This is a genomic window from Kocuria sp. CPCC 205260, from assembly GCF_040981045.1.
GTDB lineage: Bacteria > Actinomycetota > Actinomycetes > Actinomycetales > Micrococcaceae > Kocuria > Kocuria palustris.
In genome coordinates this window covers 1-56,931 of the sequence record NZ_JAVKPT010000008.1, presented here as the reverse complement: position 1 = coordinate 56,931, position 56,931 = coordinate 1, and the positions used below count along the sequence as shown (strand labels likewise).

Below are 56,931 nucleotides of genomic sequence, written 5' to 3'. Positions count from 1 at the left end.
AGCTGCGGCCTGTCAGGGCGGATGCTCGGACGCGGGACTGCGCGCTCATCTGGGGTCCTCTTCCTCGTGCTCGTCTCGTGCGGGGCCCGATCGCTCGGTCCTGCCCCGTCGTGTCAACCCCCGGCGGGCGCCGGGGTATTCCGTCCGGCTCAGCGGCGCTCGCGCTCGGCCAGCGACTGCATCATCTCGTTGTAGGCCTCGAGCTCGGCATCGCCGGTGCGATCCGCCTCGCGATCCACCCGGCGGTTCTCGCGCCTGCCGTCCATGGCCCACTGGATGGCCACGACGACGGCCAGGATGGCCGTGGGCAGCTCGCCGATGCCCCACATCAGGGCTCCGCCCTTCTGCTGGTCCTCGATCGCCGAGTCTCCCCAGGGGCGGCCCATGTTGCCGAACCAGGAGGCCTCCAGCAGCGTGTCCATGCCCATGATGGTGACGCCCACGAACGCGTGGTAGACCATCGTGGCGATCAGCAGGACCAGTCGCATGAAGTGCGGCGGCCGGTACGGGATGGGGTCCTGGCCCACGAGCACCAGGGCGAACATGTACCCGGTGAACAGGAAGTGGGCCATCATGAACTCGTGGCCCACGTGGTAGCGCAGCGTGACCGACAGCAGGTCCGTGAAGTAGAAGATCACGATCGAGGCCGCGAAGTTCACCGAGGCGAAGATCGGGTGCGTGACGACCTTGCCCCAGGTGGAGTGGACCAGGCGCAGGATCCACTCGCGCGGTCCGCGAGTGCCGTCCTGGCGCGGCTCCAGGGCCCGCAGGAGCAGGGTGACGGGCGAGCCCAGGACCAGGAACACCGGGATGATCATGGTCAGCGACATGTGCTCGACCATGTGCGCGGAGAACAGCACCCGCGCGTAGATGGCCAGACCGCCGGACGTCGCGTACATCAGCAGGGCCAGGCCCACGAACCAGGACACTGCGCGCAGGGGCGACCAGCGCCCGCCGGTGCGCGCGAGCTTCCACAGGGCCCAGGCGTAGGACAGGCCCAGCACGGCGATGACCGCGACCCACAGCCAGTCGAAGCGCCACATGGTGACCAGGCCCTCGGGCGTCGGCGCCGGCGGCAGCTCGTAGAACGTGAGGATGCGCGCCGGGGAGGCGTTGTCGGAGAGCTCCTCGGGCACCGGGGGCGCCGAATTGCCGAGTGCTACGGCGACGCCGATCAGCACGCCCATGAGCACGAGCTCGCCCAGGATGACCTGCCATACGGCTCGGCGCCCCGAGACCTTCCCCTTCTCGAGCGCGGGGATCACTGCGCGGCGGTGCATGAGACCGGCCACGCCCAGCAGCAGGGTCAGCAGGAGCTTGAGCAGTGCCAGGACCCCGTAGTCGCTGGTGAGCTGCTCCCAGGTGCCGATGCGCACCCCGGCGTTGATGATCCCGGAGGCCAGCACGAGGGCATAGCAGCACAGCGCCAGGGTCGAGAAGCGATGCAGGACCACGGCGATGGTGGGGACGCGGCGGCCTCGAGCGGCCTGCCCGGACGCGGCGCCGCGGCGCCCGCGCGTGCCGATCGGCAGTGCCGTAGTGGTGGTGTCCGCGGCCAGCTGCGGCGAGATCCACGCCAGAGCGGCGAGGCCGCCGGCCCAGAGGCAGACGCCGAGCAGGTGCAGACCCAGGGAGTTGACCGCGCCCATGTGATCGTCGCCGCCGGCGCTGTGGCCGTTGAGGGCCATGGTCACGATCGCGAGGCAGCCGACCGCCATGGCAGCGGCCAGTCCCAGCCGGGAGCGCAGGCCGAAGAGCAGGGTCGTGGTCACGGCGGCGACGATCGTGCCCACGGCGATCGCCTGCCCCGTGGGGATCTCGGTCGCGAAGCTCACGAGCTGGCGCGTGTAGTCCGAGCTGGCGGACAGCTGCACCCCGGAGACATCGGCATAGGTCAGGATCAGCACCGCGACCGAGGCCACGGTCCACACGATCGACCACGCCCCGGCCAGAGCGACGGTGCGCGCGAACAGCGGGGACTCGGGCTCCTTCTCCCCCGCGCGGGCCCGAGGCGAGCGGCCCCGCCCCGAGCGCTGCCGGTGCGGGAGCACCGACACGGCCAGCAGCACGGACCCGAGCGCGACGATCATGCCCGTGTCCCGCAGCGCCTCGGCGATCGGCAGACCCCAGCGCACTGCGGCTCCCGGATCGGCGACCTCCTGCGGGGCGGAGGCGCCCGAGAAGGCCAGGGCACCCAGAAGCGACAGCAGCACCACCACGAGCACCCCTGCGATCCACCAGGGCGAGAGGCCGTGGACGACCCCGGGCTCGGTGGAGGGCGAGGATCCGCCTCCGAGGGCGGGGCCTCGCCCCGACCGCCGCTGCTGCGCGGTCCCGGTCGAGTTCGCCGTGCTGCTCATGCTGTCCTCCCGGCCGGCGCCGTCTGCGCCGCGGCCTGTGCTGCTGGGCGCGCCGTCGCGGCGCACCTCCATCCATCTGCTGCCGGCCGACCGGGGCCCGCGTTCGGGGCCTCCGCCGGGCAGCGCTGTCCCGAGGGTCTCACCACAGCTGCTCCCCCACGAATCCGCCCGGCTCGCAGGCCGGCGGGATCGCGAACACCGAGGACCCGATCGGAACCGTCCAGGTGTTGAGCATGTCGAGCTCGTCCAGGCGCTGCTGGATCGGGAGGAACTGCTGGGCCGGATCCGACTGATACGACGCGAACAGCAGACCGGAGTCGCTGACCCCGCCCTCCGTCTCGTCGTGGCGGGAGAACCCGGAGGCCCCGCTGACGGGCATGTCGTAGTTGTAGACCCGCCGGTGGATGCGCACCCGCTCATCGGGGTGCCGCGCCCGGCGCATGTGCGAGTAGTCCGAGATCACGGGGAACCCCACGGGGGTCGTGGCCTCGAAGTCGGGCTCGTCGTGCTCGTGCTCACCGGTCAGGGGCGCCCCGGTGTCCAAGGTGCGTCCCACGGCGTCCTCGCGCCCGATGCGGTCGACCTCGTCCCAGGTGTCCAGGTTCATGTGGATCCGGCGCAGCACCAAGGAGGTGCCGTTCTGGATCCAGGGCTCGAACGCGTCCTCGCCCTGGCCCCACACGATCCTCTCGTGCTCGGGCGTGCCTGCGGCGGTGTCGACGGTGCCGTCGACCTGCCCGAACAGGTTGCGCGGCGTGGTGCCCGCGGGTGCGGCTCCGGCGGCGGTGCGGAACCCGTCCTGCACCCAGCGCACCTGCCCGAAGCTTCGGACGTCCTTGAGCAGCACGCGCTGAGCGTGCGCCAGGGTCAGCGGGTCCTCGCAGCACAGCTGCAGCAGCAGGTCGCCGTCGCTCCAGCGCGGCTGCAGCTGATCGATCGAGAACTCCGGCAGCGGGGCCAGCCACGACGGGGCGGCCGCCGGGGCCAGGATCCGCATCAGCCCCGACCCGAAGCCGAAGGTCACCGTGAGCCTCGACGGGTTCAGCGCCAGCTCGGGCTCCTGGTCGCCGATCGGGGCCTGGCCCTCGGTCAGCTCGGCGGCGTCCTGGGTGAGCACGACGAGCATGCGGCGCAGGTCCTCGCGCGTGGTGCCCTCGGTCAGATCGATGCCCAGGAAGGCCGCGAAGCCCTGCGCGGGGGTGTCGATGCCGGCCTGGCGCTCGCCGTGGAAGTCCTCGGCGATGTCGCCGATGAACGCGGGCTGAGCCTCTTCCGCCTGAGCGTTCGAGCCTCCCGAGCGCGTCGGCTCGGACAGCCTGGAGGCGCCCAGACCGACAGCGCCCAGGCCAGCCGCAGCGGCAGCTCCCACGGCGCCGCCTGCGCCGAACAGCCCGCGCCGGGACAGGCCCCGCGCGGGACGGGACTCGCCCTGAGGCGCCCCGGCCGCAGCCCAGGGCGGCTGCGCTGAGCCGCCCTGGGCCTCGACCGGGCCCTGCTGCGCGCCGCGGGAGCGCGCAGCAGGATCGGGGCGGCGCTGTGTCACGCAGCCTCCTCGCACATGGGCAGCGCCTCCGAGGAGGAGTCCTCCCTCCCCGCCATGTCACCGTGATCCATGCCCTCCATGCTCTCGTCGGCATGTTCCGGGCTCTCACCGGCGGTGGGCTCCTCACCCGGTGCGTACTCCTCCTTGGCACCGGCGTAGTCGCGCACGGGCAGCCGGAGGCTCTGCTCCTGACCGCCCTCGAACTGCAGCTGCACGCTCAGCTCGGTGCCGGCCATGGGGGCGCACTGCAGATCCATGAGCATGATGTGCTGCCCACCCGGTTCGAGTGTCACGGTCTCCCCCGGCTCGATCACGATCGGGTCCTCCAGCGCCTGCATCTTGGTGGCCCCGGTCTCCGGATCCGCGACGGTCTCATGCAGCTCGACCTCGCCCGCGATGCCGTCGGCAGAGGCGCCGGTCAGGGTGACGGCGGTGTCGCCGTCGTTGCGCAGCTGCCCGAAGGCGGCGGTCATCCCGCTATCGGCCGCCTTGATCCAGGGCTGCTCGACGCTCAGCTGATCGCCGCCCTGCGCCTCGGCGCTGCTCGAGGCGCTGCTGGAGGCCGAGTCGCCGTCCAGGGCGTCCTGTCCCACGGCGCAGCCGGACAGCAGGAGCAGGCCGCCCACGGCGGCCGCAGCGGGCAGAAGGCGCCGCCGCGCGGCTGCCTGCGCGCTCATCGCCCCATCCTCCGCATCATCACGACGGCCGCAGCGACGGCACCCAGCACGACGACGCCGCCGCCGATCAGCAGCCACAGGGCTGTGCCGGAGGACGACTCGTCCCCGGTGTCGGACGAAGGCTGGTCGTCGTCCTGCCCCTCGGTCGGGGCGTCGTCCGAGTCCGAGGAGGCCGACTCCGGGGCCTGCGCCGAGCCGGAGGCCCCGGCGGACGACGACCCCTCGGCCGGCTCCCCGCCTGCGGGCTCCTGCGAGGCGCTGGCCTCCCCGCCCTCGACCGTGTAGTCGTAGGCGCCCTCGATCGGGTGCCCGTCGGAGGAGACCACCCGCCACACGACGGAGTACTCGCCCGGCTCGTCCGCCTGATCCGACAGGGGCTGGGTGACCGTCGTGCCCTGGATCTCGGGCTCGCCGTCCGTCACGTCCGAGCCGTCGGGCCCGCTGACACGGATATCGAGGCCGATGTCCTGCGGGGCCGCGGAGAACGTCAGATCGATCCCCTGGGGAGCCTCAGCGCTCGAGGCCCCGCTCTCGGGGCTCGAGCCGGTGAGGCTGTCATGCGCCAGCGCCGGTGCCGGCATGGCGATCAGCGCGGCAGCGGCCAGTCCGGCCCCCGCGCTCATGGTGTGCTTGCTGATGGACATGGAGTTCCTCCTCCGCCGCGCCTCGGACATGCCCTTCAGGGAATGGAGGGGCGGCGATGATGCTGTGATGGAGCCGATCCGGTGCCGGTGCTGGCCCGCTCGGCGTGGAGCTGCGCATCTCGCCATCGTCCGCAGGCAGAAGCCGCTGGACCCGTGAGGGGCCGCGACGTCCACGGACCGACGCGCCGGTGCGGTCTCAGGCGCACTCCGGAGCGCGCGGCTCGACGTGGAGCGCGGAGGATCAGATGGCGAGCATCCGCACGGGCGGACCCCGGTAGCGCAGTGCGGCCAGGATCACCTGGGCGAGACGCGGCACGGCCGGGCCCATCGGTGCGCAGCGCCACGCGGATGCGGCGATGACGACCGGGTCCCCGATCCGCGAGATCAGTGCTCGAGCACGGATCAGCAGCGTGGCCGCGGCCCGCAGGGCGAGCTTCTCGCCGTGGCGCAGCACCAGCACGGTCACGATCCAGGCCGCAGCGTGCAGGACGGGCATGAGCCATGCGGCGCTCGAGGAGCTGACTCCGAGCGCCTCGAGCGCCGCATGGTCGTGGACCATGGCTCCGGTGGCGCTCAGGACCAGCTCCGGGCCGTCGGAGGCGGCACCCAGGTGCCCGGCGTGCGAGGTGTGATCGACGGATGCGGACATGCTCCCGGACACGGAGAACAGTCCGTGGAACAGCAGCTGCGACACGGCGACGGACAGCGTCAGCCCCAGCCCGGGCAGCCGCAGTCCGGTCAGCAGCATGCACACCGGCGCCGACAGCGCGAGGCACAGGGCCACGAGCAGCGGCGACGGCCACGGGCCTCCGGCGGCGGTGTGGGCCAGGGCGGCTGCACCCGTGGCCACCGCGGCCGCGGTCCAGCCGCGCAGCAGTCGGAGGGAGCGCGCGGTGATCACGGCGAGCGTCCCTCCTTCGGGCCTCCGGCGGCGATGCGGACTCCGGGCGGCGGGGCCTCGACCGCCCGGGCAGATGCCCCACAGTATGCCGCGCGCCGCGTCCGCCCCGCGAATCCGCGGGGGCCGGTTGCCGGGCCATGACGCGGAGCACCGCCTGGTCCGAAAACGCCTCAGGGCGGCTCCCCCGAGGGGGAGCCGCCCTGAGGCGCTCGGGCCGGGCAGCAGTCCTGCTGCTCAGCCGCGCGGCATCACTTGGAGGAGGCCGCAGCCTTCAGCTTGGAGCCGGCCGAGAGCTTCACCGAGTGACCCTCGGGGATCTCGATGGACTCGCCGGTCTGCGGGTTGCGTCCGGTGCGCGCCTTGCGGACGGTGCGCTCGACGGAGAACCAGCCCGGGATGGTGACCTTCTCGCCCTGAGCGACGGAGGTCTCGAGGACCTCGAAGAGGGCGTCCAGGACGCCGTTCACCTGCGCCTGGGTGGTGTCGGCCTTCTCGGCGATCTCGGCGACGATCTCGCTGCGGTTCTTAGCCATACTGCAGTCCTCCTGAAGATTGGGGTCTACTCAGTGGCATCTCATCGGGAGATGCCCGCCGAACTGGAAATTACCAGCTCGACTTGGTGATGCCCGGCAACTCGCCCTTGTGAGCCATGTCCCGGAAGCGCACGCGGGAGATCCCGAACTTCTGGAAGGTGCCGCGCGGGCGGCCGTCGATCTGGTCGCGGTTGCGCACGCGGACCGGCGAAGCGTCGCGGGGAAGCTTCTGCAGGCCCAGACGAGCTGCCTCGCGAGCCTCGTCCGAGGCGTTCTCGTCGATCAGGGTCTTCTTGAGCTCCGCGCGCTTGTCGGCGTAGCGGGCGACGATGACCTTGCGCTGCTCGTTCTTGGCGATCTTGGACTTCTTGGCCATCTCAGCGCTCCTCGCGGAAATCGACGTGCTTGCGGGCGACCGGGTCGTACTTCTTCAGCACGATGCGATCCGGGTTGTTCCGACGGTTCTTGCGGGTCACGTAGGTGTACCCGGTGCCGGCGGTGGACTTCATCTTGATGATGGGACGGACGTCCTTATCCTTGGCCATATCAGAACTTCTCCCCTCGTGCCTGCATCTCGGCGACGACAGCATCGATGCCGCGGGCGTCGATGACGCGGATGCCCTTGGCGCTGAGGTTCAGCGTGATGTTGCGGCGCAGGGACGGGACCCAGTAGCGCTTCTTCTGGATGTTCGGGTCGAACCGGCGCTTGGTGCGGCGGTGCGAGTGCGAGATGGTGTGCCCGAAGCCCGGCTGAGCTCCGGTCACCTGGCAATACGCTGCCATTGTGCTCTCCTCCAAATGTCGACGAATGACGGCACGCTGTGGTGCGCGCTGATGCACGGATGCAACTGCGGCAGCGGCCAGGGCGTCCCGTCACCTGAGTACAGCCACCGTTCATGAACCCAGGGCCCGCACTCGGGCCCGGCACGGTGGGTAACCGTCAGGGGTCCGCCATGACGACGGTGAAGATCTTGGTGCCGGAAGGTGGACTCCACCACACGACAGCCTTAGATAGTAGGTTGACGCCGGGTTGCCCGCAACTTTCCGCATCCCCCGGTGAAGGAGGATGCCGCCCCTCCCCGGGTGCCGTCCGGAGCCGTGATCGAGCCCGAGACAGGGATGGGACGAGAGGCGAGTCTAGTCGACACAGCGCGGAAGACCAACCGGCAGGGGGTGGGATCACCCACACCCTGCCGCGCGGCTCAGCCTTCGACGGGGCTCACGGAGCCGGTGGTCCACGGCGCGGTGGGGGCGTCCGGGTCCATGGTCCGCGGCTGCGAGGGCGCGCCTTCGCGGTTCTGCCTGCGCATCCCGCGCCCGAGGGCCCGATTCATGACCGCGGACAGCGAGCGCACGCGCTCCGAGCCCTGGATCTCCTCGAGCAGCACGCGTCGGCCCTCGTCGTCGGCCAGCGGGATGCGCCAGTTGGGGTGCTGCTCGCCGGTCGTGCCGGGCTGGTTCTGCACGCGGCGCTCGCCCACGGCGTCGACGAGCTGGACACAGTGCAGCAGCGACGGCGCCAGTCCCAGGTAGGCGTGCAGTGCCTCGACGGTCTGCTGCTCGCTCGCCTCCTCGGGCAGCAGGCCCTCGGCCCCGACGGCGTCGAGCCAGCGCTGCAGCGTCTGCTGAGCCTCGGCTCGCTCCTGCTCGACGGGCCGCTCGAGCAGTCCGAGCTCATCGCGCAGGTCCACCTGGACGCCCTGGAGGTAGCCGGCGGTCGGCGGGAAGTCGTGCGTGCCCACCGAGGCCATGGTCTCCACGCGGTAGTCGCGAGGGTCCTTGGGGCCGTCGCCCTCGGTCTCGAACCACAGCACCGAGGTGCCGAGCACGCCGCGGGCCGCCAGCTCCTCGCGCACCCAGGGCTCCACCGTGCCGAGGTCCTCGCCGACCACGACGACGCCCGCGCGCTGGGCCTCGAGCGCCAGGATGCCGAGCATGGCCTCGTGGTCGTAGTAGACATAGGCGCCCTCGGAGGCCCTGTTGCCCTCCGGGATCCACCACAGCCGGAACAGGCCCATGATGTGGTCGATCCGGATGCCGCCCGCGTGGCGGAAGATCCCGCGCAGCATCTCCCGCCACGGGCGGTAGCCGGCCTCCGCCAGACGGAACGGATGCCACGGCGGCTGGCTCCAGTCCTGACCCTGCTGGTTGTACATGTCGGCGGGAGCGCCCACGGAGACTCCCCGAGCCAGAGACCGGTTCAGCGACCAGGCATCGGCCCCGTCCTTGGACACTCCCACGGCCAGGTCATGCATCACGCCGATCGCCATGCCCGCCGAGTCCGCAGCGTGCTGGGCGCTGGCAAGCTGCTCGTCGAGCAGCCACTGCAGCCAGATGTGGAAGTGGACGCGGCTCTGCAGGCGCGTGCGGGCCTCGACGGCGTACGGCGAGTCCGGACCGGCGGCCTCGTCCTCCCACAGCGGCGAGTCCTTTCCGATCTCCTCTCGGATCGCGCACCACAGCGCGAAGTCCTGCAGCTGCTGCCCGCCCTCGGCGGCGAAGCGGCGCAGCTGCTGCTGGCGCTGTGCTGAGCGGCGGACGGTGTAGAGCAGCTCCAGCGCCTTCAGCTTGGCGGCGTAGACGGAGTCCCGCTCGACGTCGTCGACCTCGAGTATCCTGCGCCGCTGGATGGCATCCAGCGTCTGGACGACCTCGGCGTCGCCGGGACGGAGGTAGACGATCTCGGGGATGCCCGCGATGCGCAGATACAGCGGGTTGAAGAACCTCCGGGTCACCGGCAGGTAGGGCGAGGCCTCCAGCGGGGGCACCGGCTCGGAGGCGTGCAGGGGGTTGATCAGGATGTAGTCCGCGCCCTGCTCGCCGCCGATCGCGGCCAAGCCCGCGAGGTCGTTGAGATCGCCCACGCCCCAGGTCCGGTTCGAGGCCACGGAGTAGAGCTGCACGGCCCAGCCCCAGCGGCGCTTGTCCTGCAGCCGATCGGTGGTGGACAGGCGGGCGGGCGTCACCGCCAGCTCGACCTCAGTGGGCACCCCGTGATCGATCTCCGGGGCGCTGGCGCGCAGCTCGTACCACTCCGGGGCCAGATCGGAGGGGATGCGGTAGAGGATGCGATCGACCGGGCACCCGTCGATCTCCCGGGTGCTCAGGCTTCCGGGCACGGCCTCGAGGGGCCGGGTCCGCTCTCCCGCGAAGAGCTCCACGGTGGGCTCGCTGCCGGAGGGGACGTGCACGGGGAAGGAGTCGTCGCGGCCTTCGACGGCGATCACCACCGGCGGCAGGAGCCTGCGCCAGGGGGCGTCCAGGTGCTCCTGCAGGGAGTCCAGCGCGGCCCGCTCGGAGGAGACATCGAGATCCAGGGCCGTGAGCACCGAGCTCAGCGTGGCGTCCGGGACCTGCGCCTCCTGGCCGTCGAAGCCCTCGTAGCTGGTGCTCACGCCCAGCTGCTCGGCCAGGCGCCGCAGCGTCTGCCCGGACGGACTGCCGCCGGTGCTGGTGGGTCCTGTGGAAGTGCTCAAGCGCTCCTGGGGTTGATCCATGCCGCCATCGTATCGGTCGGCTCCATCGTCCCGACGAGTCGACCCTCACACCGCCGACGAGCCCTCGTCGCGCGCGGCGAGGGCTCGTCGGAGTCGGGTCAGCGGTTCCAGAGGCCGTAGGTCGCGGCGAGATCCGAGACCTTGCGGGCGCGGGCCAGGCGCGGCAGGTAGCTGCCGTCCATGGTCCCGGGCATGCCGGACTCGTGCTCGTGGAGCAGCTCGCGGGCCCAGGCGATCTCCTGCTCCGAGGGCGCCAGTCCGGAGTTGATCGCCTCGGTCTGAGCCGGATCCAGGGTCAGCTTGCCGGTCATGCCCATGGACTGGGTCACGCGGCAGGCCTCGTCGAGCTGCTCGCCGGAGGCGCCGGGGGTCGGGCCGTCGATCGGGCCGGGCAGACCGCCCACGCGGGAGGCCACCACCAGGGTCGAGCGGGCATGGGCCAGGGCCATGGGGTCGCCGGAGGCACCGGTGTCGCGGCGGAAATCGCCCACGCCGAAGGCCAGGCGGAAGACGCCCGGGGCCCGGGCGATGTCATTCGCGTTCACCAGGCCCAGCGCAGACTCGATGAGCGCGATGACCGGGGTGCCGGCCGGCATCATCATGGCGGTGCGCGTGATGTGATCGGACGACTCGGTCTTGGCCAGCATGATCCCGCGGAGGTTGCGCGCCCCGGACAGCGCATCCAGGTCCGCCTGCCAGTGCTCGGAGTGGATGTCGTTGATCCGCACCCACGCGCCCGCGCCCTGGTTCAGCGCCTCGACGACATCGGCCCGCCCCTGCTCCTTCTGCCCCTCGGGCAGGCCGTCCTCGATATCGAAGATGACGGAGTCGGCCTCCGAGGCCAGCGCCGGGACGAAGGCCGAGGGATCGCCGGCTCCGACCAGGAGCACGGAGCGGGAGAGCCGGGCCGGCAGAGCGGCGGCTCGCTGATTGCGGTACGGGGTCACGGAATCATCCTTCAGGGGAGTGGGGGCGGCCCGGCGGCGGGGGCGGGGCCTGCGCGGCAGCCGGGCGGGTCTCGACCCACCAGCGTACCGCCGTCGCCCCAGCCGGGCCGGTCCGCTGAGCGCAGGTCGCGCCACGGGGTCGGCGCCCGGGCTCAGACCGCCAGGGGCGTGTGCGCCGGATCCACGCGCTCGTCGGGGCGCACGGGTCCGGGGGCGGTCCCGTCGCCGAACGGGCTGCCGCCCAGCGCCTCGCGGCCGTGGGGCTCGAGCCAGTTCTCCAGCGACGGCCCGACCGGAACGATCTGCGTGGGGTTCAGGTCCTCGTGGACGATGTAGTAGTGCTCCTTGATCTGCTGGAAGTCGACGGTGTCGCCGAATCCGGGGGTCGTGAACAGATCGCGGGCGTAGGCCCACAGGTTGGGCATCTCGGACAGCTTGTTGCGCGAGGCCTTGAAGTGGCCGTGGTAGACGGGATCGAAGCGCACCAGGGTCGTGAACAGGCGGACGTCCGCCTCCGTGATGTGATCGCCCATCAGGTAGCGCCGGTCCGCCAGCCGCTCCTCGAGCCAGTCCATGGCGGTCCACAGCCGGTCGTAGGCCTTCTCGTAGGCCTCCTGCGAGCCGGCGAAGCCCGCGCGGTACACCCCGTTGTTGACCTCGGTGTAGATCCGCTTCATGACCGCCCGCATCTCGTCCTCGAGCTCAGCCGGCCACAGGTCCGGGGCGCCCTCGCGATGATGAGCCGTCCACTGCTTGGCGAAGTCCTCCGTGATCTGCGGGAAGTCGTTGGTCACGACCCCACCGGTCTCGATGTCCACGATCGCCGGCACCGTGATGCCGCGGGGGTAGTCGGGGAATCGGGCGAAGTAGGCCTCCTGCAGCCGCTCGATGCCCAGCACCGGGTCCTTCCCGCCCTCGTCGAGGTCGAAGCGCCACGAGCGGACGTCGTGGGTGGGCCCCGGGAGCCCGACCGAGATGGCATCCTCGAGCCCGAGCAGGCGGCGCACGATCAGCGTGCGGTTGGCCCACGGGCAGGCGCGCGCGGCGACCAGGCGGTAGCGCCCCGCCTCGACCGGCCAGGCCTGCGCCCCCTCGTTCAGCCGCGCCGACGACGGGTCCGCCACGATCCGGTCCTCGATGTAGTTGGCGTCCCGGTCGAACTCCTCGCCCTGGTGCACGTAGGCGCCCTTGGTGCTGTGCTCGGTGCCTGCTGTCGTCAGCTCGCTCATGGCTCTCCTCCATCGTGGTGCGCTTGCGGCCCCGAGCCCCGCGCTGCGGCGGGGCCGGTGACCCGTTCCTGGTTTAGATGATACGTCACCAAAAGAGATCCGGCCAGTGCCCATGACCCGCCTCACGACCGAGGACGCTCGCGCATCCCGTACGATCCCGCCAGACGCCCCCCCCACGGGCGGCGGGAACACCCCGACACCCCCACCGTCACCCGACCCGCTGCGCGCGGGCCAGAGGGAGAGCACCCCGTGAGCCAGAGACTTCGCGTCGACATCGTGCGGACGGAGGCGCAGCTGCAGGAGTTCATCGACCTGCCCTGGCAGCTGCACCCGGCCCACCTGCACATGCCGATCATGGAGGAGACGATCCGCAGCTGGTTCCACGGCTCCGCGGATCACCCGGGGCGCATCGACCTGGTCCTGGTCCGCGACCAGGAAGGGGCCGCGCGGGCTCGCTCGACCGTGCACACCCACGACGCCTTCGAGCAGCGTCTGGGCACGCCGACCCTGTTCTTCGGGGCCACCGAGTTCGCAGATCACGCCTGCCTCGAGACGCTGACCGCCTGGGCCGCCGAGCGCGGGCGGTCCATGGGCAAGCAGCAGCTGCTCGGCCCGGTGGCCCTGGACGGGCAGGAGCGCTGCGGCGTGATCACCAGCGGCTTCTCCCAGCCGACGTTCATGGACCAGCCCTGGAACCCGAGCCGCGTCCCGGACAGCTTCGAGGCCCTGGGCTTCGAGCGCTGGACCGAGGGTGCGACCTGGAGCGTGGACCTGACCCGCGCGCCGCTGCGCCGCCCCGAGGCGGCCGAGCTCGACGCCCGCGGTGTGGAGCTCGTGCAGCTGCGCCGCCGCGACGTGGACGGCATCCTGCCGGAGATCGCCGCCGCAGTGAACGAGGCCATGGGCCGCCAGCACTACTTCACACCCATGGACGAGCAGCAGTTCGCCGCCTCGGTCAAGGACCTGTCGATCATGCTGGATCTGGAGATCGTGGGACTGCTGCGCGATCGGGCCACCGGGCGGATCGCCTCGCACTTCATCTGCATCCCGAACATCTCGCCCGCGGTGCGCGAGGCGCGCGGCCGGATGCGCCTGTGGGACCAGGCCAAGCTGCTGGTGCGCAACCGGCGCTACCGCCGCGAGGCCCTGCTGCTGGTCCAGGGCACGCGCGCGGAGCACGAGGGCCAGGGCCTGCTGTCGATGCTCAGCCAGGAGGTCATGTCCCGCCTGCGCGAGAAGGGGTATCGCCGGCTGCTGGTGACCTTCATCGTGGAGGAGAACCGCGGCTCGTCGCGCCAGTTCGAGCGGATGGGCGGGGCCCCGCTGCACGGCACCACCTTCTACCGAAGGGATCTCACCGGGACCCGCGAGGCTCCGGTCGTATCCTGAAGACGGGTCAGATCTGCCGCAGATCCGCGGGCGGATCAGAACCACCAGGAGGTGATCCCGTGACCGAGCGCCCCGATCCGGCCGAGGACTCCGTGCAAGCGCCGTCGACAGACGAGCGCACCGTCCGCGCGCGACGCCGGGCTGTGCGCGGGATCTCTCTGGCCATGATCAGCCTGGGCCTGCTGCTGTGCGCTTCGCTCTCCACAACCGGCCGGAGCCTCCTGGGAGCCCTGGGCCTGCTGCCTGCGGTGCTGGGTGCTGCGGGATTCCTGGCCGTGGGCATGGGCGTGCCTGCAGGGCTGCGCCTGCCCGCTCGCGAGCACCGCCGCGGCCGCGCGCTATGGCTGCTGCCCTCCGCGGTGCTTGCCCTGGCCCTCGTCTTCCTGGGCGCAGCCTTCTGGGCCGACGGCACCGCCCCGGAGTCCGGCTCCCCCTGGACGATCGTCTGGCTGGTCAGCGCAGCCACCCTGGTCACCTTCGCCGGACTGAGCTTCGGACTCGTGGCGGCCTCCCGCCTCACCATCCACGATGACGATGACGCCCCGCTGCGCCGTGTGGAATGGGCCGAGGAGTATCCCGAGCGCTTCGAGGATCGTCCGCACCGGCACCCCGACGACGGCTACGACTCCTCCTGGATCCGCGGCCAGCGACGCTGAAGAGCATCCTGCCCCCGGGTGTGCGAACGGGCCCTGCCGCTTGGGGGATCAGCAGGGCCCGTTCTGGCGTCCGCATCGGGGGAACGGGACGCACCATCGCACGCGGGAATCATCCGAGAACACATACGGGGGACGTCCTCGGGCCGATACGCGCGACACCCCCCAATATAGGGGACACCTCAGTTCACTGACAAGACATCGACTAATCATGTTTCTCCGCACGTCGGGCGGAGTCGCAGAAGCCCCCCGGGCGCACCTGGATCGGTGCCTCCCGAGGGCTCGTGCGATGCGACGCCGGCCAGCGGGAGCTCCCCCCCTGGCCGGCGTCGCGGGATCAGCGGAGGCTGATCACTTGGTCTCGCCCTCGCGGGCCAGGACGTAGTCGTAGATCGCCATCTCGCCGGGGGCGTTCGGGTTGTCCTGCGGATCCAGCATGAGCTCGGGCTTCACGGCGCCGGCGATGTCATCCTCGTTATGGACGTCGCCCGGGAAGTAGAGCTGCTGGGTGACCAGCTGGTAGCCCGGAGCGTGGACCTTGATGTGGATGTGGGCCGGACGCCAGGCGTGCCAGCCGGCAGCGGCGATCAGCTGACCGCAGGCGCCGTCGGTGGGGATCTGGTACGGCGCCGGGCGCATGGTGTGGATCTCGAAGTGGCCGTTCTCATCGGCGGCCACAGTGCCGCGGAACAGCCACTTGGGCAGCTCCGGGGCGTACTGCGAGTAGAAACCCTGGGCATCGGCATGCCAGATCTCGACGGTCGCATCCTTGATCGGGTTGCCCGCGGTGTCGGTGAAGTCGCCCTGGAACACGAAGGGGGTGCCCGCCTCGTCCTCGCGCATCTCCAGCGTGGCCGGGGTCTGCATCTGCGGGGCGTTCGGAACGTAGTACGGGCCCTCGATCGTGCCGACGACGCCCGGACGGTCCTGGGAGTTGATGTCCTCAATGGTGTGCTCGAGCCACACGTCGAGGAACAGCGGCCACTCGCCGTCCGAGCCGACCTTGATGAGCCAGGCCTTGAACGCGTTGAACTCCTCGTACGTGGCGCTGTGCTTCACGGCGATCTCGTTCAGGGCGTCGACCAGGTCCGAGGCGATCGCGTTGACGCGCTCGACCGGGACGTCCAGGCCGGAGAGCTTGCCGGACTCGGCGAAGCGCTGGGTGGCGAGCGAGCCGGCCTCGACGGCTGTGCCCTCGTGCTCCTTGCGGGTTTCAGTCATGTCGACCTCCACATAGTTCGGATTGCCGACGCGAGCACGCCGCCCATGGCTGCGCCGCGTCGATGCGGAGCCGTCCCCGCCGCCGGCTGTCAACCGCGGCGCCCCAGTCCACGGGCCCGGAGGGCCAGCGGACATCCTGCCGGGACGAGGGATCCGGCCGCACATGTGATGTGCAATACAGCCAAGACTAGTTCGCTCATTGCTCACATCACAAATATCAATCATGTCGTTTATCTTCTCGAATCAGCACATGCGAACCCCTTGCCCCCCACTAGGCATTCCCCTGATGTGAGCGTCGTCACCGAGCCCCAGACTTGGTTCATCACCGATGCACGCCGCATTCCCGCAGACCGCATCGTGGGAAGCGCGAGCCGCGCACCCGTCCCAGGGCACGTCCGGGACGGTCCGGTCGACACTCCATGAGGAGCCATGACTGAGAACCTGAGCCATCTGCACGAGGTCATCGACAACGCCGTCATCGACGACCGCGAGAACGGCGTGATCCGCGCCAAGCGCGAGATCTTCACCGACGAAGAGGTCTTCGAGCTCGAGATGAAGTACATCTTCGAGGGGAACTGGGTCTATCTGGCCCACGAGTCGCAGATCCCGAACGTCGGCGACTACTACACGACCAACATCGGCCGCACCCCCGTCGTGATCACCCGGGACAAGGACGAGCAGCTGCACTGCATCATCAACGCCTGCGCGCACCGCGGCGCCATGCTGTGCCGCCGCAAGACGGACAACCGCACCACGTTCACCTGCCCGTTCCACGGCTGGACGTTCCGCAACAGCGGCGAGCTGCTCAAGGTCAAGGACGGGCGCAACGGCGCCTACCCGGAGGGCTTCAACAAGGAGGGCTCGCACGACCTCACCAAGGTCGCGCGCTTCGAGTCCTACCGCGGCTTCCTGTTCGGCTCGCTGAACCCGGACGTCAAGCCCCTCGAGGAGCACCTGGGCGATGCCACCAAGGTCATCGACTCGATCGTCAACCAGTCCCCGGACGGCCTCGAGGTCCTGCGCGGCGCCTCCACCTACACCTACGACGGCAACTGGAAGGTCCAGGCGGAGAACGGCGCCGACGGCTACCACGTGACCTCGGTGCACTGGAACTACGCCGCGACCACCTCGCGCCGCTCCTCGGGCGACTCCACCAACACCACCAAGGCCATGGACGCCGGCAAGTGGGCAAGCAGAAGGGCGGCTTCTACTCCTTCGAGCACGGCCACCTGCTGCTGTGGCAGGAGTGGGGCAACCCGCAGTCCGTGATCGAGCTGCTCCAGGAGGTCCCCTCGGAGCAATGGCACGGCTGGCTGCCGAAGCTGCCTCCGTCGCGGCGCACGCGCGCCCGGGTGGCCTCCCAGCTGCGTCGAGCCTCTCCCGAGCTGCTGCGCATGGCCGAAGCCGTCTCCGTGCTGGGGCAGGACGCGCCACTGCAGCAGGTGGCCGCTCTCGCGCAGCTGTCCCACTTCCTGCCCGTCGTCGACGAGGGCCACGCCGCCGGGCTGCTTCGCCTGAGCATGGACCGGCAGCCCTCCGCGGTGCACTTCGTGGAGCCCAGCGCGACCGCCGCCGTCTACGAGCAGATCGCCCCCACCCGCCGCTTCGCCCTGCACCGGGCTGCCGCGGAGGTCGTGGCCGATGAGGGCGCGCGGCTGGGCCACCTGGTCGCGGCCTCTCCCGGTCCACAGGAGCTGCTGGCCCTGCAGCTGGTCGCCTATGCCGAGCGCCAGGCGGCCGACGGCTGCTGGTCGGAGGTCGCCTCAGCCATGCTCTCGGCCTCTCGGCTCTCTCTGGGCCGCCGCGACGGCGACCTGCGGCTGCTGCGCGGGGTCGACGCCCTGATCGGCGCCGGCGACATCACCCAGGCCGCGAGCCTGGTCAGCGTGGTCGAGTCCATGCCGCCGTCTCCCCTGCGCGCCTTTGTGCTGGGCTACCTGGCCGTCGTCATGGGGCGGCGCTCGACGGCGGCGGCGCAGCTGGCCATGGCCTGGCGCACGGTGCGCGAGGACCTGGATCCCAGCGCCGGAGCGCGCATCGCTCTGCGGCACACGCTGCACGCCCTGGCCGACTGGGACGGCGAGGGCATCGTCACCTGGGGCGAGCGCACAGCTGAGCTCGCCGAGGCGCCGCATCACAGCAGCGTCGAGGCCCGCGCCATGTACGGCCTGGGGCTGTTCGCCTCGCGGCGCCTGGACGAGGCCGAGCGGCCGTACCTCGATGATCTGGGCACGACCGTGGGCAACGCCCAGGAGCAGCGGCTGCTCATGGGCTACGCCTGGCTGGCCCTGCGCACCGACGATGTGGAGACGGCCCGCCTGCGCTTCGAGGAGGCTGTGCCCACCGAGTACCGCGGCGGATCGCTGCGCATCTCCCTGTGGGCCGAGTCCTGGCTGGCACGCTGCCGGCTGATCCTGGGCGACTGGGACGCCGCGGCCGCCACGATCGCCCATGCCTCCGTGCGCCTCGAGTCCTCGGGCATGCGCCTGATGCGGCCTCTGCTGTACTGGACCGCCGCCGAGCTCAACGCCATGCGAGGCGACTGGGACCGTACAGAGCACTTCCTGTCCCTGACGGTCGTGCCGACCGACGGCTACCGCAGCATGATGGTCCCGGCGGCACTGGCCCGAGCGCGCTACCACGAGGCCCGGGCGGACTACGAGCCCGCGCTGGAGGCCCTGCGCCCGCTGCGCACGGCTGATCCGGTCACCGCTGGCCGCGAGCCGTTCTGGTCCTTGCAGGACACCCTGGTGAACTCGCTGGTCATGACCGATCAGCTCGACGAGGCCCAGGGATTCCTGGACGAGCTCAAGTCGGTCGCCCCCTCCTCGCCCTTCCCGGCCGACGCCGCCCGCATGGCGTGGGCGGAGGGGAGGCTGCTGGCCGCGCGCGGAGAGGTCGACGCCTCCCAGGAGCTCTTCGATCGGGCGCTGGACGCGCTGCGCTCGAGGCGCCGTCCCTATCTCGAGGCCCGGGTGCGCTTCGCCTACGGGCAGAGCATGCGGCGGGCCGGCAAGCGGCGGCTGGCCTCGCGCGTGCTGCGCTCGGCCCGCGAGCTCTACGCCTCCCTGGGCGCCCAGACCTACGTGTCCCGATGCGACCGGGAGCTGAAGGCCGCCGGGGCCAACGCCCTCGTGCCGGCCGCCGAGCAGACCGGCTCGGACGGGCTCTCCGATCTGCGCAGGCAGGGCCCCGACGCCCTGCACGTCGGCTCCGAGGCCGTGCAGCTGACCGCCCAGGAGCAGGCCGTCGCCCAGTTCGTGGCCGAAGGGTCGACCAACAAGGAGGTCGCCCAGGCGCTGTTCATCGCGGAGAAGACGGTGCAGTTCCACCTGACCCGCATCTACGCCAAGTTCGGGGTGCGCTCGCGCAGCGAGCTGGCGGCCGTCTACGCCAGGGAGGGCATGGGCTCGACCGGCGGCTGAGGGCGCAGCAGCCCTGCGAGGGCCGCAGCGGCCCTCGCAGGGCCGAGCGACTCAGCGGTCGCGGTGCGCGGCCAGCTTCTCCAGATCGGGCTCGGTGCCCACGCCCGGGACGTCGGGGACCATGATCTTCCCGTCGGCGATCGTCAGCGGCCTGGCGATGAGGTCATCGGCCATGTCCAGGTAGTTGGACAGCTCGCCCGCCCGGCGGTGGGTGTGCTCGAACGCCGCACCGAACACGACGGAGGCGACCGAGCCGATCTGCGTGTCGATCTGGTTGCCCACGTAGACGTCCACGCCGGCCGCCTGGGCGAAGCCCACGATCTTGGCGGACTCGGTGAACCCGGTGCGCGCGGTCTTCACGCACAGCAGGTTCGCTCCCCCGGTCAGGATCTCGCGCGCGGCCTCGCCCATGTTGGGCGCGGACTCGTCGGCGGCGATCGGGATCGCGGACTTCTCCACGAGCCGACGACGGCCCAGCACCTCGCGGGCGTCGTCCGGCTCCTCCAGGAAGCTCAGCCCGAGATCCGCGGTGCGGCGAAGGACCTCTGCAGCCTCATGGGCGCTCCAGCCGCGGTTCGAGTCCATGTAGATCTCGGTGTCCTCGCCCAGGCCCTCGCGCAGCACGCAGGCGGCCTCCACGTCCAGCGACAGCGGACGGCGGCCGGTCTTGAGCTTGAACGTGTCGATGCCGTAGGTCTCGCGGAACTCGAGGGCCAAGTCGAGCAGCTCCTGCGCGGGCTTGAAGCCGAGCATGTGCGAGACGCGCATGTGATCCGAGAATCCGCCGAGCAGCTCGGTGACGGGTCGGCCCAGGATCTTGCCGAGGCAGTCCCACAGGGCGATGTCCACCGCGCCCTTGGCGGTCTCGTTGTGGATCGTCCGCGCCATGACGGCCTGGGTCTTCTCCCGGTCGAAGACCGAGAGCCCCTCCAGCTGCGGGGCGAAGATGTCCTCGATCACGGCCACGATCGACTTCTGCGTCTCCCCGTACGTGTACGGCCGCGGCGGGGTGTCCGCCCAGCCGACGACCCCGTCCGAGGTCTCGATGCGCACCAGCACGTGATTGGCCTCGTGGACGGCCCCGGAGGCGAAATGCAGAGGGGTGGAGTACGGGATCGTGTAGGGGATCGCCTCGATCTTTGCGATCTGCATCAGGGCATCGGCCTTTCGACGGGGTCGCGACCCGGCTGGTCCTCGGATTCTGGTTCATCGGCCAGCTCGGTGACCAGCTGGATGAAGTTGGACAGCAGCACCGAGCGGTCCTCGCGCCGCCAGGCGACCGCCAGCTCCGCGTGCGGGGAGTCCTCGAGCTCGCGGTAGCGCACGCCGCGCAGCTGGACGCTGCGCACGCTGGCGGGCATCAGCGCCACGCCGCCGCCTGCGGCCACGAAGGACAGGATCGTGGAGGTCTCCTGGGCCATCTGCGAGACGCGGTGCTGGAATCCGGCCTCGCGGCACAGGTCCGCGGTCATCCGGTACATCACGGACTCCGGCGGGTAGGTCACGAAGCGCTGCTCGGTCAGCTCGACCATCGACAGCGGCCGGTCCGAGGCCAGCGGGCTGTGCGTGGGCAGCGCGACCACGAGCGGCTCGCGGTTGATGATGCGGAAGTCGATCTCCGGGCTGGAGACCGGGGGGCGCAGGATCGCGGCGTCGAGCGTGTGCTCGAGCAGCCCGCGCTCCATGGCCGGGGTCAGCATCTCGCCGTGCAGGTCCAGGGTCAGCCCGGGGTACGCCGTGCCGGCCGCGCGCACGATCCGGGGCATGACGCTGTACGTCGAGGCTCCGGAGAAGCCCACGTGCAGCACGCCCGTGGCGCCCTGGCCGACCTGGTAGACGTCCGCCTGCAGCGCCTCGACGTCGTTGAGGATGCTGCGCCCGCGCTCGAGCATCAGCGCCCCGGCCGCGGTGAGGTCCACGCGGCGGGTGGTGCGGTCGAAGAGCTTGACGCCCAGCTGCTCCTCGAACTGGCGGATCTGCTGCGACAGCGGCGGCTGGGCGATGTGCAGCCGCTTGGCCGCGCGCCCGAAGTGGCGCTCCTCCGCGACGGCGATGAAGTAGGTGAGCTGGCGCAGTTCCATGGACGCGGCCTAGCTGCGACGGGCCAGGTCGACGCCCAGCTGCTCGAGCTGCTGGCGGACCTCGCGGCGCTGGATCTTGCCGAGCATGGTGCGCGGCAGCTCGTCGAGCTCGATGATCCGTCGGGGCACCTTGTAGCGGGTGACCTTGCCATAGCAGTGCTCGCGCAGCCGGGCTTCGTCGAACGTGCGGTCCGGGGAGGTCACCACGGCGGCCACCACGACCTCCGAGCCGTCCTCGCCCCGCAGCCCCACGACGGCGGCCTCCGCGACGTCCTCAGCAGTGGTCAGCGCGTGCTCGACCTCGGTCGGCGCCACGTTGAAGCCGCCGGTGATGATCAGCTCCTTCAGCCGGTCGACCACGCGCAGGAAGCCGTCGTCGTCCACCGCGACGATGTCGCCGGTGCGCAGCCAGCCGTCCTGCAGGATCTCGGCGGTCTCAGCGGGGCGCTTCCAGTAGCCCTGGAAGACCTGCGGGCCGCGCACCCACAGCTCGCCGGGCTCTCCCACGGGGGTGTCCTCGAGGGTCTCGGGATCTACGGTGCGGATGTCGGTCGACGGGAACGGGATGCCGATCGAGCCGGTGCGGCGGGTGTCGTTGAGCGGGTTGCAGGCCACCAGCGGAGAGCACTCGGTGAGCCCGTAGCCCTCGATCAGCATGCCGTCGGTGTGCGCCTCCCACTCCTCGACCAGATGATGCGGCAGCGCCATGGCCCCGGAGACGCCCACGGTGATGCCCTCCAGGGAGCGGCCCTTCTCATCGGCCAGCTCCATGACCTTCTGGTAGATCGGCGGCACGGCCGGCAGCACCGTGGCCGGGGTGCGCTTCATGGCGCCCACGATCAGATCCGCGCGCGGCGTGGGGAACAGCACCAGGGTGGCCCCCAGCGACATGGCGAAGGTCATGCCCAGGGTCATGCCGAAGACGTGGAACAGAGGCAGAGCCCCGTAGACGACTTCGTCGGAGCCGGTGTGCAGCCACTCGCGGCCCATCACGGCGTTGGACTCGAGGTTGCGATGGCTGAGCATCACGCCCTTGGGCCGGCCCGTGGTCCCCGAGGTGTACTGGATGATCGCGAGGTCCTCCGCGCCCGGGCGGGGGTGGTCGTGGGCCAGGGGCCCGTGGGAGAGCAGCTGCTTCCAGTCCGTGGCCCCGGAGGCCGGGGCAGTGAGCGCCGCGCGCTGCTGCCTGAGGCGGCGCACGGGCAGGCGAAGGGCTGTGCGCATGGGCAGCGGCATGGACCGGGTGATGTCGACGGAGATGATGCTCTCCACGGCCACATCGCCGGGGAGGCTGCGAACGGTCTCGACCGTCTTGTCCCAGACCACCGCGACCTTGGCGCCGTGGTCCTCGAACTGGTGGCGCAGCTCGGCGGCGGTGTAGAGCGGGTTGTGCTCCACCGCGATCGCGCCCAGTCGCATCACGGCGTAGAAGGCGACGATGTGCTGCGGGCAGTTGGGCAGCACGAGGGCCACCCTGTCGCCGCGGCCCACCCCGAGCCGGCGCAGCCCCTCTGCGGCGCGCTCGACCTCGGCGCCCAGGCGGGAGTACTTCCAGCGAGCTCCGAAGAACTCGAGGGCCACGCGCTGCGAGTTGACCGCCACGGAGCGCTCGAGCATATGGATCAGCGAGGTCTCGGGCAGGTCGATGTCATGGGCGACGCCGTCGTCGTAGGAGGCGGTCCACGGCCGGGTCGCGAGGAGCTCCCGCGAGGATCCTGGGGTGGCCGCCGGGTCATCTGTCTGCTCAGGCATGAGATCGAGGATACCGTCCGGGCTGTGCGCGCACCGGCTGCGGTCCCGAGATCGAGCCGGGGTCCTCCGCAGGACGGGCGGGCGGGCGACCGAGTCGGCGATTCTCAAGTCATATTCATGGACAGTTGGGAACGAATCCTCTTCGACGACCTCGCGCTGGACTACACTGAGGCAAGTCCATACGCCGGAGACCGCGCCTGTTCGGGGCAGACGCGCGCTCCGTCTCGGGGGCCACACCTGCCTGAGAGGTCATCAGTCCGTCACCCGGACAGACCCTCAGGCCGTCCGATTCCGTCAACCTCCCAGAGGTGTCACATGCCGTCCACGCTCGTCGCCGTCGTCGATGACCACGAGGTCGTCCGCGAGGGCATCCGTCTCGTCTCCATGACCTCCCAGGCGGACGTCAAGCTGGTGGGCTCGGCCTCGACCGTCCCCGGCCTGATCGACCAGCTCGGCCGCGACCCGGAGAACACCGCGCTGACCGCCCCGGGCGCCAAGCGCATCGAGTGCGACGTCGTGCTGCTGGACCTCTCGCTCACGGACCGCTCGCGCCCGTCCGAGAACGTCGAGCGCCTGCGCGAGGCCGGCATGAAGGTGCTGATCTTCTCCATCGGGGAGAACGCCGCCCTGATCCGAGAGGCCCTGCGCGCCGGTGCCCTCGGGCTGGTGCGCAAGTCCGAGCCGCTCGAGCACGCGATCGAAGAGGCCCGCAACATCGCCGACGGCAAGCCGGTGATCACCAAGGAGCTGGCGGCCGCGATCGACGGCGACATCGAGTTCGCCCGCGCCAACCTCTCGCCGCGCGAGCAGGAGACGCTGCGCCTGTACGCCTCGGGCTTCGCCCAGGTGCAGGTGGCCCGCCGCATGGGCATCAAGCAGTCCGCCGTGAAGACCAACATCGACCGCATCCGCGAGAAGTACGCGCGCATCGGCCGCCCTGCCCCCACCAAGATCGATCTGCGCATCCGCGCGATCGAGGACGGACTGGTGGAGCCCGAGGCCGATGTGAACAACGTCGAGATCCGCCGCTGAGCAGCCCGCTCGTCCTGCTGACCGGGGACGACGCGCACCCATGATCCACGCCGCCGAGCCGTCCTCCCAGGACTTCAAGCGCTATCACGGCAGGGCCCTGCGCTCGCGGCTGCCCTCGCCGGTCTCGGCCGGCACCATGGGTCCGAACGTCTACCGTCTGCAGTGGTCGGCGCAGCTGTGCGCGGCGGCCGCGATGTTCGCCAGCGGCCTGGCCGCGCTGCCCTCGGTGAGCGCGCTCACCGGGGCGCCCGCGCTGCTGAGCACCCTGTTCTTCGCCGGGCTGCAGGTCTGCGCGGGCATGCTGTTCTACTTCGGCGCACGGCGCCGTGTGGTCACCTGGCCCTCCACGGCCGCCGTCGTCCTGATCATGCTCTGCTACACCTCGCTGGCCCCGATCTGGGCACCGGCCTCCGAGATCTCTCCCCCGTGGCTGTCGTTCCTGCTCGTCCTCGCGGCGGGGCTCACCGCGATGACCTGGGGAGCGATCGCCTCGCTGGCCGTGATCGGATGGGCGGTGCTGTGCCTGGGGATCTACGTCCTGCAGATGCCGCTGGGCTATCCGCTGCAGTCGGAGATCATCCAGAGCGGGGTCGACTGCCTCTATGCGATCCTGCTCGCGATCGCGGTCTCGCTGACCCTGCGCGCCGCCGATCACGCCGACACCGACTACAGCACGGCGATCGCCCATGCCACCGCGCTGCGCCGCTCGCGCACGCAGTCGGATGAGCAGGAGCGCCTGGACCGGCTGATCCACGACAACGTCATGGCGGCGCTGCTGGACGCCTCACGGGCCCCGGGCGCCGTCTCCAAGCGCACTCGAGAGCTGGCCATGCGTGCCCTGAGCGTCCTGGAGTTCGAGGAGAAGCGGGCCACCGGAACCGCCACGACCTACGTGCACACGCTGATGGACGACCTCCTCGACGCCCTCACCCCGTGGCGCTCGCGCGTGCGCTTCAACGTCCTCGTCCCCGACATCAGGCCCATGGGCCACACCCGTGCCTTCATGCCCTCGGACACGGCCCAGGCCCTGATCCACGCGGTGACCGAGGCGGTCTCCAACAGCGCACGGCACTCCGGCGTGGCCACCACCTTCGTGACCATGGACGGAGGGGCCTGCCCTCCCACGGCGCTGAACCCCTTCGGCTTCTACCTCTCCTTCGAGGTCCTCGACCGCGGCAAGGGGTTCCAGATGCGCTCCATGGATTCCCGGCGCCTCGGCGTGCGGGTCTCGATCATCGGCAATGTCGAGAACGCGGGGGGCCGGGTCGACGTCGCCTCCGCCCCGCACCGCGGGACGCGCATCCAGATCCTGTGGCCCAGCGATGCCCATCCGTCGGACTAGGCGCCGCAGCGCCAGGTACCGCGCAGACGTCGACGTCGGGCTGCGCAGCCGCCTGCTGGACCTCGTGGGCCAGTGGGTCGCACGGCTCACGGCGGAGGGCCGGGCCCAGAGCTCCGTGCTGTTCTTCGGCTCGCTGCTGGCCTTCCTGATCCCGTCGCTGATCGCGGGGCTGCCGCTGCTGCAGTTGCTCCAGCATCCGCAGCTGCAGCTGATCTCCGGCGTGCCGTACATGATCGCGGTCCTGCTCGTGATCGCCCCAGGGCGGCGCCGGCTCGACGAGCTTCCCGTCATCACCGCCGTAGTGGCCATGATCTCGTGCCTGGCGCTGACCCACGACTCCGACCCCGAGCGGCTGCCGCTGCTGTCGCAGCACTGGGGGTACCAGGGGCTGCACCTGTTCCCGGTCGCCCTGGCCGTTCGCCAGCGCACGGCGTGGGCCTGGGGGACGGTGTTCATCGCGACCGCCCTCGGTGCGACCTTCGGCGCTCGCTCCGAGCACGGCATGCTCATGGGCATGGCGCCCATGGCCACGGTCGCCGGCACCCTGGTCGTCGCCATCCTGATCATCACGGAGATCGAGCGGCTCGTGGATCGCCGCCGCGAGGCCCGGGCGCTGGGGGCATCGGCGCGGACCGATGACGACGCCGAGCAGGATACCGTCAACGCCTCGATCCGGCGCATGCACGAGGTCCGACGTGTCGTCGGCCCCGCGCTCGAGCGGATCGCCTACGACTCGAGCCCCGTGGACGACGAGGAGATCCGCCGCTTCCGGGTCCTCGAGGCCCACCTGCGCGATTCCATCCGCGGTCGGTCGATCTCGACCCCGGAGCTGCACGAGGCGGCCCGCCGAGCCCGCGAGCGCGGCGTCTCCGTGGACATCCTCGACGAGCGCGGCTCCGTCCTGCCCGAGCGCGTGCTGCGGATCGTGGGCCGGCAGTCCGCCGCGGTGCTGGACGCCGCGCAGGCGGGCTCGGTGACGATCCGCGCGTTCCCCGCGGATGACCAGACCGCCGTGCTGATCGTGCACGACCCGGGCGACGACGACGAGGACGCGATCGCCCTGGAGATCGCCCAGGGAACCGGTGAGATCTCCGAGTTCTGAGCCCTTGGGCACCAGGCTCCACAGCACCCGGATCAGCGGAGATGGGGGCCGCAGCTGCACAGTCCGGTCCTCGGGCCCCGATGCTGCTGCGAGCATCGCCGTAGCGTGCCGCCATGCCCACCGCCGAAGCCGCCCACTGCTCCTCAGATGCGCCGTCCTGCACCGACCGTCCGCGCGCCGACCCGTCCGTCCTGCTGAGCCCCGTGCTGTGCGCCGACGGTCGGCTGCGCTGCCCGTGGGCGCTGTCCACCCCGGATGTCCTGGACGATCACGACACCTCGTGGGGCATCCGCCCGCAGCTGCGCTCCGAGTGGTTCCGGGCGCTGAGCCTCGAGATCCTGCAGGCCGGGCTGGCCCCGGGCGCCTCGGTGTCGCGGCTGCCCGCGCTCGAGGAGGTCTTCAGCTGCTTCGACCCGCGGATCGTGGCCGGTCTCGATGACGACGCCGTGGACGAGCTGCTGCTGGACCGTCGGCTGATCCGCAATCGCGCCAAGCTCACCGCTGTGGTGGTCGCCGCCCGCGCCGTTCGCAGCTGGTCCGGCGAGGACTGGCAGCGGGAACTGGAGCCGGCCGAGGGGACGGATCACGTCCAGGCGGTCGCAGGTCGCCTGCGCGAGCACGGGCTCGTGCACGCCGGCCCCGGCACGATCGCCCGGCTGCTGGCCCGCACCGGGATGACCCCCGGCCACCTCGACGGCTGCTTCCGCTGCTGAAGGGGCCGCGAGCTCCTGTGCGCATGCCTCGGCCCCGGCAGCGAGGCGCGCCGACCGGGGCCTTCCGCAGGGGTGCTCGTCAGGCCGTGAGGGGGTTCAGTCGAGCAGCAGCGCGGGCTCCTCGAGGATGCGGGCCACGTCCGCCATGAAGCGCGCGGAGAGGTCGCCGTCGACCACACGGTGGTCGAACGATCCGCCGAGCGTGGTGATCCACCGCGGGATGATCTCCCCGTCCACGACCCACGGCTTCTGCTTGATGGTTCCGAAGGCCACGATCGCGACCTCACCGGGGTTGATGATCGGAGTGCCGATGTCGATCCCCAGGGAGCCGATGTTCGTGATCGACAGGGTGCCGTTCTGCATGTCGCCGGGCTGGGTGCGCCCGGCACGAGCCGTGGCCGTCAGCTCGTTGAGGGCGATCGCCAGCTCGCGCAGGCTCATGTCCTGGGCGTCCTTGATGTTCGGGACCATGAGCCCGCGCGGGGTCGCCGCGGCGATGCCCAGGTTCATGTAGCGCTTGATCACGATCTCGCGGTCGGTCCAGGTCGCGTTGACCTGGGGGTTGCGCGCTGCGGCCCAGATGACGGCCCGGGCCAGCAGGAGCAGCGGGGTGACCTTCACTCCCTCGAAGTGATCGGAGGTCTTCAGCCGCTTCACGAACTCCATGGTCCGCGTGGCGTCGACATCCACGAAGATCGACACGTGCGGGGCCGAGAACGCGGACTTGACCATGTTCTGGGCGGTCAGCTTGCGCACGCCCTTGACCGGGATCCGCTGCGTCCGGTCCCCTGCCCCGGGGGCGTCCGAGGAGACCCAGAAGCCGTCGGGGCCGTCCGGGACCTCGCGCAGATGGGCGGCGTAGGCCAGCAGGTCTCGCTTGGTGACCTGTCCGGCCTCGCCCGTTCCGGAGACCTCCCGCAGGTCGATGCCCATCTCCTTGGCGGCCTTGCGGACGGGAGGCTTGGCCAAGGCCGGCTGGGAGGCCCGCGCCGGCTGCACTGCGACCGCGCCGCTTCCCGGGGCCGCGGCCTCCTCTCGGGAGCCGCCCCCGGCCAGGCGGGCCAGCCGGTCGCCGCGCGAGCCGGGCCCCTGCCCCAGGCCCGCTCGCGAGAGCAGGTCGGCGATGCCGTCGCCCAGCGAGGCCCTCCCGCCGGCGGGCTCGGCCGTGCTGCGGCCGCGCGAGGGCTCGGCCTGCTGAGCAGGGGCTTCCGGTCGGGTCGGCTCCGGGCGGGCGGGGCGGCGCGAGCGCTGCCTGCGCACGACCGGATCCGCCTTGGGACCCGACCCCACGAGCGGCTTCTGCTGCGGCTCCTCCTCCGCGCTGGAGGACTGCGCCGGCGCTTCCGGATCGCTCGAATCGGCGGCGGCATCGCCGCCTGCGCTGGTGGCGGAGTAGCCCGGATCCGGGCGCGAGCCCGGGGCCTCGGCGGAGTCGCCGATCGAGACCAGCCCTGCGCCGACCTCCAGGGTCTCGCCCTCCTGGGCGAGCAGCTCGAGGACGGCCCCCTCCCAGGGCGAGGGCAGCTCGACGAGCGACTTGGCGGTCTCGATCTCCACGAGGGGCTGATCGACGGAGACCTGGTCGCCGACGCGCACCTTCCAGGTGACGATCTCGGCTTCGGTGAGCCCCTCGCCGACATCGGGGAGGCGGAAGATCTGTGCCATGCGGGAATCCTTCGGAAGCGACGGTGCGGGGCGCGTGCGTGCGGTGAGCGGGTCCTAGTAGGCGAAGGCCCGGTCCATGCCGTCCAGGACGCGGTCCAGGTCCGGGACGTAGTCCGCCTCGACCCCGGCGGGCGGGTAGGGCATGTGGTAGCCGCCCACGCGGATCACGGGGGCTTCGAGGCTGTAGAAGCTGCGCTCCGTGATGCGCGCGGCGATCTCGGCCCCCAGCCCGGAGAAGACCGGGGCCTCGTGGGCCACGACCATGCGCCCCGTGCGCTGCACCGAGGCCTCGAGGGTCGCGAAGTCGATCGGCGACAGCGAGCGCAGGTCGATCACCTCGACCGAGCGGCCCTCCTGCGCGGCGGCCTCTGCGGCGGCCATGGCCACGGGCACCAGCGGACCCCACGCCACGAGGCTGAGCTCCGAGCCCTCGCGCAGCACCTGGGCACTGAAGGGATCGGCGGTGCTCGGGTTCTCGAGGTCGACCTCCCCCTTGAGCCAGTAGCGGCGCTTGGGCTCGAAGAAGATCACGGGATCGGGGCAGGCGATCGACTGCTGGATCATCCAGTAGGCGTCCTGCGGCGAGGACGGCGAGACGATGCGCAGCCCGGCAGTGTGCGAGAACTGGGCCTCGGGCGACTCGGAGTGGTGCTCGATCGAGCCCACGAGCCCGCCGTAGGGGATGCGGATGGTCACCGGGACGGTGACGTCGCCGTCGGTGCGGGCATGCATCTTGGCCAGCTGGGTCGTGATCTGGTTGTAGGCGGGGAAGGTGAAGCCGTCGAACTGGATCTCGCACACCGGGCGGTATCCGCGCATGGCCATCCCGGTGGCGGTGCCCACGATCCCAGCCTCGCCCAGAGGGGTGTCCAGCACCCGGTGCGCGCCGAACTCCCCCTTGAGCCCCTCGGTCACGCGGTACACCCCGCCCAGGGAGCCGATGTCCTCGCCCATGAGCAGGACCCGGGGGTCCTCCCCCATGGCCCGGCGCATGCCCATGGTCAGGGCCTTGGCCAGAGTGGCCCGGACGGTCGTGGGCCCGCCCGTGCGCGTCTGCTGCTCGCTCATGCCCTCTGCCCCTCCTGGCTCTGCCCTGCGTCTGCGCCCGGTCCGCCCTCGCCGTCCAGGAAGGAATCGGCGTAGTCGCGGTGCCAGGCCCGCTCCTCCTCCACGAGCGGGTGCGGCTGCGCGTAGACGACGTCGAAGCGATGGTCCAGCTCACCCGGATCGGAGCGCAGCAGCTCGGAGCGGACCTCCTTCAGCCACTGGTCGGTCTCCTCCTCCAGGTCCTGGAACCACTGCTCCTGCACGCCGAGCTCCGTCTCGAGCAGGGCGCGCATGCGCAGCAGGGGCTCCTTCTGCGCCCACTGCGCCTCCTCTGCGGAGAGGCGGTACTTGGTGGGGTCGTCTGCGGTGGTGTGCGCGCCCAGTCGGAAGGTCTCCGCCTCGATCAGCACGGGGCCGCGCCCCTCGCGGGCCTCGGCGGTCGCCCACCGGGTCACCGCCAGGACAGCCAGAGGGTCGTTGCCGTCGACCCGCACGCCCTCGAAGCCATAGCCGGCCGCCCGGGCCGCCAGGGGCACGCGGGACTGCGTGGAGAACGGCACCGAGATCGCCCACTGGTTGTTCTGCACGAAGAACACCACGGGGGCGTCGTAGGAGGCGGCGAAGACCATCGACTCGTGGATCTCGCCCTCGGTCGAGGCGCCGTCGCCGAAGTAGACGGTGACAGCACCGGGTTCCGGCGCGGGCTCCCCCGCCTCCTCGGCAAGCCGACGGTCCTGGACCATGCCCATGGCGTAGCCCACCGCGTGCGGGACCTGGGAGGCCAGCACCAGCGAGTAGACATGGGTCCGGGTCTCGGACGGCTTCCAGCCGGAGGCCGCGTGGCCCCGGAACTGCACCAGGACCCGCTCGGCCGGGACCCCGCGCTCCAGGACCACGGCATGCTCGCGGTAGGAGGGGAAGACGTAGTCGTTCTCGCCCTGGGCCAGCGCCGAGCCGACCTGGGCCGCCTCCTGGCCGCGCAGCGGGGGCCACAGGGCCATCTCGCCCTGGCGCTGCAGCGCAGTGGCCATCTCGTCCAGGCGGCGCGCCCGCACCATCGAGCGGTGCATCCGCTGCAGCGCCTCGGCATCGACGTCCTCGACCCAGCCCGAGAAGCGCTCGTCGTGCTGGCGGACGCCGTTCTCGTCGAGCAGGCGGACCACGGGCATGGTCGCGGCCACGGCCGCGGGGTGCGCTCCGGTGCCGGCGCTCGCACGGGCGTCATGGGGATCCGCGACGAGCGCTTCCGGCGATCCGTCCGGGGCCACGTCGGCGGCGACCTCGACGGCCGGCGCGGCCTGCGCCGTCTGCGCGGACGACTGCTCAGCGCTGGGCTGCTCCTGATCGGGTCCCCGCTCCGGGACCTCGTCGGCCTGCGCCATGGGACACCTCCAGGTGTGGTTCACGCGGTGGCACGGCCCCGGGCCGTCCGGCCCGGCAGCTCATGCCTGCGTCTCCGTCTGCTGCGCGCAGAGCCCGGAGACGAAGCTGTCTCATGAGACTACGTGACGCGCGGGCGTCTGGAAGTTGGAGCAGATCTCCAAAAACCTGTCGTTGGCCTGGGGCACATCGATGCTGACCCGCACTCCGTCGCCGTCGAACGCCCGCACCGACAGCGCCTGCTGCGCGCAGGCCTCGGCGAAGCGGCGGGCGTCCTCGCCCAGCGGCAGCCATACGAAGTTCGCGCGCGTCTGCGGGACGTCCCAGCCCAGTTCCGCCAGCCGGGCCAGGACGCGCTCGCGCTCGTCGACGATGCGCTGGACCCGCTCCTGGACCTGCTCCAGGTGATCGAGCGAGGCGATCGCCGCGGTCTGGGCCATCTCAGTCACCGCGAACGTGGTCGCGACCTTGCGCAGCGAGGCTGTGACCTCCGGCTGCGAGAGCGAGTACCCCACGCGCAGACCGGCCAGGCCGTGGGCCTTGGAGAAGGTCCGCAGCGCGACCACGTTCGGGTGGGCGCGGTAGGTGCGCACGCCTTCGACGAGCTCCGGGTCGCCCTGGAACTCGAGGTAGGCCTCGTCCAGCACCACGAGGATGCCCTCGGGCACCCGGGCCAGGAAGCGCTCCGTCTCGTCCTGGCGCAGCGACGGGCCGGTGGGATTGTTGGGCGAGCACAGCAGGATCACGCGGGTGCGCTCGGTGATGGCCGCGAGCATGCCCTCGAGGTCGTGCGAGCCGTCCGGCAGGTTGGGGACCTGCACGCTCACGGCGCCTGCGGTCCCCACGACGATCGGGTAGGCCTCGAACGAGCGCCAGGGGTAGATGACCTCATCGCCCGTGCCGTCGGAGGAGGTTCCCGCGAAGGCCGCGATGATCTGCGTCAGCGCACCCAGGCTGCCCGCACCGGTCACGATGTCATCGGCGGGCACGCCCAGGTGCTGGGCGATCCGCTCGCGCAGCGGCGCGGCGGTCGGGTCGGGATAGCGGTGCATCCGCTGTGCTGCCTGGGCGATGGCCTCCTGGGCTGCCGGCACCGGTCCCCAGGGGTTCTCGTTGGAGGACAGCTTGAAGGCCTCGAGGCCGTCGACGGGCTGCGGGGGCCGGCCCGCAGCGTAGTCGGGCAGGGCGGACAGGGCGGCGCGGGGTGTGACGGAGGACATGACCCTCACTGTAGCGGCGCGGCCCAGCATGAGGCCCACCCTCGGAGCCCCGTTCCGGACGGAACGCCGGCTCGAGCAGCGCGCGCCCGCCGCGCGCCCGGAGACGCCGCCCGAGGATGGAAGAATGTCCGCATGTCTCAGTCTTCCGCCCCCTCGACCGACGATCCCACGGCCCGCATCCCGCTCGGCGGGCTCGAGCCGCCCCTGGCCCTCGGAGCGCTGGACGGGCGCTACCGCCCGGCCGTCGCACCGCTGATCGACCACCTCTCGGAGGCGGCGCTGAACCGCAACCGGCTCCATGTGGAGATCGAGTGGTTCATCCACCTGTGCGCCGGACGCGTGCTGCCCGGGATCGAGCCGCTGGGCCAGGAGCAGATCGACGGCCTGCGCCGCATCGTCGAGGACTTCGGCGCCGAGGGCATCGCCGAGCTGGCCGAGATCGAGGCCGTGACCGTCCACGACGTCAAGGCCGTCGAGTACTACATCGGGCGCCGGCTGCCCGCGCTGGGCCTCGAGCACCTGATCCCGCTGGTGCACTTCGCCTGCACCTCCGAGGACATCAACAACCTCGCCTACGCCGTGGGCGTGCGCGATGCCGTCGAGCTGGTCTGGGCCCCGGCTGCCCGCGAGCTCGTGGAGCAGATCTCGCAGCTGGCCGCCGACAGCGCGGAGGCGCCCATGCTCTCGCGCACCCACGGCCAGCCGGCCACGCCCACCACGCTGGGCAAGGAGCTCGCGGTCTTCGCCCACCGCCTGGGGCGCCAGCTCGCCCGGGTCGGATCCACGCAGTTCCTGGGCAAGATCAACGGGGCCACCGGAACCTACGCCGCCCACACGACCGCCGTACCGGAGGCCGACTGGCAGGAGGTCTCGCGCACCTTCGTCGAGGGGCTGGGGCTGAGCTGGAACCCCCTGACCACGCAGATCGAGTCGCACGACTGGCAGGCCGAGCTCTACGCGGACGTCGCCCGGTTCAACCGCATCCTGCACAACCTCTGCACGGACATCTGGTCCTACATCTCGATCGGCGTCTTCCGCCAGGTCCCCGTCGAGGGCGCCACCGGGTCCTCGACCATGCCGCACAAGGTCAATCCGATCCGCTTCGAGAACGCCGAGGCCAACCTGGAGATCTCGTGCTCGCTGCTGGACACGCTCGGAGCCACGCTCGTGACCTCGCGCTGGCAGCGCGACCTCACGGACTCGTCGTCCCAGCGCAACATCGGCACCGCCTTCGGGCACTCGCTGCTGGCGATCTCGAACGTCGCCAAGGGCCTGCAGCGCCTGGATGTGGCCCACGACGTCCTGGCCGCCGACCTCGACGAGAACTGGGAGGTCCTGGGAGAGGCGATCCAGACCGTCATGCGCGCCGAGGCGATCGCCGGGACCCCCGGCATGGAGAACCCCTACGAGCGCCTCAAGGACCTGACCCGCGGCCACCGCGTGGATCAGCAGCGCCTGCAGGAGTTCGTGGCCGAGCTCGGGCTGTCCGATGCCGCAGAGCAGCGCCTGTCCCAGCTCACGCCGCAGACCTACATCGGGATCGCCCCCAGGCTCGTGGAGCATCTCGAGCGCTGAGGGGCCCCGTCCCGTCCGAGGCTCCCGCGCAGACGACGCCGGGCGGTGCTGCTGGTCCAGCAGCACCGCCCGGCGTCGTCGTTCGCATCCCCTTTCAGCGGCGCGGATCCGTCAGGTCCGCACCGCCCGATCACATGTCCTTGGCCGCCCAGCCAGCGGTGCGCACGCGGCGACGGCCGAACAGCCGTCCGGGGCGCGACGGGCGCAGCTCGGCCTGAGCGCCGACCGTCTCGAGCCACTCGGGGGCCATGCGCCCCAGCTCCTCGGCAGAGCCCGCGAAGGCCAGCGCATCCACGGCGCTGTCGGCGCTCACGGCCACGGCATCCCACACCTCAGCGCCGACGCCGCGAGTCTGCTCGCAGAGCACGGCGAAGGCGCGGGCGCCCCGCTGCAGCGCGGGGTCCAGCACGGTGAGGTCCTCGCCCAGGGCCTCGGAGATCTCCCAGGCGGCGCCCACAGCGCTGACCGAGGAGCCGACCACGATGGCCAGGGAGGCGAAGGGATCGGCCTCCTGGACGCGCTCCATGATGCGGTCGGCGGCCCTGGCGCAGCCGATGTCCCACAGGTCGAGCTCGGTGCCGCGCGGCAGGGTGAGCCGGCGCGTGCGGGTGTCGAGCTCGACGATCTCGCCGCCGGTCAGCTCTCGCGACAGGCGGATCGGGCGGTACCAGCCGCTCGAGACGGCCTGGGCACGCTGAGCGGCCTCGAGGACGGCGCACAGCGTGGGCGAGATCTGGGCGGTGAGCGCATGATCGCTGCTCAGGGAGAGCAGCAGGGACAGCTCGGAGTCCGGGCGCTCGGTGCTGAGCACCCACGACAGGTCGGAGAGGACCTCGTCGGCGATGGACTCGGCGACCATGCGGGTCAGCGGGTCGACGGCGGACACGGTCCGCTGCGCCGTCAGCGTGGGGGCGCTGCGGCGGAGCCTGGGGGGAACGGCCATGGTGGGGGAACCTCGTGGGGGGATGAGGCGGGGCTGGGGATGCCCCGGAGCAGATGAAGGCCGCTGCGGATCGACACCGGCCAGATTTTCGGGAGACAGAGGGTGGAGACGTATCGCAGCCCGCGATCCGGCTCCGCTCCTCTGCGCGATGCCCCGAGACTCCAGTCTCTCGGACTGCTGTCACAGCCCCTGTCGAATCGGCGCGCCATGTCGACGGAAGTGAGGTGAGGGCCTCGGCACCCGTCGGCACAGCCCATACGTTACCTGCGAGTAATGAAGATGCAACACCTTTTCTCCGATATTTTCGACCCATCTGACTGGGGACGATATCGAAACATGGCTGCATTGAATATCTAATGAATATGCATTCTGCAGTGGGCTGTTCAGCACATTCTATCGCTGCTGCCGACAGCGGTGGGGGCACCGCCCGCAGCGAGTCGATCCAGCAGCTCCCCCGGCCGGTTGGTCGTGATCTGCTGGACGCCCAGGGCAAGGCACAGCTCGAGGTCCGCCGCGGTGTCGACCGTCCAGACCCGCAGGATCGAGCCCTGCGCCAGCCAGGCCCGCACGAGACCGGGGTGATCCCGCACGAAGGCGATGCCCGGACCCGCGATCTCGCACAGGCCCCGGGTGATGATCGGCTCCGCCGACGGCACGACCCAGCGCATGCCGGCGTGCACGAGCCGGGCCGTCGCAGCCGGGACCCGCAGGCTCGCGGCCACGGACTCCGGGGTGGGATCCTCGATCAGCTGGCACACGTTGCGCGGGGCGACGGTCTGCAGGACATGGCGCACGGCATCCGGGTGGAAGCTCATGATCGAGACCTGCAGGTTCCCCAGGCGCCCGGTCTCCGGGTCCCAGCCCTCGGCTATCAGGACGCTGAGCACGGCCTCCTCCAGCCGATGACCGGCCGGGGAGGGATGCTTGGTCTCGATGGCGAGTCCGACCCGCCTGCCCGCGCCGCGCAGCAGCTCGAGCAGCTCCGGCAGCGTCAGCAGCTGCTCATGGGGCCCGCCGTGGCTGACCGGGATCTCGACGCCCTTCCAGGAGACGAAGTCCAGACGGCGCAGCTCGGCCAGCGTGTGCGAGGAGATCGGTCCGCGGCCGTCGCTCGTGCGCCCCAGCTGGGCGTCGTGGTGCAGTACCAGGTGGCCGTCGCGCGTGAGGTGGACGTCTCCCTCCACGCCGTCGGCCCCGTCCAGCAGGGCCTGCACGTATGCCGCCCGCGTGTGCTCGGGGTACTGAGCGCTCGCTCCGCGATGCGCGAGGATCCTGGGGCCCAAGCTGTGCCTTCCTGCGAGGAGAGGGTGCTGCGCCGTCGACTCGCAGGGAGTCGGACAGCGCTCTCGCCTCTCACGCTAGGGGCCCGCTGTGAACGCCGGGGGAACGACGACGGCCGACCCGATGAAGCACCTGGTCCCCGCCTGAAGGATCAGGCGGGGACCAGGGGTCCTGCATCATGTCGGCCGCTGTGCGCCGCAGGACTCAGCTGTCCTGCTGACCCTCGCCGCTGATCTGCGCCGGCTCACCGGCCTCCTCGGAATCCTTGGAGCGGTCTCGGGCGTCGTCGGCGAGCTTGGGAGCCCGGTCGACCTCGGACAGCTCGGGCGGGAAGCTCGCCGGAAGCGGCCCGAAGGCCTCCTGGGTGCTCTTCACGACCGCCCGCGACATGGCCAGGTTGGCGCCGCCGCCGACCACAGCGCCGATGCCGAAGGGCAGCGCGCGGCCCAGCGCCGCCGTGGACTGCTTGCGGATGAAGCGGCGCACGAACATGTTGCGCAGCTTCTTGCCGACATCGAGGCCGCCCTCCTTGGAGCCGGTGCCCATCATCAGGCCCCAGCGGTTCGTCAGGCCTCGGGACTTGGAGCTCGAGGCCAGGACCTGCTTCATGAGCACGCCCCCGTCCTCGCCGAGCATCAGGGCCATGACCATGGAGCGCGTGCGCACCGGGTCGGAGGTGTGCACGCCGTGCAGCTCCGCGATGGCCTGGGCGTACAGCGCGGTCATCTCCAGGTAGCCGCCGACCGAGACGGTCGACACGCCCAGGGAGGCCAGCGTGCCGATGCCCGGGATCATGGCCGCACCGCCGGCCACGCCGCCGGTGGCCGTGTTCGCCCGGACGTACATCCGCTCGAGGCGCTTGGCGATCTGCTCGGGGGTCTCGTCCGGGTGCTCGGCGCGCAGCCGCTTGACCCAGCGCAGCACGACGGGACGCTGCACCTTCAGGGCGTTGTCGAGGAAGCCGTTCAGCGCCGGGGTCGGCTTGCCGTCATCATCGAATGCGTGCTTCAGGGGGTTGAACGCCACGGTCGTCTCCTGGGGTGGGTGTCCTTGAGAAGTTCGACGACCAGCCTACCCAAGGCCATCAGCGCCCTGTCTGATCGGCTCCTGACGACTGGCTGGGAGCCGCAGCCACGACTCAGCGCACGCGCAGATCCGCCCAGACGGGCCGATGGTCCGAGGTCGGGAAGGGATACGAGCCCGTGAGCTCCGCGCCGGGCTGCCCCGGGGCGGGCCAGAACACCTGGGAGTCCTGCACCCGGAGATTCGACGACGGCAGGACGTAGTCCACCCGCAGGTTGCCCGGCGCCGGGTCCGTGAAGTCCGCCGTGTCGAAGCGGTGCTCGCCCAGATGCCTCGTGTTGGCCCCTCCCTGGGCGGCAGCCGCCGCGACGGCCCCCTCCGAGCTCGGCCGGGGATCCTGGATGCGGTGGTGCTCCAGCAGCTGCCGGGCAGCCCCGGGCCAGGAGTCCCCGTCCTGAGGGTCGGAGTTCAGATCGCCCATGATCACGAACCTGCTGCCGGGCAGCAGTCCGCCGGTGCCCCCGTTGTCGTCGCGGATCCAGCTGCCGCGGCGCGAACCCGTGATGTAGTCCGCCCAGAAGCGGATCTCGTCGTGGTTGCGCCTCCCGTTGCGGTCCTCGGATCCGTCGAACGACGGCGGAGTCGGGTGGGAGGCCAGCACATGGACGGTGTCGCGGCCCACCCGCAAGGGAACGTCCCAGTGCGACTTCGACGACAGCCGCAGCCGCTTCCCGATCTCACGGCCGTAGTAGTCCCAGGGCAGCAGGCTGTCCGGCATCTGCGACCAGAGCTGAAGCTGGAAGGTCCGCACCGCGCGGTGGTCGATGGGCGCCGTGGAGTACACGGCCATGCCGTACTGGCCGGGGAAGAGGCCGAAGCCCCAGGCATCGTCGCCGGTGCGCAGCGTCCCGTCCCCGTTGAGGTCCAGGCCCGAGTCCACGCCCGTGTTGACGGCAGCGGTGAAGGCGTGGGGGAAGTCCAGCGGGGCCTGGCCGTTCTGGCTGCGCGCCAGGTAGTTGTCCCGGAACAGCTGCACGCCCAGGTGCTCGGCGTCGTAGTCGAACTCGTTGATCAGCAGGACGTCGGGGGCGCAGCGCTGGATGACCTCGGCGACCGCCTGCGCCTGGGCATTGCCGGGCGTGGAGAGATCCCGCACCAGCTGCCCCTGCGAGCCGCGGTTGAGCGAGGCGTTGTAGGTCATGAAGCGCAGCGTCCGATGCCCGGCCCCGCCGCGCTCGGAGGCTGCGGCGGGAAGGGCGATCGAGGTCACCGCGGCCCCGGCCAGGCCTCCGACCAGGCTGCGGCGGGTGAGTGCGGTGCGGCGGCTCATGTGACCCCCTGGGGTGCTCGGTGGGCGCGGCCGGTCGGCCGATGACATGGACCGACCGTAGCGAGAGCGGTTGAACCGGCCGTGAACGCACGGCGAGCGGATCACGCGGATCGGTGAGACGATCCGAGCATGTCCCGCCCCGCACACCGCTCCCGCTTCCTGTCCGCCCTCGACGCCGGGGCCGAGATCGCCTGGGACGAGCTGACCGAGGGGTGGATCCTCAGCATCGGCGGCGCCGAGCAGTCGCACGTGGACCTGGCGGATCCGAGCCGGGTCTTCTACGAGTACCTGCAGCGGATGTCGGCGGCCTGCGACCTGCAGCGCCCGAGCGGACAGCCCGTGCGCGCGCTGCATCTGGGGGCCGGGGCGCTGACGCTGCCCCGCCGGCTGAGCGCGGTCCGCCCGGGATCGCAGCAGACGGTGATCGAGCTGGCCCGCGAGCTGCCGGGGTTCGTGCTCGAGCACCTCCCCTGGCCGGACTCGCAGCCGCCCCGGATCCTGATCGGCGACGCCCGGGAGCAGCTCAGCGCGCTGCGCGAAGCCGAGACGGAGCCGTTCGACCTGCTGGTGCTCGACGTCTTCGCCGGCGACGACGCACCCGCCCATCTTCGCGAACGATCGTTCTACGAGGAGATGGCCCAGGTCCTGGCCCCCGACGGGGCGCTGATCGTCAACGTGGGCGATGACCCGGGACTCGGCTTCTTCCGCGAGCAGGCCGAGCGCATGGTGCAGGCCCAGGGCAGCGGCGGTGCCCCGGCCTTCGCCGACGTGTGGTGCCTGAGCGACGCCTCGATGCTCGACGGGCAGCGCGCCGGCAACCTCATCCTGCTGGGCTCGCCCTCGAGCATGCCGCGCGAGAACCTGGACGCCCTGCGCGCCGCCGGCCCTCACCCGGCCGCGGTCCTGGACCGCATGCAGCTCGAGGACTGGCTGGCCGGTGAGTGAATCCGCCGCTCAGGCGGTCGTGAAGCCGCTCAGGTCGCCCTGGGGGTCCTCGAAGTGCGCGTCCACGCGCATCACGGCCCCCGGTGCGTCCGGGCCCTGGATCTCCTTGAGCAGATCGCGCACCGCCCAGCGGGTGCCTTCGGCGATCACCTCCACGGTGCCGTCGTCGAGGTTGCGGGCGCAGCCCACGAGCCCCAGCTTCTCGGCGTGCTTCCACGTCCAGTAGCGGAAGCCCACGCCCTGCACCGTTCCGTGCACGATCGCGATGGCCCTCAGCCTCTGACTGGTGTCCAGGCCGTCCTCCTCGTCTCGTGCTGCGCCCTGCTGGCTCATGCCCGGGTCCCGGAATCGCTGGAGGAGCCCGAGGAGCCCTCGGCCGCATCGCGCAGCACGTCGCGGAGGTCCTCCGCGCTGCCGATCTCCCCGAGGTCGATGGCCCTGCCATCGGCCACGAAGCTCGGAGTCCCCGTCAGCTCGAGGTCCTCCGCCTGCTGGCTGTGCTGCTCGACGATCTCCTCGACGTCGTTGGAGCCCATGTCCTCGCGGAAGCGCTGCTCATCCAGCCCCGCCTCCCCGGCGAGCTCGACGAAGCGGTCCTCGAGCTCGCCGTCCGAGAGCTCGGACCACTCGTCGACGTCGTCGTAGACGAGGCTCGCGTACTCGTGGGCCTCCCCCTGACGACCGGCGGCCTCGACCGCGTGGGCCGCCGGCACCGCGTTGTCGTGCATGGACAGGGGGAAGTTCTTCACGCGCACGACGACCTCGCCGTCGAGCTCCTCGGCCACCTGCTCGACCGCAGGGTGGAAGGACCCGCACGCGGGGCACTCGTAGTCGGTGTACATGGTCACGACGGGCAGATCTCCGCTGGCCGTGTTCAGGGCGTAGCCGTCCTCGATGGCCTGGTCCACGCCGGCGACCTCGGTGTCCTCCTGCGGGGCCTCGGAGTCCTGGGCGCTGGCGGAGTCCTCCGCCTGGGCGGAGCCCCCTTCCGACGGGTCCTGGCTCGGGGAGCCCTCGCTCGCGGTCTCCGAGGCGGAGGCGGAGTCCTGAGCCGAGGCGGAGCCCTCGGTCGAGGGGTCCTCATCGGAGCTGGGAAGGCAGCTCGTGAGCAGCAGCGCGCAGCAGGCGGCAGCCGTCAGGCCGGCCGCGAGGCGGGATCCGGTGGGATGGGATGTCATGGCACTCCCGGGGGGTGAGGCGGTGCCCGGAGGGCCCCGCGGTGATCGGTCTGCGATGGCCCAGACTACGGGCGGGATCTGACTGCGCGATACCCTGCCAGCGTCGTGCCGTCCGAGAGCCCGTTGCCAGAAGGAGTCCGCCCGTGCAGCTGATGGTCCCGTTCCAGATCGTGCTCATCGTCCTGGCGGTGATCGTGATCGTCGTGGGAGCCGTGATCTCCGACCCGCTGCTGATGCTGCTCGGGGCGCTCATGGCCGCGATGGCCATCACCGGGCTGGGCATGGCGCTGCGGATGCGCCGACGGCACTCGGGCCAGGCCCCGCAGCGCCCCACGCGCGGCTGAGACCGGATCAGTCCTGGGCCTCGGCCTGCTCCTCGTCCAAGGACAGCGGCTCTCCGTCCAGCCGGTGGTCCAGGTGCATTCCGGCCTCCGCAGCGCTGCCGCTCAGGGCCTCGGCTGCTTCCTCGTACTGCGGCTCGCTGTACTCCGGCAGCCGCTCGGAGCGCACCCTGAGCATCGGCGCCGCCCCGTCCGAGCCCTCGACCCGCGCCGTGGCCTGCAGATCAGGGACCTGGCCCAGGTCGTGGAGGTCCTCGAGCAGCTCGGGCGTCAGCGACTTCGCGAACGCGCTCGGGACCGTGAGCCGCACGCGGCCGTCGATCACGGTCACAGCGACCTGGTGCCCGCCCGGCGCCTGGCCGGCCTCCTGGGTGTCCCTGAGCACCCGGGAGAGCTGGGGAAGCGCTCCCTCAGCAGACAGATCGGCCGAGTAGACGGTGGTCACCTCCAGCTGCTGGCCCACGCTCACCGACCAGCGGCGCTCGGGCCCCTGCTCCTCGGCGGAGGACGGCGACGCCGAGGGATCCGGGGCAGCCGTCTCCTGCGCGCCCGGCTGGGGGCCTGTGCGCTGCAGCGCGGCAAGCAGGTCGATGGCCTCGGGGATCGTCGCTGCCGAGCCGGTCGCCCGGCCGTCCGCAGCGGCGGGCTCGGAGGCCGCCGAGGCCTCTGCCGGTCCCGAGATCGAGGAGCCGTCGTCGAGCACCAGGGAGACCTGTCCCAGGCCGATGCCGGTCCCCGACAGCTGGGCCTCGGCCTCCGTCTCGGCTGAGGACCAGGCCTGAGCGATCTGCTCGGGGGTGGCTTCGGGCGCGAAGAGCAGCCCCAGGTCCACGGTTCCTTCGCGGGCCTCGCCCCCCCTGGGAGTACGAGCCCTCCACGGACGCCGAGACCACCCCGGGCAGCTCGCACAGGGCCAGCTCGGTCTGCGGCACCACGAAGGCCACGTCAGCGGCATCCGGAGCGGGTGCGGTCCGCGCCAGGCCGTCGTCCTCGGCGCTGGGTCGAGGCTGGTTGCAGTCGGCGCTGCGAGCCCAGACGGGCAGCTCAGCCCCGGCCACGAGCCCGGGCTCGGCGATCTCCCGGTTCGGCGGCTGCTCCATCTCCGGGATCTCCGGCTCGGGATCGGCCGGTGCGCAGCCCGCCAGCGGCAGTCCCATGGCGGCGAGACAGCCCAGCAGCGCGGCCGATCGGAGTCCGGCGCTCGGGCGCGAGGCGGCTGTCATCTCAGATGCCTCCTGCGAAGCGAGCGGATACGGGGGGTGCGCGCCGCCGGGCGGGGCCGCACGGCCATCCTACGGATCGCGGCCTCCTGCCGCGCACTGCGGTCCGGGCCGTGACGCGCGAGCCGTCTCAGCCGCGCAGCCAGGGACCCGTGACCGAGTCGGGATCGGCGGCGACTTGCTGAGGAGTGCCTGCCGCCACGACGGTCCCGCCGCGGCGCCCGGCGCCCGGGCCCAGATCGATGACATGGTCGGCCGTGCGGATCGCCTCCGGACGATGCTCGGCCATCACGACGGTCGCCCCGTCGCGGGCGAGGCCGTGCAGCACCCGCAGCAGGCGCTCGGCATCGGCCGGGTGCAGCCCCGTGCTGGGCTCGTCGAGCAGGTAGAGCGTCCGGCTGCGACCGGTGCGGTGCAGCTCGGAGGCGAGCTTGATCCGCTGGGCCTCTCCGCCGGAGAGCTCGGTCGCCGGCTGGCCCAGTCGCAGGTAGCCGAGTCCCAGCGCCCCGAGGGCCTCCAGGGGCCTGCGGATCGCATCGACCCGGCGGCGCTGGGAGGCCGAGCGCGGCCGATGCGCAGCCTCCTCGTCGGACGGCTCCTCCGCGAAGACGGCGAGCGCCTCGGCGACCGTGAGCTCCAGGATCTCGGCGATCGTCCTCCCCTCCCAGCGCACCGAGAGGGTCTCGTCGTCGTAGCGGGTCCCGTGGCAGACCGGGCAGACGGTCCAGGAGCCGGGCAGGAAGACCAGCTCGACCTCCACCTGGCCCTGCCCCTGGCAGTGCGGGCAGCGCCCGGGGGTCGTGTTGAAGGAGAACCGTCCGGCCTTCCAGCCGCGGGAGCGGGCCTCCGGGGTGTCGGCGAACAGCGCGCGCACGTGATCGAAGAGCCCCGTGTAGGTCGCCAGGTCGGAGCGCGGCGTCCGTCCGATCGGCTTCTGGGTGATCCGCACCAGACGGCGCACCTCCTCCAGGCCCTCCGCGGTCGCGACTGTGGTGCCCGGACGGCGCTGCTGCTCGGCCTCGGAGCCCTCGCTGGCTTCCTCCGGTTCGCCCGCCTCGAGGTCCACCACGCCGGAGCCCTCCAGATGCTGCGCCGTCGCATCCGCCAGCGCATCCAGCAGCGAGGACTTGCCCGAGCCGGACACGCCCGTCAGCGCGGTCAGCGCCCCGATCGGGAACTCGGCGTCGATGCCGTCGAGGGTGTTGCGGCGCACGCCCCGCAGGCGCAGGCGCTGCTCGCTCACCCGCACGGGGCCGCCGCGGATCTGCTCCGGCGGCGTCGAGGCGCGCAGGAAACGGCCCGTGGCCGATTCCGCGACGTCCTGGAGCTGGTCGACGGGACCGGAGTGCAGGATGCGTCCGCCCTGGGTGCCCGCGCCGGGGCCGACGTCGACCACCCAGTCGCAGCCGCGCACGAGCTCCATGTCGTGCTCGACCAGGCACACGCTGCTGCCCGCACCCACGAGGCGGCGCAGCACCGCCATGAGCTGACGCGCCTCCGATGGGTGCAGCCCCGCCGAGGGCTCGTCCAGGACGTAGACCACCCCGAAGAGCCCCGAGCGCAGCTGCACCGCCAGGCGCAGGCGCTGCATCTCGCCGGGGGAGATGCTGAGGCTGCTGCGATCCAGGCTCAGATGCCCGAGGCCCAGGTCCACGACCGAGCGCAGGGTCGAGCAGCCGTCCTCGAGCAGCAGATGCTCAGCCTCCTCGCCGGGACCCAGTCGCTGGCCCTTCTCAGCACGGCGGTCCAGCTCCGCGCGCCTGTCCTCGAGCAGCTGCAGCAGCTCGTCCAGGGGTCGGGCCTGCAGCCGGTCGATCGGCTCGCCGGACCAGGTCACGGACAGCGCGGCCCGGGTGAGGCGGCGGCCGTCGCACTCGGGGCACGGGCGGGACTCCACGAAGCGCAGCGCGCGGGCGCGCATGCTCGCGCTGCCGGTCTCGGCCAGCGTGCGCATCAGCAGGGAGGCCGCCGAGGAGAACGTCCCCTGGTACTCGAGCTGGACCTGATGGGCTCCGCGCACGGGATGGACGGTCACGACGGGGTGCTCGTCCGTGAACAGCACCCACTGCCGGGTCTGCTCGGGCAGCTCGCGCCACGGCAGGTCGATGTCGATGCCGAGCTCGCGGCAGATGTCGCGCAGGTTCTTGCCGTTCCAGGCGCCGGGCCACGACGCGATCGCGCCGTCGGCGATGCTCAGGCTCGGATCCGGGACCATCGACTCTTCGGTCGGCACGTGCTGCACGCCCAGGCCGTGGCACACCGGGCACATGCCCGTCGGGGTGTTCGGGGAGAAGGCGTCGGAGTCCAGCCGACCGCGCGGGCCCAGCTCCATCCCCTGGGGATACTCCCCTGCCCGCGAGTACAGCAGCCGGATCGTGTTCGACAGCGCCGTGATGGTCGCGACCGAGGACCGGGCGGTGCCGCCTCCGCGCTGCTGGCCCATGGCGACGGTCGGCGGAAGACCTTCGACGGAGCGGACCTGGGGGTCGACGGCCCCGGCGATCAGCCGACGGGCGAACGGGGCCACCGATTCGAGATAGCGGCGCTGGGCCTCGCCGTGCAGGGTGCCGAAGGCCAGCGAGGACTTCCCGGAGCCGGAGATCCCGGTGAATGCCACGAGCTGCTCGCGCGGGATCTCGACATCGACCTCGCGCAGGTTGTGCAGGTGGGCGCCGCGGATGCGGATCATGCCGTTGTCGTCGGCGTTCTCGGCCTTCTGAAACGGGGTCGTCTCCCCGGAACCGGCGGTCATGCCCGCAGCTCCACGGCCCAGAAGGTGCCCTGCCCGCTCACGACGACCGGCTCGCCGTCGGCTCGGACCCACGCCGAGTGCCCGGCGCCGACCTCCACGGGCTCGGCCCCAGGGGAGCCGAGCGTCACGGAGCCGTCGACGCACAGGACGGTGCACGTGCTGGGATCCAGCTCGAGCTCGCGCCCGGGCCGGGCCTCTCCCGAGACGAGGCTCAGGCGGTCCTCCCACAGCGAGATGCGGCGCAGCCCGTCGGGGCCCGTCACCGCCTCCTGCGGCACTCCGGGGTCCTGGTCATCGGTCACGACCCGCAGCAGCTCGTCGACGTCGACGTGCTTGGGAGTCAGCCCCGCGCGCAGCACGTTGTCCGAGCAGGCCATGATCTCCACGGCCGTGCCCTGCAGATAGGCGTGGACCTGGCCGGCGGGGGTGAACATGGACTCCCCCGGCTCGAGCACGAAGTGATTCATGCACAGGGCCACCAGCAGGCCGCGGTCACCGGGGTGCGAGCGGGCGACGTAGTTCAGCACGGAGCCCAGCTCGTCGTCGGCGGGCAGACGACGGACGGCCTCCTCCAGATCGGCCAGAGCCGCCTGCGCCCGGTCCTCCGGAAGGCTCAGCACGGTGCGCAGGACGGGCTCGGGGTGCTCGAGCACCTCGCGCAGCCACTGCTGGTCCAGCGCCTCGGCCAGCAGACCGAGCTCGGCGCGATCTCGCATGCCCGTGAGGATCTGCAGCCGCGACAGCGCCACCACGGTCTCCGGCTTGTCGCTGCGGTCCTTGTAGCTGCGATGCGCCGCATCGATCGCGATCCCGGCGGCCTCCTCGCGCTCGAACCCCTCCCGGGCCTGCGCGATCGAGGGGTGGACCTGGATCGACAGCGGGGCCTCGATCGCCAGGATCTTGAGCAGGAAGGGCAAGGATCCGTCGTCGGCCACGACCTGGTCGCCGTCGCGCACGAAGCGCTCGGGCTTCTCCAGGAGCAGCTCGTTGAGGGGCTGCGGGCCGGCCTGGAGCACGAGCTGCGAGGGTGCCGAGCGGTGGGCGCCGATCCACAGCTCGGCCTCGGGCTGCTCCGAGGGCGAGGGCCGCCCCTGCATCTGCGCCAGGACCGAGCGCGAGCCCCAGGAGTAGTGCTGGACGGGGTCGATCATCTCGAAAAACTGGGGCATGGCTCCATGGTAAGCACGGGGACTGTCCCCGCCTTCCTGCCGCAGCAGGGCCCCGCGCCCCCATGTATGGGGCGGCGGCGCGCCCGCCTGCGCTCGGGAGCCGCCCCATCGCCTCCATTAGAGTGCGGGGCATGACCATCGACCTGTCCCAGTCCTTCAAGGCCTACGACGTCCGCGGCATCGTGGGCGAGACCATCACCGCCGAGACCGTGCGCGCGACCAGCGCCGCCTTCGTCGACGTCCTCGAGCTGGCCGGAAGGACGGTGCTGGTCGGCGGCGACATGCGCCCGTCCTCGCCCGAGTTCATCGACGCCTTCGCCGAGGGCGCCACCGCTCGCGGCGCGGACGTCGTGAAGATCGGGCTGATCTCGACCGACGAGCTCTACTTCGCCTGCGGCGTGCTCGATGCCGCCGGCGTGACCTTCACCGCCAGCCACAACCCGGCGCAGTACAACGGCATGAAGATGGCTCTGCCGGGGGCTGTGCCCGTGTCCTCCGAGACCGGGCTCTACGAGATCCGCGACCGCGCCCAGTCCTACCTGGCCGACGGCATTCCGCCAGGCGAGACCCGGGGGACGATCTCCGAGCGCGACGTCCTCAAGGACTACTCCGAGTTCCTGCGCGGACTCGTGGACCTGCGCGGGATCCGCCCGCTGAAGGTCGTCGTGGACGCCGGCAACGGCATGGGCGGGCTCACGACCCCGGCCGTGCTGGGCGACACCGTGCTGGAAGGGCTGCCGCTGGAGATCGTGCCGCTGTACTTCGAGCTCGACGGCACCTTCCCCAACCACCCCGCGAATCCCCTCGAGCCCGCGAACCTCGTGGACCTCCAGAAGGCCGTGAGGGAGCACGGGGCGGATATCGGCCTGGCCTTCGATGGCGACGCCGACCGCTGCTTCGTGATCGACGAGAACGGCGGGGCGGTGACCCCGTCGGCGATCGCCGCGATCGTCGCCGAGCGCGAGATCGCCCGGGCGCAGGCCTCCGGCGAGCAGACCCCCGTCGTGATCTACAACCTGATCACCTCCCGCGCCGTCCCCGAGCTGGTGGAGGCGCGGGGCGGGCGCCCGGTGCGCACGCGCGTGGGCCACTCCTTCATCAAGGCCGTGATGGCCCGCGAGTCGGCGGTCTTCGGCGGCGAGCACTCGGCCCACTACTACTTCCGCGACTTCTTCAACGCGGACACCGGCATGCTCGCGGCCATGCACGTGCTGGCCGCCCTGGGCGAGCAGCAGCGTCCGCTCTCCGAGCTCATGGCCAGCTACGACCCCTACACCGCCTCCGGTGAGATCAACTCTGAGATCGAGGACAAGGCGGCAGCGGTCGAGCGCGTCCGCGGGTCGTTCGCGGGCGAGGACGTGGAGGTCGAGGACTCCGACGGCACCACCTTCGCCGCCGCCGACGGGACCTGGTGGTTCAACCTGCGCCCGTCGAACACGGAGCCTTTCCTGCGCCTGAACGTCGAGGCGCACGACCCCGCCGTGATGGAGCAGCTGCGCGATCGCGTGCTGGGCATCGTGCGCGGCTGAGGCCTCGCGCGACAGGATCCGCGGCCCCGTCCTCGCCCCTTCCCGGGCAGCGGCGGGGCCGCTTCGGCGGCGATCCCCTCCACGCGACGTCAGGAGAGGTGAAGGGCAGCCTTGGCCATCTGGATCAGACGACGCAGCCGATCGGCATCCCAGCAGCCCCTCCCCCAGGACTCCGAGCAGCAGGCGGAGGACGCGCAGCCTCGCACGACCCTGCCTCATGCTGCGGAGGCCGAGCGCCCCGGACCCCGCGAGACCGCTGTGCACGCACCGGCTCGAGCCCCCGAGGCGCCTGTCCCCGAGTCCGCGGCACCATCACAACGCCCTTCGGCGCACCAGCCGATCGAGAACCCGTCCTCCGCGACAGCAACCACGCAGGAGAGCACTGACATGTCCCACTGGATGATTCCATCAAGGAGCTGCTGAGCATCGAGGGCGCCAACGGCGCCGCCATCGTCGATGTCTCCAGCGGCATGGCCCTCGCCTCCGGCGGCAACCCGGGCTTCGACCTCGATGTGGCCGCGGCCGGCAACTCCAACGTGGTCCGCGCCAAGCTGCGCACCATGCAGGAGATCGACATCGACGCCGAGATCGAGGACATCATGATCACGCTGTCGAACCAGTACCACCTGATCCGGGCCCTGAACTCCCGGGACGCCGCTGGCGGGCGGCTGACCGGTCGGACTCAGGCCGAGGTGGCGGCGCGGCGGCCCGAGCCGGAGGGCTCCGATTCGCCGATGGCGGCGGACATGAGGGCGTCCTCGGTGGCCTCGGAGTTCTCCTGCTGGAAGACCAGGCGGCCGTCGCGCATCACGAGGATGGGGTGGCACCACTGGACGAGCTCCGACATCTCGGAGGACACGAGCAGCACCGCGGTGCCGCGGCTGGTCAGCGCGGTGAGCATCTCGCTCGGCCTCGCCGGGACGCTGCGGCGCGGAGAGGCGGCGCTCGAACATCGAGTAGACGACGTCGCCGGGTGCTGGCTTCGCGCGGCGAGTGCCCGCACACGATCCGGCCGTCGCGCATCACCAGGATCCGGTCCACGAGAGAGAGGACCTCGTCCACCCGGTGGGACACGTAGAGGATGCCGCAGCCGCGTTGGGCCATCAACTCGCGCAGGACGTCGGCCAGGGCCTGCTCCGCGCGCAGGAGGCCGCTCACCGGCACATCCAGGTCGAGGCGGATGCCTGTCTGCTCGAGCACAGCCAGCCCATGCGCCAGCAGGCCGCCTTCGGCGATGCCCTCACCGGCACCGATGAACTCGCGGACGCTCATGCCCGCAGGCGCCTCGAAGCGCTGCTGCACGGCGCCTGACCCCCAGCTCGAGCGCCTCCCGCTCGCTGGAGGGGCGGTAGGGGCGGACGCTGAGGTGCATGGTCCCGCCGTTGGCCCTGGCGGCGCCGGAGGCGATCGAGATCAGCGTGGACTTGCCCGCGCCGTTGCTCCCGACGAGGCCGACGATCTCGCCCTCTCCCACCGCGAGGTCGATGCCGCGCAGCACCCGGCGGTGCCCATGGGTCTTGGTCAGTCCCTCGATGCGGAAGCGCTCTGCCTTGGATCTCTCGGTCTCCTCGCCCCTCAGGGGCCCTTGGACGGCCCGCCGAGGATCAGCGGACCGGATGCTCTGCCGCCGGCCCTGGATCACGGGCGACGGTCGACTCCCGACAGGCGCATGGCGCCGCGACGAGTCGACTCTGCGAGGTTCGTCGCGGCGCCATATCTCACCTGAGCGGCGTCGCTTCCAAGGATTCGGCCACCGATGCCCCCACGAGCACTGTCCCCCGGACGGGTGGCATCTCGATGAGGGTGGGCAGATCAGCGGGCGTCCGAGAGCCGGGCGCGCAGCCCCTCCGACTGCTCGATCAGCACCTCGGGCACACGGCCCAGGCGCTCGAACCATGCGTCGATGCTGGGCAGCTCGGCCTCCCACTCATGGACGTCGACCTCCAGAGCGCGGTCGATGGCGGCCGTATCGTAGTCGAGGCCCTCGAGATCCAGGTCATCACGAGTGGGGACGATTCCCACCGGGGTCTCCTGGCCCTCGGCGCGTCCGTCGATGCGCTCGGTGATCCACTTGACCACGCGCGAGTTCTCGCCGAAGCCCGGCCACGCGAAGCCGCCGTCGGGCGTGCGGCGGAACCAGTTCACGTAGAACACCTTGGGCATGTTCTCCTCGCCGTGGCGCTCGCCCACGTTGAGCCAGTGCTGCAGGTACTCGTTCGCGTTGTAGCCGATGAACGGGAGCATGGCCATGGGGTCGCGGCGCACCACGCCCACCGCGCCCTTGGCGGCGGCGGTGGTCTCGGAGGACAGCGTGGCGCCCTGGAAGACGGCGTGCTCCCAGCCGAAGGACTCGGAGACCAGCGGCACGGTGGTCTTGCGGCGCCCGCCGAAGACGATCGCGTCCAGCGGCACGCCCTCGGGATCGTCGTACTCGGGGGCCAGCATGTCGACCTGCTTGATCGGCGTGCAGAACCGCGAGTTCGGGTGCGCTGCGGGGCGGCCGGACTCCGGGGTCCAGTCGTGGCCCTTCCAGTCGGTCAGGTGCTCGGGGACCTCGTCGGTCATGCCCTCCCACCAGACGCCGCCGTCGTCGGTCAGGGCCACGTTCGTGAAGATCGTGTTGCCCTTGGCGACTGCGCGCATGGCGTTCGGGTTGGTGGACCAGCCGGTTCCGGGAGCCACGCCGAAGAGGCCTGCCTCGGGGTTGATCACGCGCGCCTGGTCGTCCTTGAAGCTGATCCAGGCGATGTCGTCGCCGACCATCTCCGCCTTCCAGCCCGGGATCGTGGGCTCGAGCATGGCGAAGTTCGTCTTGCCGCAGGCCGACGGGAACGCGGCCGAGATGAACTTGGTGTTCTGCTGCGGGTCGGTGATCTTGAGGATCAGCATGTGCTCGGCGAGCCAGCCGTGGTCGTGGGCAATGGCCGAGGCGATGCGCAGGGCGTAGCACTTCTTGCCCAGCAGAGCGTTGCCGCCGTAGCCGGAGCCGAAGGACCAGATGGCGCGGTCCTCGGGGAAGTGGACGATGTACTTGTCCGGATTGCAGGGCCAGGCCACATCCTCCTGGCCCTCGGCCAGCGGCGCACCCAGCGAGTGCAGGCACTCGACGAACCCGGAGCCCGTCTCCTCCATGCGGCGCAGGACGTCGTCGCCGATGGTCGCCATGATGCGCATGGAGCACACCACGTAGGCGGAGTCGGTGATCTCGACGCCGAACATGGGCTGCTTCGCATCGAGGTGGCCCATGACGAACGGGATGACGTAGAGGGTGCGGCCCTTCATGGAGCCGGCGAAGCGACCGCGCAGGGTCTCCTTCATCTCCAAGGGGTCGCGCCAGTTGTTCGTGGGTCCGGCCCCGGACTCGGACTTCGTGCAGATGAAGGTCCGCTCCTCCACGCGGGCGACGTCGTCCGGGTCGGAGAAGGCGGCGAAGGAGTTGGGGAACTGGGACTCGTCCAGGCGCACGAGAGTGCCGTGATCGACCATCTCGTCCGTGAGCTGCTTCCACTCCTGCTCCGAGCCGTCGGCCCAGTGGATGCGATCAGGGGTGGTGAGCTCGGCGATCTCGCGGACCCACGAGATCAGGCCCTCGTGGGTGGTGGGCGGCGAATCCAGGGCGGCCCGGGTCTCGGCCGTCAGTCCGGCGGTGTTGTCGGTGGGCTGCTGAGCCATGGACGTGTCTCCTCGTTGAGGCCGGTGCTGCGCGCACTGCCCCCGGGGATCTCATCGTCGAGATGCGCGAGCGCCGTCATCGGCGTCCGCGCGGAAGCAGCCGCTTGCGGGTGTGATCCCAGTCTACGCAACGCACTGCACGACGCGCCGTGTGATAGATCACCGCCGCCTTGCCGCCTCGACCGGCGCGGCATATGCTCGAGCGCCGGTAGCTGAGCCTTACCTTAGCTGGACGAGGTCGGCGCCCTACCGCCGTCGATGCGGCGCTGAACGGGCGGTCGGATTCGCCCTTTCCGCCTTCCACACCACAGGAGCTCCACGTGTCCGATTCGAACCTCTCCGCGCTCTCCCGCCTCAGCTTCAGCCGGCGCTCGGCACTCGCCGGCCTGACCGGCCTCGGCGCCGTCGCCCTCGCCGGCTGCCAGACCGGCGACGGCGGCTCCTCGGACGACTCCTCGTCCGGCGGCTCCGACGAGCGCGGCGAGTTCCCCCGCACCATCAAGCACGCCTTCGGCGAGACCGAGATCGAGTCGGCCCCCGAGCGCGTGGCCACCGTGTCCTGGGCTAACCAGGATGCCGCGCTGGCGCTGGGCGTGGTCCCGGTCGGCATGCCGACCATCGACTTCGGCGGCAACGACAACGGCTCGACCGACTGGTTCGACGACAAGCTCGAGGAGGTCGGCGGCGAGGCTCCCGAGCAGTACTCCGAGACCGACGGCATCGACTTCGACGCCATCGCGGCGCTGAACCCGGATGTCATCCTCGGCGTGTACTCCGGGTTGACGCAGGAGGACTACGACAAGCTCTCCGAGATCGCCCCCACGGTGGCCTACCCGGAGGGCACCCAGCCCTTCGGCACCTCCTGGCAGGACACCACCCGCGGCGTGGGCGAGGCCCTGGGCCTGGACGATCAGGCCGACGACCTCGTCTCGGACCTCGAGGGGCAGCTGGCCGACGCCGTCGAGGCCAACTCGGTGCTCTCGGGCAAGACCTTCATCTACGGCACCGTCGATCCGGAGGCCGAGGACGAGATCTCGATCTACACCTCGATCGACAACCGCCCCCGCTTCCTGTCCTCGCTCGAGATGGAGCAGGCGCCCGTCGTCGCCGAGGAGGAGGGCGAGGACCCGGAGTCGTTCTTCATCACCTGGTCGCCGGAGCGCGCCGATGAGCTGGACTCCGACATCCTGATCTCGTGGGCCATGTCCGAGGACGTGCGTCAGGCCATCGAGTCCGATGACCTGCTCAACAAGATCCCGGCCGTCGCCGACGGCAAGCTCATGCTGCAGGTCGACGCGCAGGAGACGCTGTCCGTCTCGGCGATCTCCCCGCTGAGCCTCCCCTGGGCCCTGGAGACCGTCCTGCCCCAGATCGTCGCCACCCTCGAGGGCGGCAGCGCGGACGCAGAGGCATCCCCGAGCGCATGAGCCATGCCGGCACGAGCCCCCGGGTCGCCGGGGCGGCTCCCTGGACCGCGCTGGTCGCGGCCCTCGTCCTCGTGGCGGGGGCCGGGCTGGCCTCCCTGTTCCTGGGCAGCCGCTCCGTCGACCCGGCGGTCGTGTCGGAGGTCCTCCTGCGCATTCCGGGAATGGTCATGGACCAGGACTCCGGTGCGACCGCGGACATCGAGACCGCCGTCGTCCTGAGCCGGGTCCCGCGGACGCTGACCGCGATCCTCGTCGGAGCGGCGCTGGCCGTCGCCGGCGCCGGGCTGCAGGGCGTGAGCCGCAACCCGCTGGGCGACCCCGGCCTCCTGGGCCTGAACGCCGGCGCCTCGGCGGGCATCGTGATCGGCCTCGGCTGGTTCGGCGCCGCCACCAGCTGGGAGATGGGCGCCGCCTCCCTGGCGGGCACCCTCGTCGCCGCCGCGCTCGTCTTCGGACTGAGCCAGATCGGCGGCACGTCCCCCACACCGGTGGGCCTGACCCTGTCCGGGGCCGCCGTGAACGCCGGATTCATCGCGCTGACCTCAGCGATCGTCCTGACGCACTCGGACATCCTCGACCGCTTCCGCTACTGGAACATCGGCTCCGTCTCGCGCGCCGATGCCGCCGACCTCTCCGCTGCGCTGCCGCTGATCGCGGTGGGCCTGGCCCTGGTGATCTTCGGCTCCTCCGGGCTCAACGCCATGGCGCTGGGCGACGACCTCGCCCACGGGCTCGGCGTGGACCTGCGCCTGCAGCGCCTGATCGTCTTCCTCGGCGTCGTCCTCCTGGCTGGATCCGCCACCGCAGCCGCCGGCCCCATCTCCTTCGTGGGCCTGCTGATCCCGCATGCGATCCGCCGTCTGGTGGGCGGGGACTACCGCTGGATCGTGGTCCTGTCCCTGCTGCTGGGCCCTGCGCTGCTGCTGCTGGCCGATGTCGTCGGCCGCGTCATCGCACCGCCCCAGGAGGTCTACGTGGGCATCATGACCGTCGTCCTGGGCGTGCCCGTCCTGCTGGTGCTGCTGCGCCGCGGCAAGGGGGTGTCGCTGTGAACGCCTCGGAGATCACCGCTATGCGCCGCCGCGAGTCCCGCCGCACGGGCCGCCTGATCGCGATCATGTACCTCGCGGTGCTCATCATGCTGGCCGTGCGCGTGCTGCTCGGCGGCTACACCGTCACCATCCCGGACTTCTTCCGGATCCTGGGCGGTGAGCGCATCCCCGGCGCCACGTTCATCGTGATGCAGGACAAGCTGCCGCGGGCCCTGCTGGGCGCCGGCGTGGGCATCTGCTTCGGCTTCGCCGGAGCACTGTTCCGCCGCGTGCTGCGCAATCCCCTGGCCAGCCCGGACATCCTCGGCATCTCGCAGGGCGCTGCCGCCGGTGCCGTGATGGGCATGGCGTTCCTGGGCATGCGCGGAGCCAGCATGATCGTGACCGCGCTTCTCGGCGCGTTCGCCGCCGCCGCGCTGATCGCCCTCGTGTCGACCTCTCTGGGCGGTCGCGGAGGCGGCGGGGCCGTGGGCATCGTGGGCGAGCGATTCCTGCTCGCGGGCATCGGCATCGCCGCTCTGGGCGGGGCGGTCGTCTCGTTCGTGATGGCGCGGCTGTCGCTGCAGAGTGCGCAGGACGCCGCCACCTGGACCACGGGCTCGCTGAACCTCGCGACCTGGGACCGCATCCTCGTCGTGGCCATCGTGCTCGCGGTCGGCATCCCGGCCGCGCTGGCCCTCCACCGCGCCATGGAGCCCGCGGAGCTGGGCAGCGAGCTGGCCTCGGCCCTCGGCGCCCGCCCGGCCCTCACGAGCGCCGCCGCACTCGGACTGGGAGTCCTGCTCGCCGCCGTCGCCACCGCGACCAGCGGCCCGCTGGCCTTCGTGGCCCTGCTGTCCACCCCGATCGCCGCGGCCCTGCATCGCGGGCGGGTCTCGCTGCTCGTCAGCGGGGCCGTCGGCGCGCTGATCGTGGTCGCAGCGGACATGATCGGCGCCGAGGCCTTCGGCGACGCCCGGCTCCCCGCCGGTGTCATCACGGGCGCCGTGGGCGCCCCCGTCATGCTGTGGCTGCTGGTCCAGCAGAGGAGAGGAGCGCGCTCATGAGCGAACCGGTCTTCGACATCCGCGGGCTCAGCCTGGCCTACGGCCAGCGCGTGGCCGTGCAGGACGTGGATCTGCAGATCCGCCCGCACGAGACCACGGTGCTGATCGGCTCGAACGGCTGCGGCAAGTCCACCCTGCTCAAGGGGCTGTCCCGTCAGCTGGCCCCCAGCTCCGGGACGATCTCCTTCCAGGGCACCGAGCTCTCCCAGGTCCGCTCCAAGGGCTACGCCCGCGATGTGGCACTGCTGCCGCAGACGCCCGTGGTGCCCGAGGGCCTGACCGTGGCCGAGCTGGTGGCCCGCGGCCGCCATCCCCACCGGCAGTGGTGGGGCTCCCCGGCAGCCGGCGACGACGAGGCCGTGGCCCGGGCCCTGTCCATGCTCAGCCTGCAGGACTTCGCCGACCGCCGGGTGGACGAGCTGTCGGGAGGTCAGCGCCAGCGCGCCTGGATCGCACTGGTGCTGGCGCAGGACACTCCCGTGGTGCTGCTCGATGAGCCGACCGCCAACCTCGACCTGTCCCATCAGGTCGATCTGCTGGATCTGCTGCACGGCCTGCGCCGACCGGACGGCACCCGCACCACCGTGATCGCCGTGCTGCACGAGCTGAACCTGGCCGCGCGCGTGGCCGACCGCGTCATCGCCATGGCCGGCGGACGGATCGTGGCCGCGGGGACGCCGGAGGAGGTCTTCACCCAGCAGCGGCTGCACGACGTCTTCGGCCTGCATGCCGATGTCATGCCCGATCCTGTGGAGGGCCATCCCGTGATCCTGCCGCGGGCCCAGGTCGTCGTCTGATCGGCCCGCCCGGCACCCGTTCGCACCGCACACCGCCCCCAGGAGGCCCCATGACCCGCACGTCCGCACGAGGCCCCCAGACCATCTCCGCGCTGGTGTCCGTGACCTCGGTGGAGGACCTCTCCCCGACCTTCCGCCGCGTCCGGATGGCCGGAGCGGACCTGCTCGGCGCCTCGCCTGCGCTGATCGGCGAGGGTCCCGAGATCACCTGCGCCGATGCCTACCTCAAGCTGCTGATCCCGCCGCCCGGGCGCGAGGCCGAGCACCCCGACCTGAGCCAGGGCCTCCCCGAGTGGTTCGCCCTTCCCGCCGAGCAGCGCGGCTGGCTGCGCACGTACACCGCGCGCAGCTGCCGCTGGATCGACCTGGACGGACAGCGGGTGCCCGAGATCGCGATCGACGTGGCCCTCCATGATCACGACGCCGGCCCCGGTGGCCTGTGGTTCTCGCGCGCCTCGATCGGCTCCACGGCGTGCCTGCTGGTCCCCGGTCCCGAGGAGCCGCTGTGGAGCTCCTGGGCCCCGGGGCAGGCCGAGCGGGTCATCGCGGTCGGTGACGAGACCGCCGCGCCGGCGTTGCTGTCGATCGCCGAGCAGCTCCACCGCGACCGTCCCGACCTGCGCGCCGACGTGATCATCGAGGTCCCGGACGACCACGACGCCTCCTCCTACCCCGACAGGTCCCTCCCCCGCACCCCGCCCGATGGACAGCACGGACTGAGCCTGCACATGCTGACGCGCGATCCCGAGACACGGCTCAGGGAGCCCGGCGCCCGCGCCCTGGGCGAGCTGCTGGGGCTCGAGACGAGCATCGTCGACGAGGCCCTGGCCGGGCAGCGCCCGAGCCGGTCGCAGCACGCCGAGACGCCCGAGCCGGCCGAGCGCGAGTGGTCCCTGGCCGAGGCCTCCTCCGAGGGCACCTATGTGTTCCTGGCGGGGGAGGCTGCCAGCATCAAGGCCTGGCGCCGCATGTGCGTGGACGGCGCCGGGATCGACCGCTCCGCCCTGTCCTTCATGGGCTACTGGCGGCAGGGCCGCGCCGAGTCCTGAGAGCCGCTGCCGATTTGCGCGCGAGCGCAGCGGGCGAGTACAGTCTTACTTCGTTCGCAGGACGGGAGACCGTCCAGCAGGACACGGCTCGCAAGGGCCGGGCGCCACTAGCTCAACGGATAGAGCATCTGACTACGGATCAGAAGGTTGGGGGTTCGAATCCCTCGTGGCGCACTTCTGTCCTGAGTCGCGACATCGTTGACAGACGATGTCGCGGCTCAGGCTTTTTTCGTATGGGTTCGTTTTCTC

51 protein-coding genes and 1 tRNA gene (1 of these 52 only partly in view) are annotated in these 56,931 nt (G+C 71.3%); 18 read left to right on the top strand and 34 right to left on the bottom strand.

The features are described 5' to 3' along the window. The 13 genes from RF645_RS11465 to RF645_RS11405 form a co-directional block, all read right to left on the bottom strand. Positions 1–49: the 5' end (the start) of an NHL domain-containing thioredoxin family protein gene (locus tag RF645_RS11465; protein ID WP_368819112.1), read on the bottom strand. 1,850 nt of this gene lie to the left of the window's left edge; the window shows 49 of its 1,899 coding nt (coding positions 1–49); its start codon is at positions 47–49; the stop codon falls past the left edge of the window. 100 nt (positions 50–149) lie between these two features. After that, entirely contained in the window at positions 150–2,360 is a 2,211-nt protein-coding gene (locus tag RF645_RS11460) for a cytochrome c oxidase assembly protein (RefSeq protein WP_368819111.1), read from the bottom strand. Positions 2,361–2,499: 139 nt separating this feature from the next. Further along, positions 2,500–3,903 (bottom strand): Dyp-type peroxidase, encoded by a 1,404-nt coding sequence (locus RF645_RS11455; RefSeq protein ID WP_259902955.1) that lies wholly within the window; start codon positions 3,901–3,903, stop codon positions 2,500–2,502. Then, the gene (locus RF645_RS11450; RefSeq protein ID WP_368819110.1) at positions 3,900–4,580 is read right to left on the bottom strand and encodes a copper chaperone PCu(A)C; all 681 of its coding nucleotides are present in this window, start codon (positions 4,578–4,580) and stop codon (positions 3,900–3,902) included. Before RF645_RS11450 ends, RF645_RS11455 begins: the two co-directional genes overlap by 4 nt. Next, complete coding sequence (locus RF645_RS11445) at positions 4,577–5,224, bottom strand: copper resistance protein CopC (RefSeq protein ID WP_368819109.1); 648 nt, start codon at positions 5,222–5,224, stop codon at positions 4,577–4,579. Before RF645_RS11445 ends, RF645_RS11450 begins: the two co-directional genes overlap by 4 nt. 241 nt (positions 5,225–5,465) lie before the next feature. Beyond that, on the bottom strand, positions 5,466–6,125 hold the full coding sequence (locus tag RF645_RS11440) for a hypothetical protein (protein ID WP_368819108.1): 660 nt from the start codon (positions 6,123–6,125) through the stop codon (positions 5,466–5,468). A 248-nt stretch (positions 6,126–6,373) separates the two neighbouring features. Continuing rightward, positions 6,374–6,658: an HU family DNA-binding protein gene (locus RF645_RS11435; RefSeq protein WP_006213874.1), complete on the bottom strand. Its 285-nt coding sequence runs from the start codon at positions 6,656–6,658 to the stop codon at positions 6,374–6,376. A gap of 70 nt (positions 6,659–6,728) precedes the next feature. Beyond that, complete coding sequence (gene rpsN, locus RF645_RS11430) at positions 6,729–7,034, bottom strand: 30S ribosomal protein S14 (RefSeq protein WP_053447915.1); 306 nt, start codon at positions 7,032–7,034, stop codon at positions 6,729–6,731. A 1-nt stretch (position 7,035) separates the two neighbouring features. Beyond that, positions 7,036–7,203 (bottom strand): 50S ribosomal protein L33, encoded by a 168-nt coding sequence (gene rpmG / locus RF645_RS11425; RefSeq protein ID WP_006213876.1) that lies wholly within the window; start codon positions 7,201–7,203, stop codon positions 7,036–7,038. Position 7,204: 1 nt separating this feature from the next. Further along, a complete protein-coding gene (gene rpmB, locus RF645_RS11420) occupies positions 7,205–7,441 on the bottom strand; it encodes a 50S ribosomal protein L28 (RefSeq protein ID WP_006213877.1) in 237 nt (78 codons plus the stop codon). Positions 7,442–7,860: 419 nt separating this feature from the next. Further along, the gene (gene malQ, locus RF645_RS11415) at positions 7,861–10,134 is read right to left on the bottom strand and encodes a 4-alpha-glucanotransferase (RefSeq protein WP_368819107.1); all 2,274 of its coding nucleotides are present in this window, start codon (positions 10,132–10,134) and stop codon (positions 7,861–7,863) included. A 119-nt stretch (positions 10,135–10,253) separates the two neighbouring features. Beyond that, positions 10,254–11,102 carry a CoA ester lyase gene (locus RF645_RS11410; RefSeq protein ID WP_006213879.1) on the bottom strand — a complete coding sequence of 283 codons (849 nt, stop codon included), beginning with the start codon at positions 11,100–11,102 and terminating at the stop codon, positions 10,254–10,256. Between the two features lie 152 nt (positions 11,103–11,254). After that, positions 11,255–12,331, bottom strand: a complete 1,077-nt coding sequence (locus RF645_RS11405) for a glutathione S-transferase family protein (protein WP_006213880.1) — start codon at positions 12,329–12,331, stop codon at positions 11,255–11,257. A gap of 249 nt (positions 12,332–12,580) precedes the next feature. Between RF645_RS11405 and RF645_RS11400 the strand changes: the two genes are divergently transcribed. Together RF645_RS11400 and RF645_RS11395 are read left to right on the top strand one after the other, a co-directional pair. Beyond that, positions 12,581–13,720: a hypothetical protein gene (locus RF645_RS11400; protein WP_137801850.1), complete on the top strand. Its 1,140-nt coding sequence runs from the start codon at positions 12,581–12,583 to the stop codon at positions 13,718–13,720. A 59-nt stretch (positions 13,721–13,779) separates the two neighbouring features. Next, positions 13,780–14,376 carry a hypothetical protein gene (locus RF645_RS11395; RefSeq protein ID WP_137801851.1) on the top strand — a complete coding sequence of 199 codons (597 nt, stop codon included), beginning with the start codon at positions 13,780–13,782 and terminating at the stop codon, positions 14,374–14,376. 348 nt (positions 14,377–14,724) lie between these two features. On the opposite strand, the gene catA is transcribed toward RF645_RS11395, so the two are convergent. Continuing rightward, complete coding sequence (gene catA / locus RF645_RS11390) at positions 14,725–15,594, bottom strand: catechol 1,2-dioxygenase (protein WP_368819106.1); 870 nt, start codon at positions 15,592–15,594, stop codon at positions 14,725–14,727. 429 nt (positions 15,595–16,023) lie between these two features. Between catA and RF645_RS11385 the strand changes: the two genes are divergently transcribed. Both RF645_RS11385 and RF645_RS11380 read left to right on the top strand, forming a co-directional pair. After that, the gene (locus RF645_RS11385; protein ID WP_368819105.1) at positions 16,024–16,863 is read left to right on the top strand and encodes a Rieske 2Fe-2S domain-containing protein; all 840 of its coding nucleotides are present in this window, start codon (positions 16,024–16,026) and stop codon (positions 16,861–16,863) included. After that, complete coding sequence (locus tag RF645_RS11380; protein ID WP_368819104.1) at positions 16,779–19,019, top strand: LuxR C-terminal-related transcriptional regulator; 2,241 nt, start codon at positions 16,779–16,781, stop codon at positions 19,017–19,019. Before RF645_RS11385 ends, RF645_RS11380 begins: the two co-directional genes overlap by 85 nt. Positions 19,020–19,070: 51 nt before the next feature. Here the strand turns inward: RF645_RS11380 and RF645_RS11375 are convergent, their stop codons facing one another. The 3 genes from RF645_RS11375 to RF645_RS11365 are packed head-to-tail and all read right to left on the bottom strand — an operon-like array spanning position 19,071 to position 22,852. Then, positions 19,071–20,171 carry a mandelate racemase/muconate lactonizing enzyme family protein gene (locus RF645_RS11375; protein ID WP_368819103.1) on the bottom strand — a complete coding sequence of 367 codons (1,101 nt, stop codon included), beginning with the start codon at positions 20,169–20,171 and terminating at the stop codon, positions 19,071–19,073. After that, complete coding sequence (locus RF645_RS11370) at positions 20,171–21,100, bottom strand: LysR family transcriptional regulator (RefSeq protein WP_006213893.1); 930 nt, start codon at positions 21,098–21,100, stop codon at positions 20,171–20,173. Before RF645_RS11370 ends, RF645_RS11375 begins: the two co-directional genes overlap by 1 nt. A 9-nt stretch (positions 21,101–21,109) precedes the next feature. Then, positions 21,110–22,852, bottom strand: coding sequence for a long-chain-fatty-acid--CoA ligase (locus tag RF645_RS11365; protein WP_368819102.1), 1,743 nt, complete (start codon positions 22,850–22,852; stop codon positions 21,110–21,112). A gap of 315 nt (positions 22,853–23,167) precedes the next feature. Between RF645_RS11365 and RF645_RS11360 the strand changes: the two genes are divergently transcribed. The 4 genes from RF645_RS11360 (at position 23,168) to RF645_RS11345 (ending at position 27,041) form a co-directional block, all read left to right on the top strand. After that, positions 23,168–23,884, top strand: a complete 717-nt coding sequence (locus tag RF645_RS11360; RefSeq protein ID WP_006213896.1) for a response regulator transcription factor — start codon at positions 23,168–23,170, stop codon at positions 23,882–23,884. Between the two features lie 40 nt (positions 23,885–23,924). Next, the gene (locus RF645_RS11355) at positions 23,925–25,226 is read left to right on the top strand and encodes a sensor histidine kinase (RefSeq protein ID WP_368819101.1); all 1,302 of its coding nucleotides are present in this window, start codon (positions 23,925–23,927) and stop codon (positions 25,224–25,226) included. Next, entirely contained in the window at positions 25,207–26,328 is a 1,122-nt protein-coding gene (locus tag RF645_RS11350; protein ID WP_368819100.1) for a hypothetical protein, read from the top strand. The genes RF645_RS11355 and RF645_RS11350 overlap by 20 nt, the downstream gene beginning before the upstream one ends. Positions 26,329–26,441: 113 nt before the next feature. Beyond that, complete coding sequence (locus RF645_RS11345) at positions 26,442–27,041, top strand: DNA-3-methyladenine glycosylase I (protein WP_006213901.1); 600 nt, start codon at positions 26,442–26,444, stop codon at positions 27,039–27,041. A 96-nt stretch (positions 27,042–27,137) separates the two neighbouring features. On the opposite strand, the gene RF645_RS11340 is transcribed toward RF645_RS11345, so the two are convergent. From RF645_RS11340 to hisC, 4 genes are all read right to left on the bottom strand, one after another. Then, the gene (locus RF645_RS11340; protein WP_006213902.1) at positions 27,138–28,706 is read right to left on the bottom strand and encodes a 2-oxo acid dehydrogenase subunit E2; all 1,569 of its coding nucleotides are present in this window, start codon (positions 28,704–28,706) and stop codon (positions 27,138–27,140) included. A 54-nt stretch (positions 28,707–28,760) separates the two neighbouring features. After that, complete coding sequence (locus tag RF645_RS11335) at positions 28,761–29,774, bottom strand: alpha-ketoacid dehydrogenase subunit beta (protein WP_006213903.1); 1,014 nt, start codon at positions 29,772–29,774, stop codon at positions 28,761–28,763. Further along, positions 29,771–31,135: a thiamine pyrophosphate-dependent enzyme gene (locus RF645_RS11330; protein WP_006213905.1), complete on the bottom strand. Its 1,365-nt coding sequence runs from the start codon at positions 31,133–31,135 to the stop codon at positions 29,771–29,773. The genes RF645_RS11335 and RF645_RS11330 overlap by 4 nt, the downstream gene beginning before the upstream one ends. Before the next feature lie 111 nt (positions 31,136–31,246). Further along, the gene (hisC, locus tag RF645_RS11325) at positions 31,247–32,353 is read right to left on the bottom strand and encodes a histidinol-phosphate transaminase (RefSeq protein ID WP_058870794.1); all 1,107 of its coding nucleotides are present in this window, start codon (positions 32,351–32,353) and stop codon (positions 31,247–31,249) included. Positions 32,354–32,485: 132 nt separating this feature from the next. Between hisC and purB the strand changes: the two genes are divergently transcribed. Continuing rightward, positions 32,486–33,928, top strand: coding sequence for an adenylosuccinate lyase (purB, locus tag RF645_RS11320; protein ID WP_006213908.1), 1,443 nt, complete (start codon positions 32,486–32,488; stop codon positions 33,926–33,928). Between the two features lie 130 nt (positions 33,929–34,058). Here the strand turns inward: purB and RF645_RS11315 are convergent, their stop codons facing one another. The 4 genes from RF645_RS11315 to RF645_RS11300 all read right to left on the bottom strand — a co-directional run bounded on the left by RF645_RS11315 (position 34,059) and on the right by RF645_RS11300 (position 38,505). Continuing rightward, positions 34,059–34,871, bottom strand: coding sequence for an FAD:protein FMN transferase (locus tag RF645_RS11315; RefSeq protein ID WP_040560445.1), 813 nt, complete (start codon positions 34,869–34,871; stop codon positions 34,059–34,061). A 383-nt stretch (positions 34,872–35,254) separates the two neighbouring features. Next, entirely contained in the window at positions 35,255–36,154 is a 900-nt protein-coding gene (locus RF645_RS11310) for a glycerophosphodiester phosphodiesterase family protein (RefSeq protein ID WP_058870795.1), read from the bottom strand. Between the two features lie 202 nt (positions 36,155–36,356). Further along, a complete protein-coding gene (locus tag RF645_RS11305; protein WP_006213911.1) occupies positions 36,357–37,178 on the bottom strand; it encodes a hypothetical protein in 822 nt (273 codons plus the stop codon). Positions 37,179–37,290: 112 nt separating this feature from the next. Next, positions 37,291–38,505, bottom strand: coding sequence for an endonuclease/exonuclease/phosphatase family protein (locus tag RF645_RS11300; RefSeq protein ID WP_058870796.1), 1,215 nt, complete (start codon positions 38,503–38,505; stop codon positions 37,291–37,293). A gap of 129 nt (positions 38,506–38,634) precedes the next feature. On the opposite strand from RF645_RS11300, the gene RF645_RS11295 reads away from it, so the two are divergent. Then, entirely contained in the window at positions 38,635–39,450 is an 816-nt protein-coding gene (locus RF645_RS11295) for a spermidine synthase (protein WP_024289752.1), read from the top strand. A gap of 9 nt (positions 39,451–39,459) precedes the next feature. Here RF645_RS11295 and RF645_RS11290 read toward each other — a convergent pair whose 3' ends face one another. Next, positions 39,460–39,783: an acylphosphatase gene (locus RF645_RS11290; RefSeq protein ID WP_058870797.1), complete on the bottom strand. Its 324-nt coding sequence runs from the start codon at positions 39,781–39,783 to the stop codon at positions 39,460–39,462. After that, a complete protein-coding gene (locus RF645_RS11285; protein ID WP_058870798.1) occupies positions 39,780–40,628 on the bottom strand; it encodes a thioredoxin domain-containing protein in 849 nt (282 codons plus the stop codon). Before RF645_RS11285 ends, RF645_RS11290 begins: the two co-directional genes overlap by 4 nt. Positions 40,629–40,771: 143 nt before the next feature. On the opposite strand from RF645_RS11285, the gene RF645_RS11280 reads away from it, so the two are divergent. Next, positions 40,772–40,972, top strand: a complete 201-nt coding sequence (locus RF645_RS11280; protein WP_006213916.1) for a hypothetical protein — start codon at positions 40,772–40,774, stop codon at positions 40,970–40,972. Between the two features lie 7 nt (positions 40,973–40,979). On the opposite strand, the gene RF645_RS11275 is transcribed toward RF645_RS11280, so the two are convergent. The 3 genes from RF645_RS11275 to manA all read right to left on the bottom strand — a co-directional run bounded on the left by RF645_RS11275 (position 40,980) and on the right by manA (position 46,110). After that, the gene (locus tag RF645_RS11275) at positions 40,980–41,801 is read right to left on the bottom strand and encodes a hypothetical protein (protein ID WP_368819099.1); all 822 of its coding nucleotides are present in this window, start codon (positions 41,799–41,801) and stop codon (positions 40,980–40,982) included. Between the two features lie 518 nt (positions 41,802–42,319). After that, complete coding sequence (locus tag RF645_RS11270; RefSeq protein ID WP_368819098.1) at positions 42,320–44,941, bottom strand: excinuclease ABC subunit A; 2,622 nt, start codon at positions 44,939–44,941, stop codon at positions 42,320–42,322. Next, positions 44,938–46,110: a mannose-6-phosphate isomerase, class I gene (gene manA / locus RF645_RS11265; RefSeq protein WP_368819097.1), complete on the bottom strand. Its 1,173-nt coding sequence runs from the start codon at positions 46,108–46,110 to the stop codon at positions 44,938–44,940. The genes RF645_RS11270 and manA overlap by 4 nt, the downstream gene beginning before the upstream one ends. A 131-nt stretch (positions 46,111–46,241) precedes the next feature. On the opposite strand from manA, the gene RF645_RS11260 reads away from it, so the two are divergent. Further along, entirely contained in the window at positions 46,242–47,639 is a 1,398-nt protein-coding gene (locus RF645_RS11260; protein WP_368819096.1) for a phosphomannomutase/phosphoglucomutase, read from the top strand. A gap of 682 nt (positions 47,640–48,321) precedes the next feature. Here the strand turns inward: RF645_RS11260 and RF645_RS11255 are convergent. The 4 genes from RF645_RS11255 to RF645_RS11240 all read right to left on the bottom strand — a co-directional run bounded on the left by RF645_RS11255 (position 48,322) and on the right by RF645_RS11240 (position 51,311). Beyond that, positions 48,322–48,540, bottom strand: coding sequence for a hypothetical protein (locus tag RF645_RS11255; protein ID WP_368819095.1), 219 nt, complete (start codon positions 48,538–48,540; stop codon positions 48,322–48,324). Then, the gene (locus RF645_RS11250) at positions 48,525–48,911 is read right to left on the bottom strand and encodes a hypothetical protein (protein ID WP_368819094.1); all 387 of its coding nucleotides are present in this window, start codon (positions 48,909–48,911) and stop codon (positions 48,525–48,527) included. The genes RF645_RS11255 and RF645_RS11250 overlap by 16 nt, the downstream gene beginning before the upstream one ends. Beyond that, complete coding sequence (locus RF645_RS11245) at positions 48,880–49,281, bottom strand: ATP-binding cassette domain-containing protein (protein WP_368819093.1); 402 nt, start codon at positions 49,279–49,281, stop codon at positions 48,880–48,882. Before RF645_RS11245 ends, RF645_RS11250 begins: the two co-directional genes overlap by 32 nt. 170 nt (positions 49,282–49,451) lie before the next feature. Continuing rightward, positions 49,452–51,311, bottom strand: a complete 1,860-nt coding sequence (locus RF645_RS11240; protein ID WP_006213924.1) for a phosphoenolpyruvate carboxykinase (GTP) — start codon at positions 51,309–51,311, stop codon at positions 49,452–49,454. A gap of 320 nt (positions 51,312–51,631) precedes the next feature. Between RF645_RS11240 and RF645_RS11235 the strand changes: the two genes are divergently transcribed. The 6 genes from RF645_RS11235 (at position 51,632) to RF645_RS11210 (ending at position 56,856) form a co-directional block, all read left to right on the top strand. Continuing rightward, positions 51,632–52,738, top strand: a complete 1,107-nt coding sequence (locus tag RF645_RS11235; RefSeq protein WP_058870801.1) for an iron-siderophore ABC transporter substrate-binding protein — start codon at positions 51,632–51,634, stop codon at positions 52,736–52,738. Continuing rightward, the gene (locus RF645_RS11230; protein ID WP_006213927.1) at positions 52,735–53,790 is read left to right on the top strand and encodes an iron ABC transporter permease; all 1,056 of its coding nucleotides are present in this window, start codon (positions 52,735–52,737) and stop codon (positions 53,788–53,790) included. Before RF645_RS11235 ends, RF645_RS11230 begins: the two co-directional genes overlap by 4 nt. After that, positions 53,787–54,836: an iron chelate uptake ABC transporter family permease subunit gene (locus RF645_RS11225; RefSeq protein WP_024289738.1), complete on the top strand. Its 1,050-nt coding sequence runs from the start codon at positions 53,787–53,789 to the stop codon at positions 54,834–54,836. The genes RF645_RS11230 and RF645_RS11225 overlap by 4 nt, the downstream gene beginning before the upstream one ends. Continuing rightward, positions 54,833–55,633 carry an ABC transporter ATP-binding protein gene (locus RF645_RS11220; RefSeq protein ID WP_006213929.1) on the top strand — a complete coding sequence of 267 codons (801 nt, stop codon included), beginning with the start codon at positions 54,833–54,835 and terminating at the stop codon, positions 55,631–55,633. Before RF645_RS11225 ends, RF645_RS11220 begins: the two co-directional genes overlap by 4 nt. Positions 55,634–55,683: 50 nt before the next feature. Beyond that, a complete protein-coding gene (locus RF645_RS11215; protein WP_006213930.1) occupies positions 55,684–56,682 on the top strand; it encodes a siderophore-interacting protein in 999 nt (332 codons plus the stop codon). A gap of 101 nt (positions 56,683–56,783) precedes the next feature. Beyond that, positions 56,784–56,856 (top strand) — tRNA-Arg (locus RF645_RS11210). Positions 56,857–56,931 lie beyond the last annotated feature (75 nt).

Bases quoted from the DNA above. Each gene is read 5' to 3' on its own strand.
- catA (WP_368819106.1), bottom strand. From the start codon at position 15,594: ATGACTGAAACCCGCAAGGAGCACGAGGGCACAGCCGTCGAGGCCGGC.
- RF645_RS11295 (WP_024289752.1), top strand. From the start codon at position 38,635: ATGTCCCGCCCCGCACACCGCTCCCGCTTCCTGTCCGCCCTCGACGCC.
- RF645_RS11450 (WP_368819110.1), bottom strand. From the start codon at position 4,580: ATGAGCGCGCAGGCAGCCGCGCGGCGGCGCCTTCTGCCCGCTGCGGCC.
- RF645_RS11290 (WP_058870797.1), bottom strand. From the start codon at position 39,783: ATGAGCCAGCAGGGCGCAGCACGAGACGAGGAGGACGGCCTGGACACC.
- RF645_RS11230 (WP_006213927.1), top strand. From the start codon at position 52,735: ATGAGCCATGCCGGCACGAGCCCCCGGGTCGCCGGGGCGGCTCCCTGG.
- RF645_RS11385 (WP_368819105.1), top strand. From the start codon at position 16,024: ATGACTGAGAACCTGAGCCATCTGCACGAGGTCATCGACAACGCCGTC.
- RF645_RS11255 (WP_368819095.1), bottom strand. From the start codon at position 48,540: ATGCTCACCGCGCTGACCAGCCGCGGCACCGCGGTGCTGCTCGTGTCC.
- RF645_RS11335 (WP_006213903.1), bottom strand. From the start codon at position 29,774: ATGAGCGAGCAGCAGACGCGCACGGGCGGGCCCACGACCGTCCGGGCC.
- RF645_RS11270 (WP_368819098.1), bottom strand. From the start codon at position 44,941: ATGACCGCCGGTTCCGGGGAGACGACCCCGTTTCAGAAGGCCGAGAAC.
- RF645_RS11285 (WP_058870798.1), bottom strand. From the start codon at position 40,628: ATGACATCCCATCCCACCGGATCCCGCCTCGCGGCCGGCCTGACGGCT.
- RF645_RS11360 (WP_006213896.1), top strand. From the start codon at position 23,168: ATGCCGTCCACGCTCGTCGCCGTCGTCGATGACCACGAGGTCGTCCGC.
- RF645_RS11460 (WP_368819111.1), bottom strand. From the start codon at position 2,360: ATGAGCAGCACGGCGAACTCGACCGGGACCGCGCAGCAGCGGCGGTCG.
- RF645_RS11340 (WP_006213902.1), bottom strand. From the start codon at position 28,706: ATGGCACAGATCTTCCGCCTCCCCGATGTCGGCGAGGGGCTCACCGAA.
- RF645_RS11370 (WP_006213893.1), bottom strand. From the start codon at position 21,100: ATGGAACTGCGCCAGCTCACCTACTTCATCGCCGTCGCGGAGGAGCGC.
- RF645_RS11330 (WP_006213905.1), bottom strand. From the start codon at position 31,135: ATGGCGCAGGCCGACGAGGTCCCGGAGCGGGGACCCGATCAGGAGCAG.
- hisC (WP_058870794.1), bottom strand. From the start codon at position 32,353: ATGTCCTCCGTCACACCCCGCGCCGCCCTGTCCGCCCTGCCCGACTAC.
- rpmB (WP_006213877.1), bottom strand. From the start codon at position 7,441: ATGGCAGCGTATTGCCAGGTGACCGGAGCTCAGCCGGGCTTCGGGCAC.
- RF645_RS11365 (WP_368819102.1), bottom strand. From the start codon at position 22,852: ATGCCTGAGCAGACAGATGACCCGGCGGCCACCCCAGGATCCTCGCGG.
- rpmG (WP_006213876.1), bottom strand. From the start codon at position 7,203: ATGGCCAAGGATAAGGACGTCCGTCCCATCATCAAGATGAAGTCCACC.
- RF645_RS11375 (WP_368819103.1), bottom strand. From the start codon at position 20,171: ATGCAGATCGCAAAGATCGAGGCGATCCCCTACACGATCCCGTACTCC.
- RF645_RS11405 (WP_006213880.1), bottom strand. From the start codon at position 12,331: ATGAGCGAGCTGACGACAGCAGGCACCGAGCACAGCACCAAGGGCGCC.
- manA (WP_368819097.1), bottom strand. From the start codon at position 46,110: ATGCCCCAGTTTTTCGAGATGATCGACCCCGTCCAGCACTACTCCTGG.
- RF645_RS11435 (WP_006213874.1), bottom strand. From the start codon at position 6,658: ATGGCTAAGAACCGCAGCGAGATCGTCGCCGAGATCGCCGAGAAGGCC.
- RF645_RS11315 (WP_040560445.1), bottom strand. From the start codon at position 34,871: ATGGCCGTTCCCCCCAGGCTCCGCCGCAGCGCCCCCACGCTGACGGCG.
- RF645_RS11215 (WP_006213930.1), top strand. From the start codon at position 55,684: ATGACCCGCACGTCCGCACGAGGCCCCCAGACCATCTCCGCGCTGGTG.
- RF645_RS11350 (WP_368819100.1), top strand. From the start codon at position 25,207: ATGCCCATCCGTCGGACTAGGCGCCGCAGCGCCAGGTACCGCGCAGAC.
- RF645_RS11445 (WP_368819109.1), bottom strand. From the start codon at position 5,224: ATGTCCATCAGCAAGCACACCATGAGCGCGGGGGCCGGACTGGCCGCT.
- RF645_RS11260 (WP_368819096.1), top strand. From the start codon at position 46,242: ATGACCATCGACCTGTCCCAGTCCTTCAAGGCCTACGACGTCCGCGGC.
- RF645_RS11220 (WP_006213929.1), top strand. From the start codon at position 54,833: ATGAGCGAACCGGTCTTCGACATCCGCGGGCTCAGCCTGGCCTACGGC.
- RF645_RS11355 (WP_368819101.1), top strand. From the start codon at position 23,925: ATGATCCACGCCGCCGAGCCGTCCTCCCAGGACTTCAAGCGCTATCAC.
- purB (WP_006213908.1), top strand. From the start codon at position 32,486: ATGTCTCAGTCTTCCGCCCCCTCGACCGACGATCCCACGGCCCGCATC.
- RF645_RS11300 (WP_058870796.1), bottom strand. From the start codon at position 38,505: ATGAGCCGCCGCACCGCACTCACCCGCCGCAGCCTGGTCGGAGGCCTG.
- rpsN (WP_053447915.1), bottom strand. From the start codon at position 7,034: ATGGCCAAGAAGTCCAAGATCGCCAAGAACGAGCAGCGCAAGGTCATC.
- RF645_RS11345 (WP_006213901.1), top strand. From the start codon at position 26,442: ATGCCCACCGCCGAAGCCGCCCACTGCTCCTCAGATGCGCCGTCCTGC.
- RF645_RS11240 (WP_006213924.1), bottom strand. From the start codon at position 51,311: ATGGCTCAGCAGCCCACCGACAACACCGCCGGACTGACGGCCGAGACC.
- RF645_RS11250 (WP_368819094.1), bottom strand. From the start codon at position 48,911: ATGAGCGTCCGCGAGTTCATCGGTGCCGGTGAGGGCATCGCCGAAGGC.